Here is a 55,294-nt window from a genome sequence, read left to right as displayed (position 1 = left end):
TTCGTCAGGCCGCGGGCAAAGACGGCCACAGAAATGAACGCCGCCGCGCCGGGTGACATGGGCCCGGGGTTGACCGTCGTGAAGGTAAACACTCCCGAATAGCCCACGGCGCCGCGGCCCCAGCCAGTGAAGGTGTAGCCGTCGCGGACCAGGGATCCGGTCTTCTGGACGACCTTGCCGTCGGCGTCGGGCTGCCAGATTTCCAGGATCGCGTCCGGAACGGTCTCGCCGGCGCCGTCATAAACGGTGCCCTGGAGCCGGATGGAGCCCGGCGAGCCGGGGGCAAGGAGTTCACTGTCCTTCTCGAACGGGAGCGCATAGCCGTAGAACGGGCCGACGGTCTGCCCGGGGGTGGGAACAAGCTTCGTGGTCTGGTTGCTCATCAGGCTATTCCTCATCACCCTCTGCGCCGAGCGCTTCGTTTTCGGTCCACGTCCGTTTGGGACCGGTCAGGACGATGTCCCAGGTGTAGCCCAGCGCCCACTCCGGCTCGGTGAGGCTGTGGTCGTACTTGGCCACCAGCCGGTCCCGGGCGTCCTGGTCCACGATGGTCTGGTAGATGGGATCCAGCGGGAACAGCTGGTCGCCGGGAAAATACATCTGGGTGATGATCCGCTGCGTGAACTCCGTGCCGAACATGGAGAAGTGGATGTGGGCCGGACGCCAGGCGTTCAGGTGGTTCTTCCACGGGTATGCGCCGGGCTTGATGGTGGTGAACCGGTAGGAGCCGTCCGGGCCGGTGATGCAGCGGCCGATGCCCGTGAAGTTGGGGTCCAGCGGAGCCGGGTGCTGGTCACGCTTGTGGATGTAGCGGCCCGCGGCGTTGGCTTGCCAGATTTCCACGAGTTGGCCGGCCACCGGGCGGCCGTCACCGTCCAGGACCTTGCCTGCGACAATAATGCGCTCACCCTGGGGTTCGCCGTTGTGCTGGATGGTCAGGTCCGACTCCAGGGCGTGCACGTCCTGGTGCCCGAACGCCGGCGAGTACAGCTCGATGGTCTCGGGATCCGCGTGGTGCAGGCTCTTGGTGGGGTGCCGCAGGATGCTGCTGCGGTAGGGCGGGTAGTCCAAACGGGGCTGGGTCTCCACGGCCCCGCCGTCCTTGAGCGCCCGCGCATAGGCGTCGGCCAAGGCATTGATCTCTGCACTGAGATCGGCCTGGGTCTCGATGGCGCGGTCAGGGGGCAGGTGGCCGGCATGGGGTTCGGCGGCCGGTACGGCCTCGTCGCCGGGAAGCTGTTGGGCATTAATGTGCTGCGGCACGGCTGGCCCCTTTCGTGGTGGCTGTGGCCCTACAGTACATCAATTGTTCACACTACGCACTCATGTTCGGCATACGAACACAAGGCAGCGGGCACCCGCGTGAAAACAGCAAACGGACGACGGCGGGTCGCGCGCCAGGTGCCTAGGGCCGTCCGGTCTCGAGCACGGAGGCCAGGTCAAAGTTGACCGGCTCTTCCAGCTGTTCGAAGGTGCATGATTCGGGGTCCCGGTCGGTCCGCCACCGGGAGAACTGGGCCGTGTGGCGGAACCTCTCGCCCTCCATATGGTCGTATCTGACCTCCACCACCAGCTCGGGCCGCAACGGCACAAAGGACAGGTCCTTGCCGGCGCTCCAGCGGCTGCCTTCAGCGTTCCGCGGCGTCCGCCCGCCTTCCTCCTGCTTCGCCCACGCCCACGGGTGCCCGTCGAAATCGGTGACCAGCGGCTGAAGCTGCTCGAAAAGCTCCTGGCGGCGCTTCATCGGGAAGGCGCCGATCACGCCGACGCTGGCCAGGCCGCCGTCGTCCTTGTACAGGCCAAGCAGGAGCGATCCAATCGCATCCGGCCCGCTCTTGTGCACGCGGTAGCCGGCCACCACGCAGTCGGCGGTCCGTTCGTGCTTGACCTTGAACATCACGCGCTTGTCCGGCTGGTACGGGCCGTCCAGGGGCTTGGCCACAATACCGTCCAGCCCAGCCCCCTCGAACTGCCGGAACCACTGCTCGGCGACCGCCTTGTCCTGCGTGGCGGCCGTGACGTGGACCGGAGCAGCACTGTCCGCGAGCGCTTTTTCCAGGGCGGCCCGCCGCTCGGAAAAGGGCCGGCCGGTGTAGTCCTCATCCCCGAGTGCCAACAGGTCAAAGGCCACAAACTTCGCCGGGGTCTGCTCCGCCAGCAGCTTCACCCGGCTGGCCGCCGGGTGGATGCGCTGCTGCAGGGCATCGAAATCCAGCCGGTCCCCGGACGCGCCCACCAGGACGATCTCACCGTCCAGCACGCACCGCGGAGGAAGGTTCGCCTTCAGCGCTTCCACCACTTCCGGGAAGTACCGCGTCATGGGTTTTTCGTTGCGGCTGCCGATCTCCACCTCGTCGCCGTCGCGGAAGATGATGGACCGGAAACCGTCCCACTTGGGTTCGTAGCTAAGGGCACGCCCCGCCGGGATACCACCAATTCCGCTGACAGACTTGGCGAGCATCGGCGGGACGGGCGGCATCACGGGAAGTTTCATAGGCCCCATTCTTGCCCGGCGGCTGCGCCAGCGGTAGGCCTGGATCTGCAAAAGCCCAGCTGAAAGCCTCGACACCGTGCGCCGCAGGCCTGTAGACCTTAACGATGGTCACCGTCGGCTTTCACGCCTCGCATGAACAAATCAGCCCCCGCCAGCTCCTCAAGGACGTCCGGCACGCCGAGCAGGCAGGCTTTGACGCCGCCATGTGCTCGGACCACATCGAGCCGTGGTCCGCCCGGCAGGGCCACTCCGGTTTCGCCTGGTCCTGGCTGGGTGCCGCGCTGGCCACCACGTCATTGAAGTTCGGCGTGGTGACGGCCCCCGGCCAGCGGTACCACCCCGCCATCACCGCGCACGCCTCGGCCACCCTGGCCAGCATGTTCCCGGGCCGGTTCTGGCTGGCGCCGGGCAGCGGCGAGAACATGAACGAGCACGTCACAGGCGATGCGTGGCCACCCAAGGAGACCCGCCAGCGGCGGCTGGAGGAGTGCGTGGACGTCATCCGCCGCCTGCACCGGGGCGAAGAGGTCACCCACCACGGCCTGGTGACCGTGGAGCAGGCCAGGATCTGGGATGTTCCGGAGCCTCCGCCGCCGCTGATTGCCCCGGCCATCAGCGTGGAGACCGCACGCCGGGCGGCCGGCTGGGCTGACGGCCTGGTGACGGTGAACCAGCCGCCGGAGAAGCTGAAGCACATGCTGGCCGCGTACCGGGACAGCGGCGGGCAGGGCCCCGCCGTCCTGCAGGTGCACCTGTCGTGGGCGCCGCGGGAGGAGGACGCCGTGGCCACGGCCCTGGACCAGTGGCGGACCAACACCTTTGCTCCCCCCGTCCCCTGGGACCTGCCAACCGCAGCCCATTTCGACGGCGTCAGCGGCCACGTGGGTGAGGACCAGGTCCGGAAATCGGTGAACATCTCGGCAAGCCTGGACCAGCACGCCGAGTGGCTGGCAGGGTACGCCGCCCTGGGCTTCGACGAGCTGTACCTCCACTTTGTGGGGCAGGACCAGGCCCCGTTCATCGACGCCTTCGCAGCAGGCGTGCTGCCTCAGCTGCGCCCGGCAGGCGTTCCGGACCCACGCGTGGAAGAGGCAACGCTGTGAGGATCGCCGAGACCTCGGACCTCTGGTGGAAGAACGCGGTCATCTACTGCCTGGATGTGGAGACCTTCTTTGACGACGACGGCGACGGCACCGGCGATTTCGCCGGGCTCACCCAGCGCGTGGACTACCTCGCCGCCCTTGGCGTGACATGTATCTGGCTGATGCCCTTCTACCCGTCACCGGACCGCGACGACGGGTACGACGTCACGGACTTCTTCACCGTGGATCCGCGGCTGGGCACCATGGGGGACCTCGTGGAGTTCATCCGATCGGCCAAGGACCGGGGCATGCGCGTGATCGCCGACTTCGTGGTCAACCATACTTCCGACCAGCACCCCTGGTTCGTGGAGTCACGGAAATCGACGGACAACCCGTACCGGGACTATTACGTCTGGCGGGCGGACACTCCCCCGGACACGTCATCGGAGGTGGTGTTCCCCGGGGAAGAGACGTCCCTCTGGACCCAGGATGACGCCACCGGCGAGTGGTACCTGCACATGTTCGCCACGCACCAGCCGGACCTGAACGTGAAAAATCCAAAGGTCCGGAACGAAATCGCCAAGGCCATGGGCCTGTGGCTTGAAGTGGGACTTGACGGCTTCCGGCTGGACGCCGTGCCGTTCTTCCTGGAAACCCGCGGCCAGCCCAAGGACCAGGCCGCCGTCCTGGACCCGCACGAATACCTGGCGGCACTGCGCAGTTTCCTCAGCCGCCGCAACGGCAGCGCCGTGCTCCTGGGCGAGGTGAATCTGCCCTACAAGGAGCAGCTGGAGTACTTCGGCGGCCCGGAGGGCAACGAGCTGCACATGCAGTTCGACTTCATGACCATGCAGCACATCTACCTCTCGCTGGCGCGGCAGGACGCCCGGCCGCTGGCGGAGACCCTGAAGAGCCGTCCGCCGCTGCATCCGGACAACCAGTGGGCCATGTTCGTGCGCAACCATGACGAGCTCACGCTTGACAAACTCAGCGACGGCGAGCGCCAGGAGGTCTTTGACGCGTTCGGCCCGGAGAAGAACATGCAGATTTACGGCCGGGGCCTGCGCCGGCGGTTGCCTCCGATGCTCGGCGGAGATGCCGGCCGGATCCGCATGGTGTACTCGCTGATGTTCTCCCTGCCGGGCACGCCGGTGCTGTTCTACGGCGAAGAAATCGGGATGGGCGAGGACCTGCGGCAGAAGAGCCGCGCCGCCGTCCGCACCCCCATGCAGTGGAACGACGACAAAAACGGCGGGTTCTCCTCCGCCAAAGTGTCCGACGTGGTGGTACCCATGGTCCGGGGCGAATACGGTCCGGAGAACATCAACGCCGCCAAGGCCAAGCGGGATCCGGCCTCACTGTGGAACTTCATGGCAACCCTCATGCGGCGGTACCGGGAGTCGCCGGAGCTGGGCTGGGGAGACTTCGCCATCATCGACCAGCCCGAGCCCGCGGTCTTTGCGCACACGCTCAGCACCGACGGCGGCACCTTGGTCCTCCTGCACAACTTCGGCAAGGGCAAAGTGAAGGTCACCGGCAAGGCAGGCCCCGAGGACGCTCCGCCGCGCAAGTACAGGAACGCCATCCTGCTGGACCTGCTCGACGGCGACAACGTGCCGCTGGAGCCCGACGGCACGTTCAGCGTTGAGCTGGGCCGTTACGGTTACCGGTGGTTCCGCGTGCATCAGCCGGGCGACCGGCTGGCACCCTGACCGGCACCCCAGCTCATCCACAGTGCCGGGTCACGGCTTACAGGTCCCGGCGCAGGACCTTCACTTCCCACGGCCGGAGGTCCGTGCCGCCGTCGGGCGGGTAATTCCCCAGGACCTGGGCGGCGCCCGCCCAGGCGGGATTGCCGACGTCGGCCCTTTGGACTGATCCGGAAAAGTTGCCCAGCACCAGCAGTTCGGCGTCAGGCAACGATCGCGTGAAGGCGTAGATGTGTTCGTCGTCGGGGAGCAGCATGGTGAAGTCGCCGTAGGCCACCAAGGGATCCGTGTGGCGCAGGTCGATGACCCGGCGGTAGAAGCTGTACACCGAGTCCGGGTCGTCCACCTGCGCGGCGGCGTTGATCGTGTTGGCGTTCGGGTTCACGGCGATCCACGGCGCCCCGGTGGTAAAGCCGCCGTGGCGGGTGGCGTCCCACTGGACGGGAGTGCGCGCGTTGTCCCGGTTCAGCGGGGCCAGTGCCGCCAGTACCTCGGCGTCAGTATGGCCGAGGTGGGTGGTGGCCTCACGGTGGTGGTTCAGGACTTCAATGTCCCGGTAGTCGCTGATGGCACCGAAAGTCATGTTGGTCATGCCGAGTTCCTCGCCCTGGTAGACGTAGGGCGTGCCGCGGTGCAGGTGGAGGATGGCGGCCAGCATTTTGGCGGATAACTCCCGGAACTGGCCATCGTCGCCAAACCGGGATACGGCCCGGGCCTGGTCGTGGTTCCCCCAGTAGAGGCTGTTCCAGCCACGCTCCCCCAGCGCCTCCTGCCAGCGGCCCAAGGACTTCTTCAGGTCGGTGAGCAGGAGCTTCCTCGGCCGCCATTTGTTGCCGCCGTCCTGGTCCAGTGCCACGTGCTCGAACTGGAAAACCATGTCCACTTCCTCCCGCGCGGGATCGGTGAACAGGACGGCGTCCTCGACGGTGACACCGGGCATTTCGCCCACGGTCAGCAGGTCCTTGTCCCGGCCGGCGAAGACCTCCTGGTGCATCTCCTGGAGGAATTCGTGGATCCTCGGGCCGCAGATATAGTGCGGGCCGCCGTCGCCATAGAGCATGCCGTCAGCCCGCGGGCCGTCCGGCAGTGCCTGGTCCTTGGAGATGAAGTTGATGACGTCCATCCGGAAGCCGTCGACGCCGCGGTCCAGCCACCAGTTCATCATGTCGTAGACGGCGGCACGGACCTCCGGGTTCTCCCAGTTCAGGTCCGGCTGTTTCTTCGAGAACAGGTGCAGGTAGTACTCGCCGCTGGCGGGGTCGTACTCCCACGCCGGGCCGGAGAACGCGGAGCCCCAGTTGTTGGGTTCGGCGCCGGCAGCGCCGGGCTCCGCACCGTCCCGCGCAGGGCGCCACCAGTACCAGTCCCGTTTCGGGTTGTCCTTGGACGAGCGGGATTCGACAAACCACGGATGCTCGTCCGAGGTGTGGTTGACCACCAGGTCCATCACCAGCTTCATGCCGCGGGTGTGGAGGCCATCCAGCAGTTCGTCCAGGGTGCCGAGGTCACCGAACACCGGGTCGATATCACGGTAGTCGCTGATGTCGTAGCCGTTGTCGTCCTGCGGCGAGCGGTAGACCGGGGAAAGCCAGACGACGTCGACGCCCAGGTTCCGAAGGTAGTCCAGCCGCCCGATGATCCCGCGCAGGTCGCCCACGCCATCGCCGTCGGAATCAGCGAAGCTGCGGGGGTAGATCTGGTAGACGACGGCGCTCTTGAACCATTCCCGCCCCGCACGGCGGGCCGTTTCCGACTGGATTTCCTGGCTGGTCATGGATTCCTCCTGGTACACGGCGCGACGGGATGCAGGCTCAGTGAAAGTCTGGTTCCCGTAGGTACTGCGGTCAATGGCCCCTGCTGTGAAAGGATCAACCATGCGCGCTATGCAACACTCCAGCAAACTCCAGAACGTCCGGTATGAACTCCGCGGGCCGATCCTCCAGGCGGCCAAGAACATGGAGGCCGAGGGACACCGGATCCTCAAGATGAACCTCGGAGACACCGCTCCGTTCGGGCTGGAGACGCCGGAATCGGTGGTGGTGGACATGATCCACCACCTGCGCGACGCGCAGGGGTACAGCGATTCCAAGGGAATCTTCTCGGCCCGGACAGCCATTTCGCAGTACTACCAGACCCGCGGCCTGATGCAGATCGGGGTGGAGGACATCTTCATCGGCAACGGCGTCAGCGAACTCATCTCCATGTGCCTGCAGGCATTCATGGAGAACGGCGACGAAATCCTGGTCCCGGCACCGGACTACCCGCTCTGGACGGCCGCGGTGACCCTGACCGGCGGCACGCCGGTGCACTACCTTTGCGACGAGGCCGACAACTGGTGGCCGGACCTTGCAGACGTGGAAGCGAAGATCACCGGCCGCACCAAGGGGATCGTGATCATCAACCCCAACAACCCCACCGGCGCTGTATACCCCCGCCACGTGCTGGAACAGTTCGCCTCGCTGGCCCGAAAGCACAACCTGGTCCTGTTCTCGGACGAGATCTACGAGAAGGTGCTTTACGAGGACGCCCAGCACATCCACACGGCCGCCGTCGCTGAAGACGTGTGCTGCCTGACCTTCAGCGGCCTGTCCAAGGCCTACCGCATGCCCGGGTACCGGGCGGGCTGGGTGGCCGTCACCGGTCCCCTCGCGGCCACTGCGGATTACCGCGAGGGACTGGAGCTCCTTGCCTCGCTGCGCCTGTGCCCCAACGTCCCCGCCCAGCATGCAATCCAGACCTGCCTGGGCGGCTACCAAAGCATCGAGGCGCTGGTGAAGCCCGGGGGCAGGCTGCGCGACCAGCGCGACCTCGCCTTCAAGCTCCTCACCGCAATTCCCGGCGTCACGTGCGTCCCCGCGGCAGGAGCCATGTACCTGTTTCCCCGCCTTGATCCGGAGCTTTACCCGATCAGGAGCGATGAGCAGTTCGTGCTGGACCTCCTGCAGGACCAGAAGATCCTGGTATCCCACGGCTCAGCCTTCAATTGGCCGGCACCGGATCACTTCCGCTTTGTGATCCTCCCCTCGGTCCTGGACATCGAGGAAGCCGTGCGCCGGATCTCCACGTTCCTGGCGACGTACCGCAGCAGCGTGGCGGACTGACCCGCAGCTAGAGCGCTGTCCGTTCCTTCGCGGCGTCGATAAGCCTCTCAGCCTCCCGCAGGACGAGGGCCGCCGCCGGCGAACCGACGGGTAAGGTCATGCTCCTGGAGGGCAGGCGTACTTCGCGGTCCGGCCGCTGGCCGGCACCGGGACGGACCCCGGGAACGCCCTCCAGCGACGCCAGGCGGTCCAGTTCCTGGTCCTGGATGCCCACGGCCAGCGCGCTCATCAGCTCGGCGTCCTCGGCCGTGGCCAGGTCGCTGCCGATCAGCTGCACCAGTACCTTGATGCCTGCCAACCGGCGCTGCGGGTCCGCGTCGCTCAGGGCCGAGTCGATGCCCCACTGCGCGCGCTTCCACCATTGGTCGCGCCGGTCTGCGTGCGCCTTCTGCCGGTATGTCAGGTAGGCCACCAGGACCACCCCGAACGTGGCCAGGGGCGCCACCGCCGCGGCGCCCAGCACGGCAGTCCAGATCCCGTCCATGATCTCCATGCCACCACCTTAGGCACCCCGCCGCTGGATCAGCCGATGTGCGCGGAAACTGGCCCGGCGCCGGAATCTAACCGGCCCCTAACCGAGAGGAAACGCGGGCGCAACAATGCCCCGCCACACTGGAAGTGCCGGCAAGCGCAGGCGTCCAGCTCCAGTCCAGGAGGGTCCAGCCATGTTGAAGGAAGTCAAAGCCCATGTAACCCGGGTCCGCACCCTGGACCAGCTCCACCGCGGCGACGAAATCGAAGCCCGCCTCTCCGTGGGCCCCAGCTATGACGACGTGGTGATCCGCCGCGGCAGCGTCCAGGAGACCGCCCCGGGCATCGGCGTCGTCTGGATCATGGACCGCCACACAGGAATGCGCAAGGCGATCAATACGGACGAGTGCAGCATCTGGCGCGTCGCCTGACCCGCGGTGCCGCCGTCGGCCCCAGGAGTTGCTTCACCGGCACCATTCAACCGTGCCGGCGGGCGTAGTCAGTAAGGACTGCCCGCCGCCCGGCAGGCCTGCGCTGACGCCTTCCGCAGGGCGACAGCAGGGACCTGCGTCAGCTTTGATCCGATTGCGACGCGCCCGATCCCGACAGTGAACGCAGCCACTCGATCGCGCCGTCTGTCATGGAGTGCGAGGTACCCAGCGATTCAAGGAACAGCCGCGCCTCGCTCATCTCAAGCCCGCGTCGACGGGCGTGCGCCGGCGTGCCTTCAAGTATTCGCGCTACGAGCCCGGGGCCGGCGGGGCCAAGCTCTGAGGCAATCTGGTTAATGATCCACTCCTCGGCCCCAACAGCCCGGGCGGCCGTGACGGATTCGAGAACCGTAGCGGCAAGTCCCTTCATAAAAACGCTGCGCAGCAGCTTCAGTCCGGCGGCAGCCCCGGCCTTGTCGCCCACACTGGTGGCCGGTATCCGGAGCCCGGAGAGGACGTGCACTAACTCCCCTGCGCCTGAACCGCTCACTACCAAGGGTGTCGTGATCCGTGCCCGGGGAACCGGAGCCAGGATGGCCACGTCGGCGAAAAGGATTCCGTCCCGGTCCGCGCGCTTCGCGAGCTGCTGCTTTCGAGCAGGACCAGCGGTATTCATGTCCGCGAAGATGCCGGTCGGCTCCATCGCAGGCAGGGCCTCCTCGAGGACTGCCTCCGACGCCTCGTCACCGACGAGGCTCAACACCAGGGCAGCCCCCCGGACTGCCCCACCGATGTCGTCGGCGGGCGTGACACCCGGCGGTGCCGGAGCCAAAGGATCGGACGCACTGACGCTCAGTCCCCGCTCGGCGAGATCGGCGGCGTAGATGCTTCCGGCTTCCCCGAGACCCAAAACGGCAACGCGCATGGGAGCACTTCCCTCCGTTGGTTCTAAGATTGTAGACAAAATGGGTGCCCCTATCCGGGGCCCGTCGTTATCGGGTGATTTGGGAGTCTGAGTCGACATGTCGTCAGCGCTTGAAAGTGCTTCACCGGTGGCCGAAGCTGAAGCCGCCGTCGATCAGAGGGTGACCGACCTCATCCGTGATGCCATCATTCGGGGTGAGTACGTACCGAACCAACGGCTCGTCGAGGCAGATCTCGGCGACGTCTTCTCGGCGAGCCGGGCGACAGTGCGCATTGCGCTGCTCCAGCTCGCAGCCGAAGGCCTCGTGGAACGCCTGCCCCACCGCGGATCCCGGGTGCGGGCGATCTCCCTCGAGGAGGCCATCGAAATCCTTGAGGTTCGGATCGGTGTCGAGGGCCTGTGCGCGGCGAAGACTGCGGCAAGCATTTCCGACGAGGATGCCGAGGCACTCGGTCGCCTGCGGTCCCAGCTGATTGAATCGGTCGCCGAGGGCGACCTTGTCGAATATGCGCGCCTGAACCGTTACCTCGATGTCCGGGTCCGTGAACTCAGCAATCATGCCACCGCCTCCGACGTGCTGGCCCGATTGCATGCCCAGAGCGTCCGGCACCAGTTCAAACTCTCGTCGCGGCCGCAGCGGGCAAAGATCTCGGTGTTGGAGCATGCCGCAATCATCGACGCCGTTGTCGCCCGCGATCCTGCTGCTGCCGAGCAGGCCGTCCGCAGCCACCTGCTCAGCGTGATCGACGCACTGCGAAGCCTCTCGACGTCGGAGCCGGGGGCCCCCGCCGACAGCTGAGTCACACCTCCCTCCCGGCGTCGGGGTTTCCGGCAGCAGCGGCTGCAGCGGTTCGCCAGCCGCCGTGGTATTCGGTGCGTGCGGTGACGGCGTAAGGCGCGGGGCTGACAACTGCGCGCACACTGAACTGCTCGTGTGGTTCCACGGTGGTCTTGCTGGTTCCGCCGTCGGGTTCGCCCCAGATAACGTGGACCTCCGTGCCGATCTCGACGTCGGGATCCACAGTGGCCAGCGACAGCCCGCGCCGCTCGTTGGCGGTGACGCCGGTGAAGAGCGAAAGCCCCACGCCGGTGCCGCCGGCATCCACCACAGAGTCGTAGTTCGAGGATCCGTAGTTCGCGTTCGGCACGTCGAAGAACTGGTAGCCCATGCTGTCGCGGTCCAGGAAGGAGGCCCAGATCTTCGCGAGGTCCTCGTCGTTCCAGGCCAAGGTGACCTTCTTGCGCTGCCTGGCAGGATCGATCCGTTCGAGGGCGTCCCGTCCGATGAAGTCATGATCGAACTTCACGAACGAGCCATAGCCGAGCTCCCACGGGGTCAAGTAGTAGTCCTCGATATTCTGCGACACAAAGGAGCCGGCGAGCGCGTTGATCGCTTCGTAACTCGTCGCGGGCAACCACTCACGGTAGCCGCGTTCGGCTTCGCCGCTGTAGATCGCGGGCAACGGCGAGGGGATCCAGCCGGACTCGAGGGTGTTCGACGAGTAGGCGCGTGACCCGCACGGTTCGAGGCCGAATTCCGCGCCTGCCTCGAGCACCGCGTCCCGGACCTTTCCGTGCTGCTCATACGGCCCCCAAATCTCCAGTCCGGGTGCACCGGCCATCCCGTGGCGCAGGGTACGCACCTGCTCCCCTGCAATGCCCAGGTGGCCCATGTGGAAGAACTTCACCTGCTCGAGCGTTCCCCTGTTGAGTTTCTCGATGATCTGCCAGGCCTTCGGGCCCTGGATCTGGAAGCGGTAGAACTCGCGGTGAACCGCCTGGCCGTAAGGACGCGACGGCGACCGGTCGTCATACCTGCACTCGACGTCGTATCCTCCGGTCTCGGCGTGGAACTGGAGCCAGTTCGCGGTGGGGGCACGGCCGACGTAGACGAACTCGTTCTCAGCCAGGTGGAAGAGAATCCCGTCGCCGATTACCCCGCCGTTGGACGCCGTCGGCACGAACTGCTTGGCCGTGTTCACGGGGAAGTTTGCGAAGCTGTTGATGCCGGTATCGGAAAGGAGCTTGAGGGCGCCTGGGCCGTTCATGAAGAAGTTCACCATGTGGTGGGACTGGTCGTAGAGCACAGCGGTCTGACGCCAGGCCCGCTGCTCGCGGCGCCAGTTGGTGAACTCGGCCGGGACCACGGGGTAGATGTAGGTACCAAGTTGGGAGTTGCGCAAGAGTTCGACTGTGTTGCCTGCCTCGTCGAGAACATCCTGCAGGGTCTTCCGTGCCATGAGGTTTCTCCTTTGTGTCGGTCGGTTGTGTCCGCGCCATCAGGCTGCGCGATGGCTTTCCACCATGGGATGGCCCACGAGGTTGTAAGAGTCCGCGTCGAGATGGGCAAGGATAGCGTCGCCGATGAGGTGGACCCTGGTAGTCCACGGTGGGCCGTGCCGTCGAGTTGCGCAGCCGTCCGACCGACGAGCCCAGCCGTCCGGTCGCTTCCTGCGATGTTTGCGACACGGTGAACTCCTTTGTTCGCTGACGGCGGGGATCGCACCGGGCGATCCAGGCCGTTGCAGTAACAGTGGAAGCAACAAACACGAGGGTCAGGATTGGTAACAAAATTGTAGCCGATGCCTTGACCGGAGTACCAGAGAGTGGTTGTCTGGCAAGAGGATGCGGAGAGATGGGACAGCGATCCGGGAGGGACCCATCATGGCCAATGGAGGCACCGTGCTGGTCGTGAGTGCGCACGCCGGCGACTTCGTCTGGCGGGCCGGCGGCGCCATCGCCGCCGCGACTGCCCGCGGTGACCGCGCCGTCGTCGTCTGCCTCTCGTATGGTGAGCGCGGCGAGTCCGCCAGCCAGTGGCTGGCGGGAAAGTCCCTGGACGAAATCAAGGCGATCCGGCGCGAAGAGGCCGAGGCCGCCGCCGCGGCCCTCGGCGCCGAAATCGAATTCCTCGACGCCGGGGATTATCCCCTTCTGCCGAGCCGGGAACTGCTTGATGAGCTGGTGCGGATCTACCGGCGGCTGCAGCCTACCGTCGTGCTGACACACCCCCTGCTGGACCCTTACAACGGTGACCACCCCGCAGCCGGCAAGCTGGCAATCGAGGCCAGGATCCTTGCCCAGGCAATCGGTTACGAGGCCCCGGGCGACGTGCTGGGTGCACCGCCGGTGTTCTTCTTCGAGCCCCATCAGCCCGAACAATGCGACTTCAAACCCGACGTCCTGCTGGATATCACCGCCGCCTTCGCCGCCAAGGAGCAGGCCATGCAATGCCTGCCGGCCCAGCAGCACATGTGGGACTACTACACGTCACTGGCGGTGCGCCGCGGCGTCCAGGTCAGGCGCAATGCGGGTCCGAACCTCGGCCTTCCGGTTGACACCAAGGGAGAGGCCTACATGCGCTACTACCCGCAGGTCACCAAGGTCCTCGAATGAAGACCGTAGTGGTCACTGACGTCCCGCGGGCGGATCCTTCGTCCATTGACGCCCTCAGGTCGCACGGCGTCGCGACTGTACACGAAGCAATCGGGCGCACAGGGCTGGTGGGCGCCTCGCTCCGCCCCATCCAGGAAGGGATCCGCATTGCCGGTTCGGCTGTCACCGTGCTGTGCTGGCCCGGCGACAACCTGATGATCCATGCTGCGGTGGAGCAGTGCCGCGAAGGCGATGTGCTTGTTGTGACCACTGCCTCCCCCTCGCTTGATGGATCGTTCGGAGAACTGTTCGCGACGGCGCTGCAGCACCGCGGGGTGCGTGGGCTCGTGACAACGGGCGGGGTCCGGGATGTCGCTGACCTGCGGGCCATGGGGTTCCCCGTCTGGTCCGCCGCGGTCAACGCACAGGGAACTGTCAAGGCGACTGCCGGCTCGGTGAATGTGCCGATAACGGTCGGCGGCACGGTGGTACGTCCGGGCGACATTATTGTGGCCGATGACGACGGCGTACTGTGCGTTCCGCGCCTCGAGGCGCAGACAGCCCGCGAAGCAGCCGATGCAAGGGTGATGAAGGAGGCGGAGTCCCGGGCGGCCTATCTCGAGGGCGAGCTGAGCCTGGACCGCAACCGGCTTCGGAGCGTGTTGGAGGACCTGGGAGTGCGGTACGTCAGCGCTGCCGAGTACGGAGGCTCTGAGTACGGGGATGCCGAGTACGGGGCGGATCATGGCCGCGGTTGAGGGGATCCCTTGCCTGTATATGCGCGGCGGCACCTCCAAGGGTGCGTTCTTCCTCGCCGCGGACCTCCCCGCAGACCCCGACGAACGCGACAACCTGCTCCTGCGAATCATGGGCACACCCGATCCACGGCAGATCGACGGGCTTGGCGGTGCGCACCCCCTCACGAGCAAGGTCGCTGTCATCTCACCGTCAGCCGACGGCGGCGCCGACGTCGACTATCTCTTCCTCCAGTTGGGCGTCGACAGCGCGTTCGTGACGGACCGCCAGAACTGCGGCAACATCCTGGCCGGCGTCGGCCCGTTCGCGGTTGAACGCGGCCTCGTTCCGGCCGGCGACGGGCACACCGACGTCCGCATCCGCATGCTGAACACGGACAGCCTGGCGATTGCCAGGTTCGCCACCCCCGGCGGCCTGGTGGACTACGACGGCGGCCTCGAGATCGACGGCGTCCCCGGCAGTGCGGGCGCAATCAGGCTCAACTTCGAGGGAACCGCCGGCTCGTCAACAGGGGCGCTGTTCCCATCCGGCAACGTGCTGGACCGGGTTGCCGGAGTGGACGTCACGTGCGTGGACAATGGCATGCCCACCGTCCTGATGCGCGCCGCCGACCTCGGGCTGGAGGGCGACGAGTCACCTGAGGACCTTGAGGCCGACGGCGATCTGGCAGACCGCCTGAAGGGGCTCCGCCTTGAGGCGGCCAAGGTGATGGGCATGGGAGATGTCACGGACGCCACCGTGCCGAAGCTGGTGCTGCTGGCCCCGCCGCGCGCCGGCGGCGCCATTGCCACCCGCAGTTTCCTGCCGGTGCGTGTGCACACATCAATTGGGGTGCTGGGGGCCCTTACCGTCGGCGCGGGAGTGCTCGCTGAGGGGTCGGTGGGCCGCGGACTCGCGGCGCTGCCGTCACCCGGCTCCCCGCTGCGGATCGAACATCCCACCGGCCACTTCGACGTCGAAATCGGAGTCGAATCAACCCCTGACGGGTTCACTGTCACCACTTCTGCAGCCCTCCGCACTGCGCGGAAGATTTTCGACGGGCGCGTCTTCCCGCGCCCCCGCCTGTGAAAGCGACCCTGGAGAGGAAAAGTCCATGACCGATTACACCTCGTTCGACGTCGCCCACCTGGGGAATGTGGAGCTGCTGACGCCTACGTTCGACGAAAGCCTGTGGTTCTTTCGCGACCTGCTCGCCATGCGTGTCGTCGCGGAGTCCGGCGACCCCGGAAATGGCAGGGCCGGAAAGAAATCGGTGTACCTGCGCACGTGGGACGAATATCAGCTTTATACGCTGAAGCTCACCGCATCCGATGCCGCCGGCGTTGGCCGGACGACGTTCCGGACCACCAGCCCGGAGGCGCTGGAGCGACGGGTGGCGGCGATCGAAGCCACTGGACTCGGAGTCGGCTGGGTGGACGGCGAAGTGGGTACCGGCCCCGCCTATGCTTTTCGGGATCCCGACGGGCACGACATGGCTATTTACTATGAAACCGAGCGGTACGTGGCTACCGATGACAAGCCTGCCTTGAAGAACCAGGCCTCCGCGTTTCCGGGCCGAGGCGTCAACGCCAGGCGGCTGGACCATATTAATTACCTTGCCAGGGATGTGGTGGCCAACGGAGAATTCGTGGCTACAGCCCTGCGGGGACGCGAAAGTGAACGGATCAAGCTGGACGACGGCGGTTACGCCGCCTGGTGGTTCCACTTCAACAACAAGTCCTACGACATCGTTTACTCGGATGACTGGCTTAAGCACGGCAACCGGCTGCACCACGTCGCTTTCGCCCCTGACACCCGCGAGGACATCCTCAAGGCAGCCGATATCTTCCTGGAGAACGGCATCCACATCGAGTCAGGCCCGCACAAGCATGCCATCAACCAGACCTTTTTCCTCTATGTCTGGGAGCCCGGCGGCAACCGCATTGAACTCGCCAACGCCGGTGCGCGGCTGTTGCTGGACCCCGACTCGCCGGTGGTGGAGTGGACCCAGGAAGAACGCAAAAAAGGGCAGGCCTGGGGAATGAAGACCATCGAAACGTTCCACACTCATGGAACACCCGTCGTCCGCCAGTGACGACATGAAAAAACCGCAAGTACTGCACAGAAAGGTGCAAAGTCATGACCAACACCATCAATACGTCGGCGCCGGTGACCACGGGCCTTTACATCGGGGGCACGGAGCGTCAGTCAGACTCCACGCTCAAAGTCGTGGACCCGGGCAAGCCAGGCGTTATCGTCGGCTATGCAGCGGCTGCTGGTCCCGCCGACGTCGAGGACGCGATTGCGGCGGCGAAGGGAGCCTACGCCGGCTGGTCGGCATTGAGCACCAGGGAGCGCGCGGACCAGATGCGTACCGCCCTCGAGGGCATCGCGGACTACAGGGATGAGGATGCCGCGATCCTGTCCCAGGAGAACGGGAAGATCCGGATGGAGTCATGGGTGGACTCGCTCGTGTTCGAGATCCGGTGGAACCTTGCGCTTGACCTCGCCGACGACGTGGATGCGGCCAAGGTGCTTCCCCCGGCGCCGGGCATCCCTGTGTCCACCACCGTTCAGTACCAGCCGCTGGGAGTGGTGACGGTGATCGTGCCGTTCAACTGGCCGATCGCCATCCTCGCGGCCTCGCTGCCTCACGCGCTTCTCGCGGGCAACACCGCCATCGTCAAGCCGCCGCCCACCACACCGCTGGCCACCACACGCGTGGTCCAAAGGATTGCCGAGAAACTTCCTCCGGGTGTGCTCAACGTGGTGACCGGGAACGACGCCGATCTGTCGGCACTGATCACCAGCCCCGACGTCGCGAAGGTCTGCTTTACCGGCAGCGTCGCCGGCGGCAAACGCATTATGGAGATGGCTTCCAAATCCCTGACCAGGGTGACGCTGGAGCTCGGCGGAAACGACGCAGCCGTCATGCTGGAGGATGCAGTCCTCGACGACGCCCACCTGGACCGGCTCTACGCCTCGATCTTCGACACCACCGGGCAGATCTGCATGAACGCAAAGCGGATCTACGTACACCGTTCGCGCCTGGACGAGGTGGTTGCGGGGCTGTCCGCCCGGCTCGACAAGGCCGTCATCGGCTACGGACTGGATGAGGGGACCACCATGGGACCGTTGCACCAGCCGGCGCAGAAGGCTTTCGTCACTGAGATCATCGAGGAGGCAAAGGCAGCGGGCGCCGATGTCAGGGAGTTCGGGACGCTGCCGCCGGATCCTGACCTCCAGGGCGGCAACTTCCTGCGCCCGGCCCTGGTGATCAACCCCGACCCATCGCTGCGCGTCGTCACCCAGGAGCAGTTTGGGCCGGTGATCCCGCTCATTCCGTTCGATACCGAGGATGAGGCGGTCCGGATGGCCAATGACACCTGGTCCGGACTCTGCGGCTCGGTATGGACGGCCGACGCTGAATCAGCCAACCGCGTGGGCGGACGGCTGGTCTGCGGCTATGTCTGGGTCAACGACCATGGCGCTACCCGGCTCGACCTGCGCGCTCCGTTCGGGGGAATGAAGCAGTCCGGAATGGGCCGCGAGCAGGGAATCGAGGGAGTCCGGGCATTCCAGGACACCCGCGCGATCGCCCACCTCGATCCCGACGCCTTGGCCGCGGGCTGAGGGAAGAGCCTCGTCCATCCCAAACAGATGCCTATGGACAGTACCTATCCACATAGGTAAAATTGGGATGGCAGGTGCAATGGGGGTCCGCTGAAGGGACATGGCATTGTGACTAAAAGCACGCAGGCGATCAACCGTGCAGCATCGCATCAACTTATGAAGGACTTCTCCCTCGAGATGACGGGCAAGGACATTCCTGCCCTTTTGGAGGCAAGGACGCTCATCCCCCTTGGCACCAGGATCAATGTGACTTTCCTGGGCAACGAAGACCTTGAGATGCGCGTGGCCGCCGCCAGGTCAGCCCGGGAAATGGGCTTCGTTCCCGTACCCCACATCTCGGCCCGGCGGTTGGAGTCCACACAGGGGCTCAGGGAGTTCCTCGGGCGCCTGCAGGATGTGGACGCCACGCAACACATCCTAGCCGTCGGCGGTGACCCCGCCCGCCCCGAGGGTCCTTACAGCGACTCACTCTCGGTCATTCGCAGCGGCGTCCTGCAGGAGTTCGGAGTACGCGAAGTCGGAATCGGAGGTTACCCCGAGGGTCACCCGGACATCCCAACGGAAATCCTCTGGCGTGCTCTTGAAGACAAGTCCGCCGCGCTCCAGGAACAGGGGCTTGACACTGTCATCTTCACCCAGTTCGCGTTCGATACCGCTCCCGTCGCGGAGTGGATCGAGGCGGTTCGGGCCAAGGGCATCACTGCTCCGATCCGAGTCGGGACCCCGGGCCCGGCGGGGATCAAGCGCCTTCTGGGCTTTGCCCGCCGATTCGGCGTGGGCGCGAATGCAATGATCGTGAAGAAGTACGGCTTCTCACTCACCAACCTCGTCGGCGTGGCCGGACCTGACAACTTTGTCAACGATCTTGCCGCTGTACTCGCAGACCATTCCGCAGGCCGTGGCCCCGGCCTTCCGGGGCAGGTAGGGCTTCACTTCTACACCTTCGGCGGCCTGTCGGAGACGGCGAACTGGGCCCGGCGATTCACGGCCGGGCAGGAGTGAGGCAGCCGTAGCCCCGGCGCCAACGAGAGCAAACCGAACCGCACAACCAAGTACAGAATGAGAGGTTCATCGTGGCACCCAAGAATCTGCAGGAAGTCCTGGATTCATCCCGCGGGGCAGTGGATTTGCTCCGCAACTCACAGATTGGGTCCTACATCTACCCCGTGGTTCCGGCCGACTTCCAGAACTGGATCAAGGAGCAGACCGCATGGCGCCAGACGGCCGTGCTCTTCGACCAGTCCCACCACATGGACAACCTGTTCATGAAAGGCCCGGACGCGATCAAGCTGATCTCATCAACGGCCATCAACTCCACCGCCGTGTTCCCGGTCGACAGGGCCAAGCAGTACGTCCCCACCACAGAGTCGGGACACGTTATTGGCGACGGCATCCTCTTCCGCCTCGCCGAGGAGGAGTTTGTCTACGTGGGACGCGCACCGGCAGCCAACTGGCTGCTCTACCATGGCGAAACCGGCGGCTACCCCAATCTGGAGATGTCCGTGGACCGCCGTTCGCCGTCGCGGCCCTACGGCCAGCAGGTCACACGCCAGTACTACCGTTTCCAGATCCAAGGGCCCAACGCCTGGCAGCTGATCGAAAAGCTCAACCGCGGCCCGGTTGAGCAGCTCAAGTTCTTCAACATGTCAACAATGAGCATCGACGGGGCAAACGTCCGTACCCTCCGCCATGGCATGGCAGGTGCTCCGGGCCTTGAGATCTTTGGCCCGTACGCCGATCACGGGCGTATCCGGGATGCGATCGTCGAAGCCGGGGCGGAGTTCGGGCTCGTGCCCGTCGGTTCGCGGGCCTATCCTTCCAATACCCTCGAGTCCGGCTGGATTCCCTCGCCATTGCCGGCCATCTACAGCGGTGAAGCCGAGCGGGGCTACCGCGAGTGGCTTCCCGCTGACGGATACGAGGCAACGGGAACCCTGGCGGGGTCGTACGTGTCCGCGAACATCGAGGATTACTACCTGACCCCCTGGGAACTCGGTTACGGTTCTTTTGTGAAGTTCGACCATGACTTCATCGGCCGCGACGCCCTCGAACGGATCGATCCTGCCTCGCAACGCCAGAAGGTGACGCTGGCTTGGGAGGGCGAGGACGTTACAGCGATATTCGCATCGCTGTTCAACGTCGAAGGGCCGAGCTACAAGTTCTTCGACCTGCCGCTCGCGAACTACGGTTCCGCGAACTACGATTCCGTCGTTGATGCCGACGGCACGGTGGTCGGTTACTCGATGTTCACCGGCTACAGCGCCAACGAGCGGCGGGCGCTTTCGCTCGCGACGATAGACCCCAACGTTCCGGAGGGCACCGAACTGAAGGTCATCTGGGGGGAACCGGGCGGCGGCACGTCCAAGGCCGCCGTCGAGCCGCACGTGCAGACCGAGGTGCGTGCCGTGGTCAGCCCGGTACCCTACTCTTCTGTCGCACGCGCGACCTACCGGGGCGGGTGGCGTACCAACTACAAGTCGGCCTAGGCTGGAATGCTGGGGCTTCAGGGTGCGGCGACGCCCTTTGGAACCCCGGTCCGGTCACCTAAGGAGTACTCCATGAGCCTGCGATACGCGCTGCTCGCGCTGCTTCGCGTGGGTCCGCTCTCAGGCTACGAACTGCAAAAGCAGTTCTCCATGTCGGTGGGGCACGTGTGGCATGCGCCCGACTCGCAGATCTACCCCGAGCTCCGCAAGATGGAAGCTGAAAACCTGATAGAGGGTGAGGAGCAGCCGCGGGGCCAGCGGGCCACCAGGCGCATCTACCACGTGACCGATGCCGGGGAGCAGGCCTTCCTCGCCTGGATGCACGCGCCGCTGGAGTACGCGCGGGTCCGCGACCCGGCCCATCTGCGGGCCGCCTACCTCGAGACCGCAACACCCGAGGCTGCCCGCGACTTTTTCCACCGCCACATCGTGCAATGGGAAGGTGAACTCGCCCAATGGGAAGGTGAACTCCTGAGGATCGCTGAGGTCGCCAATCCCATGCTGATGCGGCGCCTCGCGGTCACTGCACCTGAGGACCGCGAGCGCACCATTGCGTTCAAACGCTTCACCTACGAGGGCCTTGTAGACCGCGCCCGTGGCGAAATCGCCTGGGCGCAGCGCGGACTGACGCTGATTGACCAGTTGGCAGACGCGGGCGGTGTCTGGTCTGACCCGAACGCCGCCCGCGTGTAGCGGTACTACCCGAAGTTCTCAACGGTGCCGTATCCCCTGCCGTCGTACTTCTGCACAAGAACCGTCGATACGGCCGGCTGACCGTCGGTGGTGGTGTCCACAGCCGTGCCTTCCAGCATCAGTGGCGCCTGCAGGCCCTTGATGTCCCTCAGCGCGGTCATGAAGTTCTCACGCGTGGGTTCGGTCATGTTCTTGAACGCCTCCTCCAGCGTCGCTCCTACCATGTAGCTCCACATGCAGTGCGGGAACGCAGGCATGTCTGGGTAGTTGCCGTACTGCTTGAGGTCCGCCAGGAACTTGACGACGTCGGCGTCCTGGGCGAAGGCCGGGCTCTGCGGCGCCTTGGAGAACGACACCGAGTAAATGCCTGGGTAGGCACCCGCACCTCCGGGCTGGAGGATCGCCGTCGGGCTCGACGTATTGGACGGGAGGAACCAGCTGGGGGTCCAGCCAATCTGTTGCGCCTTCTGCAGCGAGGAGATCACCAGCGGAGTGATCGACATCGCGTTGAAGAAGACGTCGGCACCTGACGCAGCGAGTTGGGTGAGCTGCGCATCGACCGACGTGTCGGTGGCCTCGTACGTCAGTTCTCCAACGACCGAGACATTCGCTGCGCCCCCGATGGCTTCCTTGAACCCCGCAACGTATCCCTTGCCATAGTCGTCGTTCTGGGAAAGGATCGCGACCTTATGCTGAGCGTCCGACTCTGCCAGCAGCTTGCCGAAGGCAGCTCCTTCATTCTCGTAAATCGGTACGAACCCGAGCTGCCACGGGCTTTCCTCCCGGTCGCTGAACAGGGGGTCACCGGTCATCACGAGCACCTGCGGGACCTGTTGGCTGATAGCGGCTTCGCGGAAGGCGCGGTTGGTGGGGGTACCGAGACCGGATGTGACGGCAAATACGCCATCGGACACCATCTGCTGGAAGTTCGACAGCGCTTTCTGCGGATCGTATGCGTCGTCGTAGGACTTGATGTCGACGGTGCGCGTCTTGCCGTCGCCGAACTCCACCCCGCCAGCCGCGTTCACTGAACCGAAGTAGGCGGCGAGGCCCGCGACAGTGCAGGTTCCAGGCCCGGCTGTCGGACCGCTGAGCGGAGTGGTGACCCCAAGCGTGATCGCTGTGTCTGTGATGCCGGGGCTCGAGCCCGAGCCGTTACCCTGCCCGGCACCGTCGCGGGCGCAACCTGATAGGGAGAGCGCGATGATCGACGCCATAGCGACGATACCGAGGACCCCGTCTGGCTTATTTCTAATCTTCATGATCGATCTTGCCTCTCTGTTTTTTCGAGTCCCTCCCGCGCGGCGTCAGTAGCCGGCTGATGCACAGGAGAGTTCTGCGGGGGATTCCCCGGTAGTGAGGAGCGGGACGTGCGCCGGCGGAAGAGCCGACGGACCACTCGCGGAAGGCTGACCAGTCCTTGGGGCAACAGGAAGAGCACTACGAGGAGAATCGCGCCCTGGCTGATGGTGGTCAAATTCGGATCGATGGCGTTCGTCAGCTGCGGAACGAAGACATAGTAGGCGCCGCCGATAAGCGCGCCAGCGATGCTTCCCGCGCCGCCGATGACCATCGCGGCCACGAGGCTGATGGAGTGGCCGAAGCTGAGGGTCTCCGGAGAGGTGTACTGCACGGCTGCGAGGTAAAGGAAGCCGCTTGCACCGCCGAAGATCGATGCGACCGTGAATGCGAGCACCTTGGTCCGGTACGGCGAGATGCCCATGGACGCGGCGACGGCCTCGTTCTCCCGCACCACGCCGAATGCCCGGCCGTACTTGCCCCGGACGAGGCTGCGGCCCAGCAGGAACGCGGCGGCCGTCACGAGCAACACAATGTAGAACTGCCACTGGTCGTTGTAGAGACCCGACCAGTCCGGCGCATCCGTGAAGCGGGCTGAGGTGCCCTGCGAGCCGCCGGTGAACTCATCAAGGCGCTTGGCCAGGGGCACACCTACGATCGGCAGGGCGATGGTGACCATCGCTATCGCCAGGCCACCGAGCCGGGCTGCGGCCAGGGCCACAAGCAGCCCAACGAGGCCCGGAACGACGCAGGCCGCGACGAACACCAGGATGATGTTCCAGTCGTGGTTGACACCGTAGGCGGTGACATACGCCCCGAGCCCGACGAAGAAGATCTGCCCAAGGTTTACTTGCCCGGTGTAGCCCATCACGATGTTCAGGCCCAGCACGGCCACGGCATAGACTCCGATGCGCACCAGCGTCTGGTTCGTGAACGCCGGCAGGATAAGCGGGGCAACGACCAACGCGATGGCCACTACCGCAATCAGGATGACGCGCGTGGATTTATTCGCAAGAACAGAGGACATCGCGGGCATCAGACCCTCACCACGACCTTTCGTCCAAACAGGCCTTGGGGACGGATGACGAGGATAACGAAGATCAGCACAAACGGCACTGCAATCTTGAGGTCATGCCCTATGAGCGGCACGTAAACGGCCACGAGGTTCTCAAGCACGCCGATAGCCGAAGCAGCCACCACACATCCGATCGGGCTGCTCAGGCCGCCCAGGATCACGGCGGCGAGCGCGTAGACGAGCGCCGTATCGAGCATGCCCGGGGTGAGGGTCAGTTGCGGGGCAACCAGGACGCCGGCGATCGCTCCCAAAACCGCGGCGAGCCCCCAGCCGACCATCAGCAGCCGGCCGACAGGCAGGCCCGAGAAGGCAGCGGAACCCGGATTGTCGGCGACAGCCCGGAGCGCGAGCCCCAGCTTGGTTCGGAGGAAGAGCACCTGCAGAACCACCATGATCGCCACAATTGTCACTGTTGTCGCGAGCGACCGGACACTCACCACCGCGCCGAGGATCTCCACGCTCGTCAGCGGGAAAAGCGAAGGGAACGCCAGGTTGTTGTAGCCCCAGAGTACGGCGGAGATGCCGGTGACCAGAGTGAGCAGACCGATGGTCACCACAACGGCCGTGTCGGGATCGCCCCCCTCGAACCTGCGGACGAGCAACCGCTCGATCACCGCACCCATGAGGAACGAAATCACCACAGCGACCAGGATGGCGACGATGAGCGGCAGCCCGAGCTGCAGGAATGCATAGGCGGTGTAAGCGGACAGTACGGCCATGCCGCCCTGAGCGAAGTTGATCAGGCCGGTCGCCTGGTTCACAAGCACAATGGCCAGGGCCAAGGCCGCGTAGATTGAGCCGGTCGAAAGCCCGTCGACCACAAGTTGTATAAAGGTGCCCATGTGGTTCAGCCCCCCAGGTAGGCACGGCGGATCTCGTCCATGCCCTTGAGTTCGGCCGAGGATCCGGTCAGCACGTTGCGCCCCGTTTCGAGCACCGTGGCAGTATCCACCAGCGAGAACGCGAGGTTGGCGTTCTGCTCCACCACCACCATGGCGATACCTGACTCGAGCCGCAGCCGCCTGATCGCCTCGTACACCGCCTTGGATGTGCTGGGCGCAAGGCCGAGGGATGCTTCATCGAGCAACAACAGTTTGGGTTTGGCCATAAAGGCCCTGGCGACGGCGAGCATCTGCTGCTCACCGCCTGACAGTGATGCCGCCCGCGAGCCGACGCGGTCCTGCAACTGCGGGAACAGGTCAAGGCAGTAGTCAATATCGCGCGAGATGGCGCCCCTGTCCTTGCGGAGGTAGGCCCCCACCAGGAGGTTCTCCCGCACGCTCAGCTGGCCGAGGGTTCCACGGCCCTCCGGAACATGGGCAACCCCCCGCGCTGCCACCTGGTCAGGGCGCAAACCGCGGATGTCCCGTCCCTCGAACTTGATCCGTCCACCGGTGCGCACCGTGCCGCTGATGGCACGCAGCGTCGTCGTCTTTCCGGCCCCGTTCGCGCCCAGGATCCCGACTGAGCCGCCCTCCGGCACAGTCAGCTCCACCCCGTCGAGCACCTGGACAGGCCCGTAGGACGCAGTCACGCCGGTGAGTTCAAGCAGCGTCATCAGCCGCGTCCTTCCCGATGTACGCTTCGATCACGCGCGCGTCGGACTGGGCCTCGGCAGCGGTGCCCTCCATGAGTTTGCGGCCGTGGTCCAGCACCACCACCCGGTCAGTAAGGGCGGAGATCAGCCCCATATGGTGCTCGACGATGATGATCGTGATGTCCTGCTCGGCGCGGATCCTCCTCACGGTCTTGATGAACTGCTCCACCTCGCCATGCGACAGACCCGCGGCGGGCTCATCGAGCAGGAGGAGGGCCGGTTTGGAGAGCAGCGCCCGCCAGAGCTCTACCCCTTTGTGCAGCCCATGCGAAAGTTCCCCCGCGGGCAGCCCCGCAGCCCAGCCCAACCCGGCCCGGTTGAGCAGCTCGAGCGCTTCGGCGCGGATCCCGCGCTCCGCTCGCGCTGTGTACGGCAGCCGCAGCGCCCACGAAACAGGCCAACCGGGGAGCCTGATGTGCCCGCCAAGGAGCACATTCTCCAGCACGGTGGCGTGCAATTGCAGTGCGGGTTGCTGGAAGGTGCGCGCCAGCCCGAGGCGCGCCAGGCGGTATGGTGCGCTTCCCAGCACCTCGGTGCCGCTGATCGTGATCGATCCGGAATTGGGTTTGTAGTGGCCGCTGATGCAGTTGAACAGGGAGGTCTTACCGGCGCCGTTTGGGCCTACCAGGCCGAAGATCACACCCGGTTCGACGTCGAAGGTCACGTCCTGCAGGACCTTGACGCCGCCGAAGTGCAGGTCCACGCCCTTGAGGCTGAGGCTTGCGGCCACTGTACCTTCCTGTCGCATCATTGCTCGGGATAGGCGCGATCGTCACGACCGCTCGAAACCGACGCTACGGATCGGAAACGAAATTGTCAACGATTTTGAGTGAGCCTTGATCCGACCGTTATGGCGCCCGATAGCCCGCGCGCGCGTACTCCGTGAACGGTGCCGGAGCGACGGTTGCGCGGATCTCCACCTGGCGGTGGCGCTCCACCTGGCCCTTTCGGGAATTGGGCTCCTCCCCCCAGACAACCACCACCTCCGTTCCGGTCTGCGAGTAGGCGACGTCGATGGTTGCCAGGGAGAGGAAGGCCCGCTCGTTGGCGAGGTAGCCGACGTCGAGAGACATTCCCACCGTCTCGCCTCCCTTCAGGACCCGATCGGTCTGGTACAGCGCGTAACGGGACTTGGGGAGCTCGATGTACTTTGCGGGGACTGCGTCACCGAGGATCGATCCGAGCGCTTTCGTCACGTCATCGATATTCCAAACGAGCGTTACTTTGGTGCGCCGCTGGTTTTCGGAATGCCGCTGCAGGGCTTCCTTGCCGAGGAAATCGTGATCGAACGACACAGAACGGCCCAGCCCGATGTCGTAGGGAGTGACGTAATAGTCAGTGATATCGGCCGAGTAGAAGCTGCCTCCCAACGAACCCGCCTTCGACAGGTCCAGCCATTCACGGTATGCCTTGAGCTCGGGCTGGAAGATCGCCGGCGGAGGGCTCGGCACCCATCCCGAGCCGAGGTTGGCCGACGAATATCCCTTTGCCCCCACCTGCGTGATGCCAAATTCCTCGCCGTCAGCAAGCAGTTTTGCGTGCACCGCGGCTGCTGCGGCCCACGGACCCCACAGCTCGAAGCCCGGCTGGCCCGCCATGCCGTGACGCAGGACGCCCACGTTGTTTCCGTCGATTTCAACCTCGCCCATGTGGAAGAACTTGAGCTCAGGCGCCGGCTTGCCTGTGACCTTCTCAATGATCGCGAGCGCGTTCGGTCCCTGCAGTTCGTACCGGAAGACCTTCGGATCGCCCTTGCGGATCAGCGAGTGGTCATCGCGTTCAAGGGTGACGTCCCAGTCGCCGGAGGCGATGTTGTATTCGACCCAGTCGGTCAGCATGGAAAGGCCAACGAGGTCGAAGGAGTTCTCGCTGAGGTGGAACAGAATACCGTCACCGATGAGGTATCCGTCATGGTTGACGGCGACCAGCTGCTTCGCCCGCCCGACCCGGTAGCCGGCGGCGGAATTCGTGCCAATCCAAGTAAAGAACTTGGTCGCGTCGGAACCGGTCACGAAGAGGTCTGCCATGTGGTGCGACTGGTCGAGTAAGGCACACGAGTCCTGCCAGGACGCCTGCTCGCTTCGCCAATTGGTGAACTCGGGGGTCACCGGAAAGGTGAACGGCCGTGACTTCGCGTTGCGCAACACCTCGACGGCACTGCCCTGCTCATCGATGGCGGACTGAAGGCTCTGGCTGGTCATGGCGATCCCTCCACTGGACTGGGACACCGCACACTGCAATGAACGGCGTCGTTCTTGCTGAGACTCACGATACGCCGCAGTGGCCGGTCATGGCAGGGGCGCCGGCAGTGGCCAGCTGGAGGGACCTGCCTAGCCGCCGGCCACCGACTGGATGATCAGCACTTCCTGGCCGTCCGCCACTTCAGTTTCCAGGCCCTGGAGCCTGCGCACCTCCTCGCCGCCCACGTAGACGTTCACGTAGCGGCGCAGGGCTCCGGTTTCGTCCCGCAGGCGCCTCGCCAGAACCGGGTAATCCCCGGTCACCGAGTCCAGGAGCTTCCCCACCGTCACCGGCCCCTCGGCGGGCGCAGTCAGGATGGGCTGCCCGCCGGCCAGCGGCTGGAGGATGCTGGGCAGCACCACGCTGATGTCAGGCACCCTGGGCCGCCGCCACTTCCGGAACGGATGCTCCTGGCAGCTCCGCGTCCGCGACAACGGCGGCACGGACGCAGAGAACGTCCGGCAGATGGGTGGCCACTTCCGTAAACGTCTCGCCTTCATCCGCGCTGGCATATACCGCGCCACCGCGGGTGCCGAAGTAGACGCCCACCGGCTCGGCGGTATCCACGCCCGCGGCGTCCCGGAGCACGCTGTTGTACTCCCCCTCAGGAAGGCCGGTGGCCAGGCGCTTCCAGGTGGCCCCGGCGTCATCCGTGCGGTGCACTGCCAGCTTTCCCTCCGGAGGGATGCGTTCGCCGTCGGCCTTGAGCGGTACCACCCAGGCGGTCCCCTCCCGCCGGGGATGGGTGAGCATGACAAAGCCGAAGTCCGCCGGCAGCCCCTCAGCGATGGATTCCCAGTGCTCGCCGTTGTCATCCGTGCGGTAGACACCGTGATGGTTCTGCGCGTAGAGGCGGCCCTCGACGGCGGCATCCGCGGCGATCTTGTGCACGCACTGGCCGAACTCGGGGTTGGGGTCTGGCATGAAGTATGCGGAGATGCCCTTGTTCCTGGCCTCCCAGGACGTGCCACCATCGAGCGAACGGTACACGCCGCCGGTGCTCATGGCGATGTGGACGTTGTCACCCGCCGGGTTAACCACGATCGAATGGGCGGCGGCACCACCGTATCCGGCACCCCAGTCACCCCGGTGCGGGTGGTCCCACAGTCCGCGGTTCAGTTCGAAGTGCTCGCCGCCGTCGGTGGATTTCCACACGGAAATGGGTTCGGCGCCTGCCCACACCACACCGGGCCGAGCCTCTGCGTCCGGATAGATCTGCCAGATGCGCTCGACGGCGGCACCTGTGTCTTCAGGGAACGTGATGGCCCCCTGTTCGGGCTCGGACCAGGTGGCGCCGAGGTCATCGGAGTGGGCAACCGTGGGGCCCCAGTGCTCGGACCGGACGCCCACCATGATCCGGGTCCGGCCATTCCGGGTATCGATGCCGATGCTGGGGATTTCGCTCATGAGGAAGTGCGGACCGGAGAAGGACCACTGTTGCCTGTCCTGGCTGGTGGCCAGCCACAGGCCTTTTTTGGTTCCGATCGCCAGGACAATACTCTCTGTGGTTGCCATGCACCCCATGCAACCACTCCGGCCCGAAGGCTGCAACGGGCCTTTGGACAGTGCAGGCTTTAGTCCGCAGGCTTAGTCTACAAATTCAGACTGGGTCTCGATGAAATCCCAGTCGGCTTCGGTAAGTACCGCAGCCGGATTCTCAGGGTGGGGTCCGCCCGCCTCGGCGATTCCCTGCAGCACCGGGAGGGGCAACTCCTCTGCACGCAGGTTCTCCCGGAGCCATTCCTTGGATGCCAGATCCAGGTCCAGCCACCACATGTAGATTTCCATGCCCGTCACGCCCTTTCGTATGACTCAACGTTAGGCGCGGGCATGTCCACGTTCAAGGGTGCAAACCTTGGCGGGCCCGCGCCCTGCGGAAGGAGCAAGTAGTGTTCTCCCGTTTCCGCGTAGTATCAGGTATCGCCGCAGTTCAGCGCCTTCCAAAGTCGAGTACCTGCTACTCGCGACTGCCTCTTGCGGCCACCCTAGCCTGAAGTGACAAGCAAGCTGACCGTGCTGCTGGGGCACTCAGAGTCACCGCTACTCCCCCTCATCATGGTCCGTTTCACACACACTGGGGAGAAAACAATGAAACGTACCTTTGCAACACTGGGGGTCATAGGGCTGGGGCTGATCAGCCTGACAGCACCGGCCATGGCTGCTGACAGAATTATCATCTGCCACGCAACCGGCAGCGGGACCAACCCGTACGAACTTGTCGAGGTCAACGTCAATGCCTTGAACGGTCACGACGCTGACACCGGAGACATCATTCCGCCGAACGCGCTGCTGCCGGATGGCCGGAACTGGACAGCTTCGGGCATTGCGACCCACCTCAACAACTGCGTCCCCGTTCCACCTGTGGTCCCGCCGGTCGTCGTGGTGGACCCGCCCGTCGTCGTCGATCCTCCCGTCGTCGTGGTCGACCCACCCGTCGTCGTGGTCGACCCACCCGTCGTCGTAGTGGACCCACCCGTGGTCGTAGTGGATCCACCTGTGGTCGACACTCCCGTTGTCGTGGAAACTCCGGTGCAGTCACCGGTTGTTGTCCAGACGCCGGTCACCACGGTAACCCCAACGGTCCAACCGCCCGCCGCCGCACCGGCGACGGTGCAGACGCCGGCCGCTACCGGGGCAGTGGCTGTCAGCCAGGGCACCAACCAGGGCTTCAACGCGCAGACCGCAGTGGGCGGAACCGACAGTGCTCCCCCGTGGCTCGCGGGACTGGGTGTGATGCTGGGCGCAGGGGCTGTGGTGGCGTTGCGCCGCAGGTCCCTGGAAGCGCAGGCAGGCTGATCCCCAAGTTCAGCCTTGGCCGAACTGACATGCAGGGCGCCCCGCCGGCACAAGGCGGGGCGCCCTTCCTGTAAGCACACTTCCAAACGCCTGAGGAGCATCGTGGCAAAGCAAAGTGGACGGCACGAACTGGCGAAACGGCCGCGCGGCTTGAACCGTGGAGATATCGCCATCCTGGCCTGCGGTGTCCTGGGATTCCTGTCCTTCACGTTCGGTGGACCGCTGCTGGACCAGGATGGGGGCACAGCGCCGGGAACAACCGCGGCCGTCCGCTCCGCCGGGACGTCGTCCATCCAGCTGCCGTTGCCCCTGGCTGTTTCGGGACGCCCGGCCCCGCCGGCTGCGTCCATGATGCCTGCAGCACCGGCTGCATCCGCACCCGCTGCTGCGCCGCCCGCAACCACGGGGCCGGTTCTCCCGGAAGCTTCTGCGCCGCAGCGGATCATCTACCCGAAAGCTGCTATGGACACGGCCGTGCATGCACTTGCGCCGGACAGTACCGCCGTCGAAAGCCAGACAATTGTGCCGCCCACCACGATGGACGGGTACTGGCTGACGCCCTTCGGCGTCCCGGGAAACGGCTCGACGAACACCACCTACGTCATAGGACACAGCTGGGAAGGCCAGGACGCCCCGTTCAACCACCTCAGCTCCGCGGCAGCAGTGGGCGACGAATTCGACGTTGCCACAGCCACCGGAACCATCCGCTACCGCGTGGACAGCGTGACCACCTATCTAAAGGCCGCCCTCAAGGACAGCCCCATCTGGGACATGGTGCCCAGCCGGCTGGTGCTGATCAGCTGCTACACGGAAGACCCGTGGGGGAAGAACGTGGTGGTTTCCGCCTCACCCGCCTGACGGCTGCAGCTCCCGGGGCACTGTTCAAGTACACCGGCCGGGCAGAGAATGAGCTATGACTTCAGAACGATTCAGCGGTCCGCCGCCTGTGCTGGTGGGTGTTATTCCTGATCAGCACCCCGAGGTCCTCCGCACGGCAACCCAAATGGCGGCGCGGCTCTCCGCCCCTCTGCTCTGCGCCTACGTTGACGAAGCGAGCTACCTCGTGGAGTGGGATCCGGCCCGCTCCGCGCACAGATTGTCCCTTCATCCCGAGAAGGATGACGCGGAGGTGCGCGCTGTGACGATGGAAATCCGGGCGGTCATTGAAGATGCCGTCGGTGCCACGGGAAGCCCCTCCCTCGACTGGACCCTCCGCACCCTGGCCGGCGATCCTGCGCGGGCCCTCGCCCGGCTCGCGGCGGAGACGAACGCTCCCATGATCGTCGTGGGAACATCGGAACGGGGGCTTGCCCACCGGATCTCGGAGGCGCTCAACGGCTCCGTAGCGTCGTGGCTCAGCCATCATCAGAGCCGGCCCGTCCTGGTTGTTCCCTACCGGATGCCTGCCCACGAGGACGCTGGCTGAGCCCGAAGCTGCCGCAACACGCCTGCTTAAGGCACCCTGAAAAAATAAAGCGAAAGTAGTTATTCGAGGTGGTGGCGGACCGCCCTACCGGCAAGTAAGCTGGTTCAAGCAGACCGATCCAGCCGAAAGCAACGGATCGGGATTCTGCCCCGAAAGCTGCTCCGGAGTGCGTATCCCCCAATAACGCACTCCGGAGCTTTTTAATGCCCGAAATGCCTGGCTGCGCCGCTCCACTGCGCCGGCGCAAGCAGGCCTGCGGCTGCCCCCATACCCCCAGGGGGTACTTGCATGGATACCCCCATGGGGTATACGGTTGCACCATGAACGTAGAGGAAGAATCTGCTACCGAGGCGGCCCCTGCCGCGGGTTCCACACCGGAGCACGGCTACACGGGCAACAAAGAGGCATACCTGCGCCGACTCAAGCGCATCGAGGGACAGGTGCGCGGCATCGCCCGGATGGTCGACGAAGACAAGTACTGCATCGACATCCTGACCCAGGTTTCTGCCGTCACCAAGGCACTGCACGCGGTAAGCCTCGGGCTCGTGGAGGAGCACATCGGCCATTGCGTCGTGGGAGCCGCCTCCGAGTCCGATCCCGAACTCCGGGCCGAAGCGATCGACATCAAGGTCAAGGAAGCAGCCGACGCCATCGGCCGCCTGCTTCGCTAAACCACCCATGTGCCGGCCACCCGCCGGCCCACCACCAAGGAGCCAGCCATGAGCACCATCTCCACCACTGTCAGCGTTTCGGGCATGACCTGCGGGCACTGCATCTCGTCGGTCAGCGAAGAGCTTGAATCCCTCGCTGGCGTCGAAGCGGTCGACGTCGACCTCAACGCCGGCGGCATTTCCACCGTCACCATCACGTCGAGCCAGGAATTGTCACCGTCGGAAATTGGCGAGGCCGTGGCCGAAGCCGGATATCTGGTAGTGGCCAACGAGGCCTGAATCCCCCACTGAGCAGAGGAAACGCCGTGAGCACTGAACATCCACACCCAGGCGGAAGCCGCGTGGTTGACCTTGATATCGAAGGCATGACCTGCGCCTCCTGCGTTAACCGCGTGGAGAAGAAACTCGGCAAGCTCGACGGCGTGGAAGCCTCGGTCAACCTCCCCCTGGAATCGGCGCACGTAACGGTACCCGCGGGCATCACGGACGAACAGCTGGTGGATACAGTAAACGCAGCGGGCTACAAGGCAAAGATCCGCCCGAGCGAGCATGCCGAGCAAGTGTCCGGTAGCGCCGCGCCCGGCGACCACATGGCCCACGGCGCCGCGCCCGGCGACCACATGGCCCACGGCGGTGCGGCATCCCAGCTCAGGCCCCGCCTCGTCCTGGCAGCCATCCTCACTGTGCCGGTGTTCCTGATTTCCATGGTCCCGGCTTTCCAGTTTGCGCACTGGGGCTGGGTGGCGGGCGCCCTCGCGTTGCCCGTGGTCAGCTGGGCGGCCTGGCCGTTCCACCGTGCCGCCGCCATCAATGCCCGCCACCTGGCGTCCACCATGGACACCCTGGTATCCATCGGAGTAGCTGCCGCCTACCTGTTCTCGGCCTGGCAGCTGTTCAGCAACCCCAGGATGACCGAACACCCCGGCATGGAGGGAATGGAACCGGGCGGCCTTTATTTCGAGGTGGCCGCCGTCGTCACCACGTTCCTGCTCCTGGGCCGCTACCTGGAGGCCAATGCCAAGCAAAAAGCAGGCGATGCGCTCAAGGCACTGCTGAACCTGGGTGCCAAGGACGCCACGGTCCTGCGCAGCGGCGGGGAAACCAAGATCCCGGCCGACCAGCTCCAAGTGGGCGATGTCATTGTGGTCCGGCCGGGCGAAAAGATTGCTGCAGACGGCCTGGTCATTGAGGGCAGCTCCGCGGTGGACGCTTCCCTTATCACCGGCGAGTCAGTGCCGGTTGAGGTGGGCCCGGACAGCAAGGTCACCGGAGCCACCATCAACGCTTCGGGCCGGCTGCTGGTCCGCGCAACCCGCGTGGGTGCCGAAACCACGTTGGCCCAAATGGCAAGGCTCGTTTCCGAGGCCCAGACAGGCAAGGCACCGATCGCCCGCCTGGCCGACCGCATCAGCGCGGTCTTTGTTCCCGTGGTGCTGGTCATCGCTGTGCTCACTTTCGGGGCGTGGCTGCTCCTCGCGGGTCCGGCCGTCAGCGAAGCCGAACTGCGGGCCGCCTTCACCGCCGCCGTCGCGGTCCTGGTCATCGCCTGCCCTTGCGCGCTGGGTCTTGCCACACCCGTAGGGCTGCTCACCGGAACAGGACGCGGCGCCCAGCTGGGCATCCTGATCAAAGGCCCGCAGGTGCTGGAGGACACCCGCACCGTGGACACCATCCTGCTGGACAAGACCGGGACGGTCACCACCGGCCGCCTGGCCGTGGACAACACGATGGCCTTCGAGGGGTTCAGCCCGTCCGAGGTGCTGCGCCTCGCCGGAGCTGTGGAGGCAGCTTCAGAGCACCCGATAGCCCATGCCATTGCAGCATCCGCCCTCGCTCAGATCACTGAATCCGCGGCCCGGACAGCTGTCGCAGGCAGCCCGCTCCTGCGCCTGGAAAGCCAGGACGGCCGGGACGACGACGGCGCGCGGCTTCCCGCCGTCGGGCAGTTCCGTTCGGCACCCGGAGGCGGTGTGGCCGGAACGGTGGATGGCCGGCTGGTTGTGGCGGGCCGCACCGGCTGGCTGCAGGAGAGCGGCGTCCGCATCTCCCGCGAACAGCGCGATGCCCTCCAAGCCGCCGAGGCATCCGGAGCAACTGCCATCTGGGTGGCAGTGGAGGGGGCTCCGGCGGGCATCGTCAGCCTCCGGGACACCATTAAGCCAGGATCCGCGGCAGCCATCGCACGGCTAAGGCACCTGGGGCTTCGCCCCATCCTGCTGACCGGTGACAACGCTGCGGTGGCCGCGCAGGTGGCTGACGCCGTCGGAATTCCGTCGGATGACGTGTACGCCGGAATTCTGCCGGCCGGGAAAGTGGATGCTGTCCGGAAGCTGCAGGCCGGCGGAGCCATCGTGGCCATGGCGGGCGACGGAGTGAACGATGCCGCGGCCTTGGCGCAGGCGGACCTCGGGATCGCCATGGGTTCGGGTACCGACGTGGCCATAGAGGCCGCCGACCTCACAGTGATGGGCAATGACCTTGCCCAGGTGGCGCAGGCCATCGAGCTGTCCCGCAGGACGCTGGCCACCATCAAGACCAACCTGTTCTGGGCCTTCTTCTACAACGCCGTGGGCATCCCGGTGGCTGCCCTGGGCCTGCTGAACCCCATGATCGCCGGAGCCGCAATGGCAGCAAGTTCCGTCCTGGTCGTGGCGAACTCACTCCGGCTGCGCAGCTTCGGCAGGTGACCGCACAGCGGCTGGGCGGCCACCCTGGGAGCCCGCCGAAATATAACCTCCCCAACTGGGTAGCAGTTGATGTCGTTATGAGCGCCCATAACGACATCAACTGCTACCCAGTTGGATGGCTCAGGCCGCGCCGAAGCGCACCGCAGCCCGGGCCTTCGCCTTGGCGGCCTCCTCCGCCCGGTCCTTGGCGGGCGCGTGGCTGACCAGCGAATCCAGGAGGTGCGCGGTGATGTGGGCGATTTCGTGCACAGCCTCGTTGAAGGCTGCCTCATTGGCCTTGGACGGCTTGGTGCTGCCGCTGATCTTGCGCACGTACTGCAGGGCGGCGGCGTGCACCTCCTCGGACGTGGCGTGCGGTTCGAAGTTGTGGAGGGTTCGGATGTTCCGGCACATAAGCCCATGCTAGGCTCTGGAACGCCTGGGATCGACCCCCTGCCCGTACTCCTTGAGGTCTTCCGCGAAGGGGAGTGCTGCATGGGCAGCGGTCCCCATCGACAGTGTTTTGGGGCCGGGATAGGTTCTAGGTAATGGATCTTCCGGATCAGCCGGGGGCCGCTGGGGATGCCGACCTTGATCGGATCCAAGACTTAACGAGGAGAAACTGATGGCTATTTGGGGCGCAGATGTAGAGCAGCTCAGGACTCTTGGCACGAAGCTGCAGGCCGGTGCTTCGGAGATCGAGCAGCAGAGGACCAACCTCACCCGCGTGCTGGACAGCACCACCTGGGAAGGCCCGGACGCGCAGAACTTCCGCAGCGAATGGTCAGGCAACCACACATCGGCCCTGAACCAGGTCATCCAGGCGCTCAAGGACGCAGGCCAGAAGGCCACCAAGAACGCCAACGAGCAGGACCAGGCTTCACGCTAGCCACCGCAGCGCTGCCCGCAGGCCCCGGACACAGCACAGTGTCCGGGGCCTGCGGTCTGTAGAGGGTCCCCAAAGCGTTGGGACTGTGCCATGGGTTTGGGGCTCTGCAGGACCCTAGGGGACGGGCTCGACGTCGTTCGCGTGCTCCAGCGGTGACGCCGCCTTTGGCCGGGGTGCGCCATCGCCCCTCGCCGGAGCGGTGGCCAGGGGCGGGCTCCGGAGTTCGTCGAGCCTGACCAGGATGACGCCGCCGACAATGAGTGCCCCGCCCAGGAGCTGGATTGCGCCCGGGAGTTCCCCGAGGAGCAGCCATGCCCAGACCACCGCGAAGAGCACCTCGGTCAGTGAAACGAAGGACGCCACCTTGGAGCCCAGGGCACGGGCCGCCATGATCCCCGATACATACGCCAGGACTGTCGCCAGGATGACCAGGCCGGCCAGGGAAACCCACCAGGGCGTGACCCACGGGCCAAGTTTGGTGTCCGCCGCGCTGAACGCCATCGGCAACAGGCCGGTTGCGGCGGCGAGCCACATAGCGGCCGCCCCCACCATGAGGCCGCCGGAGGCCAGGACGATGGGCGGCAGGGAATCGTTCTTCTTGGCGGTAATGAAGAAATACATCGCCAGGCACACTGCGGCAGCTATTCCCCAGAGCACGCCGATGACGTCGATTTTGACAGTGCCCGTGAGGTCCAGGACGAGGACCAGGCCTGCGAGGGACAACAGCGTGCCGCCGAAGGTCAGCGCGCGCGGCCGCTTCCGGCTGGCTGCCCAGAGCCACAGCACAATAATGACGGGGGCGAGGTACTCCAGCAGGAGCGCCACCCCGACCGAGAGCCGGGCCACCGCGTTGAAGTAGAACAGCTGGCAAGCGGCCACCCCGATGAGGCCGAACAGGCCAATGGTGACCCAGTTGTCGCGCAGTTGGTGCCACCGGCCGCGCAGGGCAGGGATGGCCGGAATCGCAAGGATCAGGGCGGCGCCGGTGAGGCGCGCGGTCACGGCGGCCCCGGGGGTCCAGCCCGTTTCCAGCAGCGCCTTGGCGAAGGACCCGGAGAGCCCGAAGACAGCGGAGGAGAACAGCGCGATTCCCAGGCCGGAAGCCATGAAGCCGCGGCTGGCAGTGGACGCGCCCGATGTCTGGGCGGCGTTGGTGGCGGCAGGCATCGTCGCCTCCTGTCAGGAGTAAAGTGGGGTATTGGTCATGACATTACGCCCGGCGATGTAAGGAGTCAAGATGGTCTTTGCCCCTGACACTGAGGTGGCTCTGCGCACCGTGGTGAATCTGATCAACAGCGCCGCGAACGGCAGGGAAACCCTGGCTACCGTCGCGGACCTGGACCGATTCCTCGAGGCCGAAGGCTTCAGCGGGTCCCGAACACGCACCACGGCCGAACTGGCCAGCATCCACAGGCTGCGCAGCGAGCTAGCCCAGGTGTGGACGTCAGATGAGGATTATGCTGTGGAAACCGTGAACCGCCTGCTGCGCGATGCCAACGCCCTGCCCCAGCTGATGAAGCACGATCAGTGGGACTGGCACCTGCATGCCACCACCCGCGAGGCGCCACTGGCGGACAGGATGGGGACCGAGGCGGCCATGGCCCTGGTGGACGTGATCCGGAGCAAAGAAATGGACCGCATGCTGGTGTGCGAAGGGGATGACTGCGATGCCGTGGTCCTGGACCTCACGCGCAACCGGTCCAAGCGATATTGCGACACCGGCAACTGTGCAAACCGGGCACATGTTGCGGCCTACCGGGCGCGCCAGGCAACGGCCAGCTAAGGCCAAAGCTCCGCCGGGCGAACTGCCGGGGCAACAGCTGGCTCAGCGCCTTGGCGGCCCATCGGCGTCGGGGTCGCCCTGGTCAGCACCCGGCCGGGCGCCGTCCTGGCCGGGCGTGGACAGGCCGCCGAACCCGTGGGAGGGCTTGCGCGCCGAGCTCAGGTTGACGCCGGATCCCTTGCCAAGGTGCTCGGCATTGTCCTTGTAGCTCATGGAGAGCATGGCAGCGATGACCAGTGTGACAATGAACGCGATTCCCGCGCCGGTGAAGGCCAGGTCGAACCGCAGGGCGCGGGAGCTGCCTCCGGAGGCGAAAATGAGGACTGTCAGAAAGGCGAGGACGGCCCAGAACGCGGAGAACATCAGCGGCCCCTTCACCGAGGTCCGCATCTTCCGCGGTTTTCCTGGTTGCTGGTCTGCCAAGGTGTTTCCTCCCTGCAGGCACGGCGCGGAGGCCTGCCCGGTTCGAATGGTGCGGTGTGTTTGTACGGCGAACTTCTACGCCGGGTAGAACCGTACCTGTCTAGTTTACGGCTTTACGACGGCGGCCCGGGCATCATGCCGCAGGGTCAGCGCTGAGAGCACCCAGAGCACGCCGGCAATGATGGCGCCGCCGCCGGCAACGCCCAGCAGGGCGTGGGCGCCCAGGCTGATGAAGAACGGAAGTGCCGCGGCCGTTCCAATGCCGATGACTCCGGAAGCTATCCAGTCCCTGGCCAGGACATGGCTGCCGCGGTTCCTGAGCCCGCAGACCAGCTCGATCACCCCTGCGATGCCGAGTCCCAGCGCTGCGATCACGCCGAAGAGCAGGTCGCCGTGGAGCAGCAGCAGGGCCACGCCGCTGCCCGTAAGGATGGAACCGGCCGCTGACAGCAGCTTTCCGGACATGCTGTCCCACGCGAGGCCGGCCTTGGGAGTCGTCCAGAGCAGCAGGGCGCCGGTGGCCAGCACATAGATACCGCCAACCCAGGCCATGACCTCAACAGATGGTGTGGCCCAGAAGATCGTGACGGCCCCAAACAACAGCGCGGCAATGGCGCGCAGCAGGACCGGTTTCCACAGGTCTTCCTGCGTGGCGGTACCGTGCGCGGCTTCTGCGGGCGTCAAAGGGCGGGTCACCTGTCCAGTTTAGTGGGCGCGGGTGTCAGTGCGAACCGAGCACCATCCACCGGTCGGACCGGGCGCGGGCGCCAAGGGTTGCAGCCCGCGCTGCCATGTAGCCCAAGGCAAAGGCAGCCCAGAGCCACCCCAGCCCGGCCAGGCCGGTGGCTCCGGAGCCGGCCACCCACAGGAGCAGCGGGACATACACGGCCAGGTTGACGACGCCGGCAATCGCCAGGTACTTCGCGTCGCCGGCGCCGATCAACACCCCGTCGAGGACAAACACGTACCCGGCGATGGGCTGCCCGGCGGCAAGTACCCACAGGGCTACGGTCAGCACGGAGCGGACGCCGGCGTCGGACGTGAACAACACACCCACCCAGGGCGCGGCCACGGCGAGCAGCACGCCGGTGATCACGCCAAAACCGATACCCCACCTGATCATGGTCCCGGTGAGGACCCGCGCCTTGGCAGCGTGGGACGCCCCCAACTCCTTGCCGATGAGGGCCTGCGCCGCGATGGCCAGCGCATCCAGGGCGAAGGCGAGGAACGAGAAGATCGTCATGGCGAGCTGGTGCGCTGCCAGGTTCACCGGTCCCTGGGCCGTCACCACCAGCACCGTGGCCAGGATGGCGATGCGCAGGCTGAGGGTGCGCAGCATCAACCAGGATCCGATCCGCGTCATGTCGCGGACGCCACGCCAGTCGGGGAGCAGGCTGACGCCGTGCCGTGACGCGTTGCGCTGGACCATCACCAGGTAGACGGCAGCCATGGCCCACTGAGCGATGCTGGTGCCAATCGCCGAACCGGCGACGGACCAGCCCAGGCCGTAAACCAGCCACAGGTTCAGGACGATGTTCAGGCCAAAACCGGCCGTGGCCACCACAAGGGGAGTCCGGGTGTCCTGGAGCCCGCGAAGGACTCCCGTGCCGGCGAATATGAGCAGCATCGCCACCAGCCCAGGCATGGACCAGCGGAGGTAGTCGGCCGCGAAGGCCCGCACCTCGCCCTCTGCCCCCATGAGGCCCACCAGGGGATCGGCCGCCACGGAACCCGCCGCTGCCAGGATGACTCCCAGGAGGAGCGCCAGCCAAACACCGTCCCGCCCTGCGGCCAACGCCTTTCCAAGCTGGCCGTCACCGAGCGCACGTGCCACGGCCGGCGTGGTGGAGTAGGCGAGGAAGACCATGAGGCCCACGGCGGTGTGCAGCACGGCGGACGCAAGGCCGACTCCGGCCAGCTGGGCGACGCCGAGGTGGCCCACGATCGCGGAGTCTGCCAGCAGGAACAGCGGCTCGGCGATCAGGGCACCAAACGCGGGGACGGCGAGCCGCAGGATTTCCCGCGAGTGGCCGGCGGGTGTCTTTGCGGCAGCAGGGGCGGATTGACGTGGCACGGTTGCCAGCCTATCGGGGCGCCCGGACATTACGCCCCTGATCCGGGGACGGCCCTCCCCCGGGCACCGGGCGCGCACTGACCAACAACACACAACGACATACTTAGTTGACACTTCAACCAAAGTTCTGGAAGGCTCGGAACCATGAACCAGACCCCGCTTACCACCACGGCAGTTACCATCCTGCGCATCGTCCTCGGTTTCCTTTTCGCCGCCCACGGCTGGCAGAAGTTCAATGAATGGACCATCGCCGGCACTCAAGCCTCCTTCGCGAAGATGGGCGTTCCCGCGGCCGAAATCGCCGCTCCGGCGGTGGCAGTCCTCGAACTGGGCGGCGGCATCGCGCTCATTCTGGGTGTTCTCACCCGGGTTTTCGCCCTCCTCCTGGCCCTTGACATGCTGGGCGCCCTGTTCCTGGTGCACGCCCCTGCGGGCGTCTTCGCAGCAACGGGCGGCTACGAACTTGTATTGCTTCTGGCAGCAGCGGCCCTGGCGGTGGCACTCACCGGCGCCGGCCGCATCTCCGTGGACCGGGCGATGTTCGGCCGTGCCAACTCCAAGCTGGCCGTCCTGGCCTAACGGCTGTAACACCGGCGCCAGAGCTTCAACCGAACCGAACTGCCCCGTGCGCCGAAATGGCGGGCGGGGCAGTTCCTGTTGCCGGTTTGTGTCAGTCCCAACCCACTGGTGACGCGCACCTCAGTAAGATCGCAGCATGACTGAGACCGCAGCCAACTCCGTAACCCTCCGCTTTTTGGCCGCCCCCATGGATGTGGGACACAGCGGGTCCGTGGACGCGGGGACCGTCCTTGAATGGGTGGACAAGGCAGCGTACGCGGCAGCCGTCGGCTGGGCACAGTCGTACTGCGTCACCGCCTACGTGGGCAACATCCACTTCGCGGACCCCGTCAACAGCGGCGACATGGTGGAGGTGGAGGCCACTATCGTGTACACGGGACGCTCCTCGATGCACATCCGCACAGTTGTCTCCTCCGGTGATCCCAAGGGCGGCGCGGCGACGATGCGCAGCCAGTGCATGGTGATCTTTGTGGCCGTGGGCGAGGACGGCAAGCCGATCCCGGTCAGACAGTTTGAGCCGGTCACTGCCGAACAAATCGAACAGCGCGACCATGCCCTGGCCAGGGTCAAAGTCCGTGAGCAGATCGTTGCAGCCATGAACGCCCAGGAATATACCGAAGCCGGGACTGCCGAACGCGTCACGTTGCGTTTCATGGCTGCCCCCACGGATGTCAACTGGGGCGGCAAGGTCCATGGCGGCATCGTGATGAAGTGGATCGACGAGGCAGCCTATGTCTGTGCGTCCCGGTATTGCGGCAAGGACACCGTGGCCGTGTTCTCGGGCGGCGTCCGTTTCTACCGTCCGCTGCTCATCGGGCACGTCGTGGAAGTGGAGGCGAGGCTTGTGTATACCGGGACCAAGGGAATGCACATTGCCGTGCACGTCCGTTCGGGCGATCCCAAGGGCAAGGAACTGAACCTCACCACCTACTGCCTCACCGTGATGGTGGCACGCGACGCCGAAGGCACGTCAGTGCCCATCCCCCGCTGGGTGCCGGTCTCCGAGGAGGACAAACGGCTGCACGCGCATGCGCGCGAGTTGCTGGAAATCCGGGGCACAGCGCCCGGGAATCGGCTGCCCAACCACATGCTGACCCAGGGCTGAGCCGGCCGCGCCCTGCGGTGACCGGACTTTAGAAGCCGCCGCCGGCGTCGGCCGCCATGTTGGCGAACCGCGAATAATGGCCCTGGAACGCCACGACAATGTCCTTGGTGGGGCCGTTGCGGTGCTTGGCGATCAGGATGTCTGCCTCGCCTGCACGCGGTGACTCCTTGTCATAGACGTCCTCGCGGTGGAGCAGGATCACCATGTCCGCATCCTGCTCGATGGAGCCCGATTCACGAAGGTCAGAGACCATGGGCCGCTTGTCCTGCCGCTGCTCGGAACCACGGTTCAGCTGGGACAGCGCGATCACCGGAACCTGGAGCTCCTTGGCCAGCAGCTTGAGGGCACGTGAGAACTCCGAAACCTCCTGCTGGCGTGACTCCACTTTCTTGCCTGAGCTCATGAGCTGCAGGTAGTCCAGGATCACGAGCTTGAGGTCATGCTGCTGCTTGAGGCGCCGGCACTTTGCGCGGATTTCCATCAGCGACATGTTGGGGCTGTCGTCGATGAACAACGGGGCATCGTTCATCCGGCCCATGGTGGTGGCGATCTTGGACCACTGCTCGTCCTTGATGGTGCCTTTGCGGAGGTCCTGCAGCCCGATGGTTGCCTCGGCGGACAGGAGTCGCATGGCGATCTCATTACGGCCCATTTCAAGCGAGAACATCACCGTTGCCAGGTTGTTCTTGATGGCCGCCGACCGGGCGAAGTCCAGCGCGAACGTTGACTTGCCAACAGCGGGGCGGGCAGCGATAACAATCATCTGCCCCGGGTGAAGTCCGTGGGTCAGCTCATCAAGTTCATAGAAGCCTGTGGGCACGCCCACCATGCCTTCGCCGCGGTGGCCGGAGGCTTCGATCTCGTCCACCGTGGATTCCATGACGTCCTTGAGGACGACGTAGTCCTCGGCGGTGCGGCGCTCGGCCACGGCGTAGACCTCGGCCTGGGCCTGGTTGACGAGGTCTTCCACCTCGCCGTCCGAGCCGTAACCCAGCTGGACGATTTTGGTTCCCGCGTTGACCAGGCGGCGCAGAACTGCGCGTTCGGCCACGATCTCGGCGTAGTAGCCGGCGTTGGCTGCGGTTGGCACGGTCTGAATGAGTTCATGCAGGTACGCGGGTCCGCCGATCCTGTTGATTTCGGCGCGCTTGGTCAGTTCATCCGAAACGGTGACGGCGTCGGCTGGTTCGCCGCGGCCGTAAAGGTCGATGATGGCTTCGTAGATGGTTTCGTGCGCGGGACGGTAGAAGTCCTGGCCGCGGAGGATCTCCACAACATCCGCAATCGCATCCTTGGAGAGCATCATGCCGCCCAGAACGGACTGTTCCGCCGGAATGTCCTGGGGCGGCTTCCGGCTGCCTTCTGATCCGCGGGTGCCCTCGATCGAGTCCAGGTGCGTTACTGACAAAGCTGCCGTCCTCCATTGTGTGCCGCGGCGGAACAGGTCCTGCCGTGGTTAATGCTTTTCTTCCCGAGCGGTGCGGTTGCCGTGGGGCATCCGCGACACACCCAACGGGTCAGGTCTACCGGACGGCGCCGACAATTGCTGACCGGCCGCCCCAACAAACCCCCGGGCTTTGTGCACAAAGAGTTATCCCCAATATCCACAGGTTATCCACACTGGCATCCGCCACGGCGGGATCCGAGGATTAGCCGTGGCGCTCCGACTACTCCTCCGCAGCGCTTTAGCACCTCAAAAAGAGGTACTCCGCTACGCTAGCCGTCCATTCCCAAAGGGCAAAGCCGCATGTTCCCGCCATCTGTGGATAACCTGTGCACTAAGTGGCATAGCTTGTGCACAGCCTGTGGGTTTCCCTGTGGAAATAAAAAAACTTTCAGCGCTAATAGGCCTGTGACCTGCGCAAACTCCCGCCCCTAGTTGTGGAGGAAATATTCTTTGGCCAAACCTTCATCCACAGCTTGCAGGCAGAAGCTGTTGATTGCGGACGGAATTAGGGACCAAATCCCCACTGTCCATACCTAAAACGTGATCCATTCCACAGCCGGCGTTCCGAATTGACGCGGCGCCCGCCTGACTGTATGCGAAGCGCGGAATATGCTGTGGATAACCGGGATCTGGCATAAGCTTTATACATGGGCGAAATACTGATGGTGCTGTTGCCTGCGTTGGTTTTGGTGGCGGTTATCTGGGCGCTTTCAACAGCCCTCACTCCCCGCGGCTCCGGCATCTCCGACGCCGAAAAATACCAGCAGGACCTCGCGATGCGCTCAGCCGAACATTATGCAGCACAGGTTCGGGCGGCCACCGCTGCCCGCGCCCGGTTGGACGCCAAGACCCGCCCGAGCCAGAACGAGGCACAGCAGTCCCAGCAGGCTGACAACGCACGGGCAGCGATGCAGGCGCAGGCCGGCGGAGCGTCCGGCCAGCACGGTTACACGGCACTTCCGGGCGGGCAGCTCAACCCCCAGTTCGCCCTGCAGCTGCAGTCAATGGCCCGTAGCGGGCAAAAGCCCCAGGCCATCAAACTCCTCCGCCAGGCGACGCATTTTGACCTGGCTACCGCCAAGAAGTACGTAGATCGGCTTTAGAAATGGAATCGCTTGTGATCCCCGCCCTCATCCTGGTGATCGTTGCTGCCGGGGTTGCCCTCGGTGCCCGCGCCATCAGCCGGCGCAGGACGGCTTCCGGCGCAGCCAGCACGGCCACCCCCGCCGTTGATGCAGCGGAGCTGGCGCGGACAGCCGCCGCGAAGCTCACCGAAGACCAGCACCGCCGGCTCTATGCACTCATCGCCCAGGGACAGGCCATGGCGGCGATCAAGCTCTACTATGAGGCGACGGATGCCGGCCTGAGGGCCGCACGGGATGCGGTGGGCGCACTGGCAGCCCACCCCCAGCCGTATCGCAGTCCCGAGTCCCCGGAGCCTGTCCAGGACGCGGACGACGACGATACGCCCCAGCGCTTCCCCTACCGCTACCGGGCCATCGCCAGCAAAGGCGACGTGACCCGCGAGGTCAGCAGCAACATGCTCAATGACGAGATCTACGGGCGGATCCGGACACTGGCACGCAGCGGCGATACAGAAGCTGCCGCCACGGCCTTGACCCGGCACTCGGACATCTCGCTCAAGCAGGCACGCGAGTTCATCGCCCTCCTGGACGACTAGCGCCAGCTTTTCACAGGACGCCGCCGCTCCGCCTTCCTTCGCGAAGCCCCACCGGGCTAGAAGTCGAAGAGGTCCCCCAGCCATCCTTCCTTCTTCTTGTGCCCGCGGCGGTCATAGTCGCGGTCATGGCCCTGCCTGGCGTACTTCCGGTCGTCGTACCGCGGCTCGTCATAACGCGGCTGGTCGCGGCGCGGTTCAAAGTTCGGGTATAGCGGAGGCGGCGTCGGTCCGGGTGCCGGGGCCGCCGGCCGGGCAGGCGCCGGGGATCCCCCGCCCATGGCCTCGTTGGCGCGGTCGATGATCTTGTCCAGCTCACCGCGGTCGAGCCAGACGCCGCGGCACTGGGGGCAGTAGTCAATCTCCACACCGCTGCGTTCGCTCATGATCAGGTCAATGGAATCCACAGGACACTTCATGTCCGGGTCAACGATCGGCGGCTCCGGATAGTTCGGCGGCATAGATCGGCCGCGGGACCTCCCCGTACAGAGAGCCTGCCCCGTCAGTGTCCGCCGGAGATGCCCGCCAGGAGCTGTTCAAACGGCAGGGACTCCAGGGCTGCCGGCTTACGGCCGGGCTGTTCCCCTGTCAGGAGGCCGGCAAACTCAGCCGCTGCACGGTCGATCCGGGATGAAAGGGGCGAGCCGCCGTCGTCCGCGTTTCCCCAGTCCTGCGGGCCGGCAAAAACGCCGGTAGCGACCGTACGGGTCCGCAGGTAGCTGAACAGTGGACGCATCGCGTAGTCCAGGACCATTTGGTGTCGGTCCGTGCCGCCAGTCGCCCCCAGCAGAACGGCCTTGCCGTCCAATGATTTGGGGTCCAGGACGTCAATGAAGGACTTGAACAGGCCGCTGTAGGACGCGCTGAACACCGGGCTGACTGCAATGATGCCGTCGGATGCCTCGACCCCGGCAATGACGTCCGCCAGGCGCGGGGCCGCGTAGCCGGTGACAAAGTTGTTGGCGATATCCACGGCGAGGTCCCGGAGCTCAACAACGTCTACCGCAACTGCATAACCCGCACCGGCAAGCCGGCGCTCTGCGGCAGCTGCAAGCTGGTCTGCGAGCAGCCTGCTCGAGGACGGCACTCCGAGGCCTGCGGACAGTACGGTAAGGCGGCGGGTTTCCACTGAGGACTCCTGAGGTTCGGCACGTAACTACGGTACATGTATATGCATGTACCGACGTAACCGGCGGATGTCCGTGTTTATTCCACGGGCCTACAGGATCACCGTTCCACTGATACACGTGATGGAGTGGCCGCCCACCCAGATGTCCTTATCCACGGCGTCCACGTGAACCATCCCGGCCCGGGCCAGCACTGTGCCCTGGGCGGCCAGATACGACGCCGGCGCCCGCCCGCTGCGAATCAGCCACTGCGCCGCTCCTGCGTTGAAGCTGCCGGTCACGGGGTCCTCGGCGGATGCGTCACCGGGGATGAACGTTCGCACCTCAAAGTCGGCCCCTCCCGAGGCGGCATGCGGCCCGATCACACCTATTTTGAGTCCTTCCATGGCGGCGTAGTCCGGCCTGATGTCCAGGACCTGTTCCGCTGAGCCAAAGAGCACACCGATCCAGTCGGGTCCGTTGACCAGCCAGGAAGCGTCCAGAAGGGCCTGGCGAGGCACGCGGAGGCCTGCCGCGATCCTTGCCATGTCCGCTTCGTCCACGGGTCCGGAGCGCGTCAGCGGCGGCGCAGCGAAAGCCAGCCTTCCGCCGTCGTTCTTCACCGGGACCAGGCCGGCGCCGCATTCCTGGATGAGCGCTCCGTCCTTCTTCGGGACGCCACCGGCTTCCAGCCAGGCGTGCGCCGATCCGAGCGTGGGATGCCCGGCGAAGGGGAACTCCTCGTGGGCCGTGAAGATCCGGACCCGGTAGTCGGCCTCCGGGTGGGTGGGCGGCAGCAGGAAGGCGGTCTCCGACAGGTTGGTCCAGTTGGCGAACTGCTGCATCTGATCGGTAGTCAGACCTTCCGCGTCGACCACCACCGCGAGCGGATTGCCCCGGTAGTGCTCGGCGGTGAACACATCCACCTGGGCGAAAGGACGACGTCGGCGCACGGGGGCTGGGTTCTGGCTCACCGCTGCAGGCTATCACCGGGTGCTGGAAGGCCTGCGCCGCGTCTGCGAAACTACGGATATGGCGGAGAACAAGACCAAACCCACAAATGTGTCTGCTGAAGAGTTCCTGACGGCCGTGGAGCATCCCCGGCGCCGTGCGGACGGCCTCGAGCTGCTGGACATGATGCGCCAGATCACCGGCCAGGAAGCCGTCATGTGGGGTCCGACAATCGTGGGATTCGGCACCTACCACTACAAGTACGAAAGCGGGCGGGAAGGTGACGCGGCCGCCGTGGGATTCTCACCGCGCAAGGCGAACCTGGTGCTGTACGGCCTCACGGAGGGGCCCGACGCCGACCGGCTGCTGCCCGACCTCGGCAAGCACAAAACAAGCGCAGCCTGCCTCTACGTCAACAAGCTGGACGACGTTGACCGGGACGTCCTCGCCGAGCTGATCCGCGCGGGCTACCGGCATGTCACTACAGAGATCCACAGCCCCTGACCTCCGGACGCACAAGAAAACCCCCGCCGCCGGTTACGGCAACGGGGGTTTTCGTGCAGTTCAGGACTTCGTAGCCGTAAAGGCTACTTGCCCCGCGTAGCGTCCCTGAAACCTCGCAAGCTCGGTTTCTAGGAACCCTGCTACTTGCTGGCGACTACGTCGAGCTCGATCACAGCGGCAACGTCGTCGTGCAGACGGACGTTGGCCTGGTAGGAACCAACCGACTTGATGTGTGCCGGCAGTTCAACCTTGCGCTTGTCGATGCGGCCAAGGCCGGCGGCCTCAACAGCGTCGGCTACGTCGCCCTGCTTGACGGTGCCGAACAGGCGTCCGGTCTCGCCAGCCTTGACAACGAGCTTGACCGGCTTGGCGGAGAGTGCAGCGGCCTGCTTCTGAGCGTCTTCCAGGGAAGCGTGCTCGCGGGCGGCGCGGGCAGCCTTGATGGACTCAACCTGCTTCTCGCCACCCTTCGACCAGGTCAGGGCGAAGTTGCGGGGCAGCAGGTAGTTACGTGCGTAACCGTCCTTGACCTCAACAACGTCGCCAGCAGCACCGAGACCGGTTACTTCGTGGGTCAGAATGAGCTTTGCCATGTTAGTTAATCCCTTCCTTAGCCGCGGCCAGCGCCGGAGTAAGGCAGCAGGGCAACTTCGCGGGCGTTCTTGATTGCCTGTGCGATCTTGCGCTGTTCCTGCACCGTAACGCCAGTGACGCGACGGGCGCGGATCTTTCCGCGGTCGGAGATGAACTTGCGCAGCAATGCTACGTCCTTGTAGTCGATGACAGTGATGTCAGCGGCCTTCAAGGGGTTGGACTTTGGTTTGGGCTTACGGAGTTCAGCCTTAGCCATCGTGGAGCTCCTATTCTATGGAGCCCGTGGATATTGATCCACGGGATGGTGGTGGCCCGGCGTCGTCGCCTGGTGCCTTACGGCACCCACGGCGGTCCCGGCGTTGGGCCTTAATTTGGTGGTTAGAAGGGAGGTTCGGAATCCGGGCCGTTGCCCCAGCCGCCTGCGTTGGAGACACCGGGCGTTGCCCAGGGATCTTCCTGCGCTGCGGGCTGGTTGCCGCCCCAATTTCCGCCGGAGTTGCCGCCCTGGTTTGCACCAGCGCCGCCCCCTCCGAAGCCACCGCCACTGTTGCCGCCGCCGAAGCCACCCTGTCCACCCGAAGCGCCGGAGCGCTGGGTGCGGTTGACCTTGGCATTGGCGTAGCGCAGGCTCGGGCCGATTTCATCGACTTCGAGCTCAATAACGGTGCGCTTTTCGCCTTCTTTGGTTTCGTAGGAACGGCTCTTCAGCCGGCCGGAAACGATCACGCGCATGCCCTTGGTGAGGGACTCGGCGACGTTCTCGGCTGCTTCACGCCAAACCGCAGCGCGGAGGAACAGGGTTTCCCCGTCCTTCCACTCGTTGGACTGGCGATCAAAGGTGCGTGGGGTGGAAGCGATGGTGAAGTTCGCTACTGCCGAACCTGACGGTGTGAACCGCAATTCCGGGTCATTGGTGAGATTACCGATGACCGTAATGGTGGTTTCGCCTGCCATCTACTGCCTCCTTGTTCGATCCTGGATGAAGAATTCGATCCTGCGGGGTGAAGAATGAAAATCGGAGCTGAAACTACTCAGCAACAACCTTCTGCTCTTCGGGGCGGGTGATCTTGGTGCGCATGATGGTCTCGTTAAGAGACAGCTGGCGGTCAAGTTCCTTGGCGGTCTCCGGCTTGGCGGTGAAGTTCACCACGGCGTAGATACCTTCGGACTTCTTCTTGATGTCGTAGGCCAGTCGGCGACGGCCCCAGATGTCAACCTTTTCGATGGTTCCACCATCGTTGGTGATGACATTCAGGAACTTCTGAAGCGACGGCTCAACGGTACGCTCTTCGACCTCGGGGTCGATGATTACCATCAATTCGTAAGGACGCATATGTGAACCCACCTCCTTTGGGCTAAGCGGTTACGGCATTTCCGTAACAGGAGGTTCATTTGCGATGCCATGCAAATGTCCGGCCACCGGAACGGAGGCAGGACGCAGCACAGACTTCAATATCTTAGTGCATTTGGACCGGTTAGGCGATTCGCGCTTGACCCAAGGCTAGGCGCCGTGGTTCCGGAGCGGAAGCACGGGTGCGGATATGTGGAAAACCGCGGCACCCCGAGTAGCTGCGGCCACCAGGTCTGGAGCCCTCCCCGTCACTCCAGGCACACTATTGGAGGGCCGACGGCGGCCCATCGGCGCCAGCGCCGGGTCCGGTCGGCGGTGACGGGGCAAAAGGGAGCCCTGCGTGACAGGAGGTCGGGACACGAAACTCGAGTACAGGGGAGCTTGAATTTCTCTGGTGCGGGAACCGGATCGGGTCTATATTGGCATCCAACGGCTGGGTACCGTGCTGGACGTAATGAAGCGGCCAGAAGTTGGCCCGCACAGTCATGCAAGTGACTGGACGGGCCTCGTCAATATGAAATACAACGCAATATCGGTCTCCTTCTTCGATGGATGGGGACCACATGTCGTTAATAGGCCGAAGCAAGGAGCTGGACCGGATCCTTTCGGTGATCCGTGGGCCGAAGGAATCCGCCCTGACAATTGTCGGGCGGCGGGGTGTGGGTAAATCCGCACTCCTGGCCGAGATTCCGCGGCTTTCCGACTACCGGACAGTTTTCCTGCAGGCAAGTGCCTCCGAATCGGACTGGCCGCTTTCCGGCCTTACCGCGCTGCTGAACGGAATCGACGATCCCGTCCTCAACCGGTTCGCCGACGAACTGCTGCGGGATTCCACCGGCGCCCTGGATGTCCCCACCGTATCCACCATGCTCCTGAACGGGCTCCATCAGCGATCCTCGTCGCGCACCGTCATCGTCGTCGACGATGCAGACCAGCTGGATCCCAGCAGCCAGGCCGTCATCGGGTTCCTCGCCCGTCGCCTGTCCGGCACGGACATGGCTCTTTTCATCAGCGTTCGCGAAGAATCGCCGGACAGCCCCTTCGGCAGCCTCCCGGCCCTTCACCTGAAGTCGCTGAACTACAACGACACGGTCCGGATGCTGGAGTCTATTCCGGCACGGCAGACTGCGACAGCGGCAGTCCACGCGGTGGCGGCGGCAACCCAGGGCAACCCGCTTGCCGCCGTCGAGCTTTACACCTGCCTGCTGGAACGCCAGGCCGAGGGCAAATACGCCCTCCCCATCCCGCTGCCCTGCAAAGGAAGCTTCGAGTCCGAATTCGCTGCGTCGGTGGGCAGCCTCACCCCTGCTGCGCGGCACGTCCTTGATCTGTTGTCGCTGTCCTGCCGGAGCGACATTGCCACACTGGAAATGGTTTACGGCGACCTGTGGACAGGGGTGGACGAACTCCTGGCCAACGGCATGGTCAGCCGGTCCGGACCGCACCTGCGGATCCAGGACCAGCTGCTGCGCGGGTATGTTTTCGCCAGCATGACTCCGGCCGTCCGGACCGCAAGCCACCGCGCACTGGCCGGAGCGGCGGGCGAGACCGACCCGTACGCACGCCGGTGGCACCTGAGCTTTACCACGCTGGAGCGCCAGACCCCGTTTGGCCTCCTGCGGTTCGCCGTTGACCTGATCCGGGGCGGGGACGTGTCCTTCGCTGTGGAGTACATAGAGCGCGCGCTCACCATCAATCCGTGGGAAGCCGAGACTGCGGCACGGCTCACCACGGTGGCTGAACTGCTGTTTAACAGGGGCGAGTTCGTTTACGCCAAGCGGTACCTGGACTGGGCGCAGCGGGTGACACGCAATCCTGCCCTTATTTTGCGCCTGACGGGTCTTTCCTTCGAAATCCAGTTCATCCAGGGCGCCGCCGTGCGGTCCAGCATGGTGCTTCGCCTGGTGAAGGAGTTCGGCCAGCACGACCCCGCCTACGCCGCCACCCTGTTGGCCGTCGGTTCGATCTACTATGCGGAGCGGTGGGAGTTGGAAGATGCGGTGAGCCTGCTTCGGCACGCCGAACAGTTCCAGGACGCCGCCTCCAAGGATTGCCTCGCGGTGGCAGACCGCGCCAAGCTGCTGATCGAGGCGATCAGCGGCAAGGCCGAGCATCTCGGCCGCAAGCATGACGCCGCCGGCACGGTGGTCACGCTCCTGGTGCAGGCACGCGCCCTGAGCTACGCCGAACACCACGAACTTGCCCAGGAAGCCTTCGCCATGGTGCGGAATTCCGTTGATGCAGGCAACGTCAACTGGCGGGAAACCGCAGACTATCTGGCTGTGGACAACGAGATCCGGGCGGGAAATGTGCGGACGGCCGTCCGGCTGATCGAGAACCTGGAACTGACCGAGCCGGAATCCAAGTACCACCGCGGGATCCGGCATATTTTCAGGGTCTGGCGGGCCCACTCGTTGGGCGATGAGGCGCTGGCCAGGCTCTACGTGGCCGAGGCACAGCGCTTCTCCGGAGCCGAAAGCCACCCTGCCATGACTGCCCAACTGGCCGCCTGCCAGGGCCACTTTGCGCTCATGCGCGGCAACCTGGCCGAGTCGTTCGCGCAGCTGTCACGTGCCGCGGAGATCGGCACGGCCTTCGGCAACCCAACACTGCTCCGCTGCGAAGCGGACCTGGTGGAAGTGCTGGTCCGGCTGGGACGGCACCGCGAAGCCACCCAGGCCCTCTATCGGCTGGAAAGCCGCTCCGTGGGGCTGAGGTCCCCGTGGCTGCTGGCTGCCGTGGCGCGCAGCCGTGCCATGCTCGCCGACGGCGAGCAGTCGCTTCAGCTGTTCAGCCACGCGCTGGAGAGCAGGAGCGCCCACGACTCGCTCCTGGAACGCGCCAGGACCCTGCTGTGCTACGCGGAACGGCTGGGTGCGTTCGGCCGGCTGCGGGATGCCAGGGACGGACTGCTGCGGGCCAAGGTGATGTTTGACGAGGCCGGCGCCGATGCCTGGACCCAGCACGTTGATTCCCTGTTGCTGGACGAGCGGGTTGAGCCTGCCCGTGCACCAGGCAACCCTGCCATGCTCATGCTGGCCGACCACGAGCGCGCCCTCGCGCAGATGGTGGCCCGCGGCATGCGCAACAAGGAAATCGCAGCCACGCTGTATGTCTCCGTGCGGACTGTGGAAGTACGCCTCACCGCGATCTACCGCAAGCTGGGTGTGGAGTCCCGCGCCCAGCTGACGGCCCTCGCCGCCGGCAAGGATGCCGCTGCCCGGGAACCGTACGTCCTGCCAGTCCTTTAGGGCAAAACCCTGCAAATGCAGGTACCCACAGTATCCACACTGTTCCCTTCCCGATACCACAAAGCCCCTGCTTTTCCCCGTTATACCCGCCGGTTCCGGGCTAATTTTGCTTCACGGTCAGAGCAAAAAGCGGACACTCCGGGAAGGGGTCATCATGGCGGAAATTCCAGTAGCCCGAACCCGGCGTGCAGCCTTTGACTGGCCCGTTGCGCCCGTTGCTGCACAGCGGTCCGCAACAGCGCCGTTGGCGGCAGCAGAAGCCGCAGGAACCCGGCTTCTGCTGCCGCCGGCTGCCGTCCCCCCAACGCCCTCTGCCGTCCCTGCAAAGCCGGGCCGCAAGGCGGCGGCAGCGTGGATCTCCACGCACATCAATCTCCTCCGCATCACTGATTCGCTCGTGGTGGCGGGTGCAGTGCTCATCGGCTCCCTGCTCTCCAGTGTCGGATTCGCCCCAGGGGTTGAAAGCGACAAAGGTGGCGTCCTGACAGCCGCCACGGTAACGCTGCTCTGGCTGATGGCGCTGGAGTTCTACCGGACCCGCGACTCCAAAGTACTCGGAGTCGGGGCGGACGAATACAAGCGGGTCGCCTCTGCGAGCCTGCGCATCTTCGGCCTGATGGCCATCACGGCCGTCGTCTTTTCGGTGCACGGCGGGACCGCCTTCGTCACCGTCTCGCTGCCGTTGGGGCTGGTGGCCCTGACCGGAAACCGCTGGGCATTCCGGCGCCGGCTCACCAGGGAAAAGGCCCGCGGACGCCACCTCTCCAGGACCATCGTGGTGGGGGAACCCGAGGACGTCCGCTACGTGGTCCAGCAGGTGGCCAGGAAATCCGGCCCCGTGTACAAGATCCTGGGAGTCTGCCTTCCCGGCGCCAGGCGCGGGGCGAGCCTGCGCGTGGACGGCCAGCAGATCCCGGTCCTTTCCTCCACTGACGACATCGCCCGGACCGCGCGGCTGTCCGACGCGGACGCAGTCATCGTGGCGGGGCCTTTGCCCGGCGGCAACAAGTTCATCCGTGAGCTCGGCTGGAAGCTGGAGGAGTGCGCCGCGGAAATGGTCCTTGCGGCCACCCTCACCAACGTCGCTGGGCCCCGCATCCACTGGCGCCCCGTGGAAGGCCTCCCCCTCATGCACGTGGATATTCCCCAGTACTCGGGGGCGAAACATGCACTGAAGAGGGTCATGGATGTGGCGATGGCGCTGGCTGCCCTCCTCGCGCTGTCGCCACTGCTCCTGGTGCTGGCCGTGATCGTTCGGCTGGATAGCCCCGGACCGGTTCTTTTCCGGCAGGACCGGGTGGGCAAGGACGGCACCGTGTTCGGGATGTTCAAGTTCCGCTCCATGGTGGTTGACGCCGAGGCCCGCCTCGCGGCACTCAATCAGCAAAACGAAGGGTCGGGGGTGCTGTTCAAGCTCCGCGATGATCCACGCGTCACCGCGTGCGGGCGCTGGATGCGGAAGTATTCGCTCGATGAACTGCCGCAGCTCTGGAATGTGGTGCTCGGCAACATGAGCATGGTGGGACCCCGGCCGCCGCTGGACCGTGAAGTCAACGGCTACGAACGCCACACCCACCGTCGCCTGCTCATCAAGCCGGGAATCACCGGCCTGTGGCAGATCAATGGCCGCTCGGACCTTTCCTGGGATGAGGCAGTGCGGCTGGACCTCTATTACGTCGAGAACTGGTCGATCGCCGGGGACCTGCTGATCCTGTGGCGGACCTTCCGCACGGTCGTCAAGCCCTCCGGCGCCTACTAAACACCTCACCCGGGAAAGAAAGTGACATGAGAACCTTCGCCAATCCGTTCCACGTCCCCACCCACCGTCAGCCGACGCCGAAACTGAAGATCGCCGTCGTCGGGGCCGGTTACTGGGGGCCAAACCTGGCCCGCAACCTGCAGGCCAGCACCGACTGGGACCTCGTGGCAATCTGTGACCTGGACATTGAACGGGCGGCCAAGCTGGCTGCGACGCTGGGTGACATTCCCGTCGTCGAGTCCCTCGATGAGCTGCTGGACACGTTTGACGTGGACGCTGTGGCGATCGCGACGCCGGCCCGCACGCACCACGGGACCGTCATGACGGCGCTGCGCGCCGGCAAGCACGTACTGGTGGAGAAGCCGCTCGCGGACAGCCGAGCGCATGGGCTGGAGATGGTGGCGGAAGCCGAGGCCAACGGCCTGGTGCTGATGGCGGACCACACGTACTGCTACACACCGGCGGTGCTGAAAATGCAGGAGCTGGTGCAGGCGGGGTCGCTGGGCGAAATTCTCTTCGTGGACTCCACGCGGATCAATCTGGGGCTGGTGCAGCCCGATGTTGATGTGTTCTGGGATCTTGCCCCGCACGATCTCGCAATCCTTGACTTTGTCCTTCCCGGCGGCCTTAACCCGACGGAGGTTTCGGCCTTCGGTGCCGACCCGCTGGGGACCGGCAGGGACTGCGTGGGGCACCTGAATTTCCGGCTGCCCAACGATGCCACCGCCCACGTCCACGTGAACTGGCTGAGCCCCACCAAGATCCGGCAAATGGTGATAGGCGGGTCCCTGCGCACCCTGGTGTGGGACGACCTCAATCCCCAGCAGCGGCTGAGCGTCTACGATCGCGGCGTCAGCCTCGACCGGCAGGCCAAATCGGCGGGGGAGAAGAAGA

At 65.1% G+C, this 55,294-nt stretch carries 58 protein-coding genes (1 of these 58 cut by a window edge); 29 read left to right on the top strand and 29 right to left on the bottom strand.

Features of this window, described 5'->3' with window-relative positions; all coding sequences use genetic code 11:
- The 3 genes from pcaG to AU175_RS11470 form a co-directional block, all read right to left on the bottom strand.
- A protein-coding gene (gene pcaG / locus AU175_RS11480) for a protocatechuate 3,4-dioxygenase subunit alpha (RefSeq protein WP_066288802.1) crosses the window boundary here: on the bottom strand, positions 1-383 show its 5' portion. The gene continues 184 nt to the left of window position 1, outside the view; the window shows 383 of its 567 coding nt (coding positions 1-383); its start codon is at positions 381-383; the stop codon falls past the left edge of the window.
- A gap of 4 nt (positions 384-387) precedes the next feature.
- On the bottom strand, positions 388-1,263 hold the full coding sequence (pcaH, locus tag AU175_RS11475) for a protocatechuate 3,4-dioxygenase subunit beta (RefSeq protein ID WP_066288800.1): 876 nt from the start codon (positions 1,261-1,263) through the stop codon (positions 388-390).
- 142 nt (positions 1,264-1,405) lie between these two features.
- Positions 1,406-2,494 (bottom strand): ATP-dependent DNA ligase, encoded by a 1,089-nt coding sequence (locus tag AU175_RS11470; RefSeq protein WP_066288796.1) that lies wholly within the window; start codon positions 2,492-2,494, stop codon positions 1,406-1,408.
- 104 nt (positions 2,495-2,598) lie between these two features.
- On the opposite strand from AU175_RS11470, the gene AU175_RS11465 reads away from it, so the two are divergent.
- Both AU175_RS11465 and AU175_RS11460 read left to right on the top strand, forming a co-directional pair.
- On the top strand, positions 2,599-3,597 hold the full coding sequence (locus AU175_RS11465) for a TIGR03885 family FMN-dependent LLM class oxidoreductase (protein WP_066288793.1): 999 nt from the start codon (positions 2,599-2,601) through the stop codon (positions 3,595-3,597).
- On the top strand, positions 3,594-5,288 hold the full coding sequence (locus AU175_RS11460; protein ID WP_066288791.1) for an alpha-amylase family protein: 1,695 nt from the start codon (positions 3,594-3,596) through the stop codon (positions 5,286-5,288). The genes AU175_RS11465 and AU175_RS11460 overlap by 4 nt, the downstream gene beginning before the upstream one ends.
- 37 nt (positions 5,289-5,325) lie before the next feature.
- Here AU175_RS11460 and AU175_RS11455 read toward each other — a convergent pair whose 3' ends face one another.
- The gene (locus AU175_RS11455) at positions 5,326-7,059 is read right to left on the bottom strand and encodes a glycoside hydrolase family 13 protein (RefSeq protein ID WP_066290998.1); all 1,734 of its coding nucleotides are present in this window, start codon (positions 7,057-7,059) and stop codon (positions 5,326-5,328) included.
- Positions 7,060-7,159: 100 nt separating this feature from the next.
- On the opposite strand from AU175_RS11455, the gene AU175_RS11450 reads away from it, so the two are divergent.
- Positions 7,160-8,386, top strand: a complete 1,227-nt coding sequence (locus AU175_RS11450; protein ID WP_066288789.1) for a pyridoxal phosphate-dependent aminotransferase — start codon at positions 7,160-7,162, stop codon at positions 8,384-8,386.
- Between the two features lie 7 nt (positions 8,387-8,393).
- On the opposite strand, the gene AU175_RS11445 is transcribed toward AU175_RS11450, so the two are convergent.
- The gene (locus AU175_RS11445) at positions 8,394-8,879 is read right to left on the bottom strand and encodes a hypothetical protein (protein WP_066288787.1); all 486 of its coding nucleotides are present in this window, start codon (positions 8,877-8,879) and stop codon (positions 8,394-8,396) included.
- Positions 8,880-9,051: 172 nt separating this feature from the next.
- Between AU175_RS11445 and AU175_RS11440 the strand changes: the two genes are divergently transcribed.
- Positions 9,052-9,288, top strand: a complete 237-nt coding sequence (locus AU175_RS11440; RefSeq protein WP_066288784.1) for a hypothetical protein — start codon at positions 9,052-9,054, stop codon at positions 9,286-9,288.
- 139 nt (positions 9,289-9,427) lie between these two features.
- On the opposite strand, the gene AU175_RS11435 is transcribed toward AU175_RS11440, so the two are convergent.
- Positions 9,428-10,213, bottom strand: coding sequence for an NAD(P)-dependent oxidoreductase (locus AU175_RS11435; protein WP_066288781.1), 786 nt, complete (start codon positions 10,211-10,213; stop codon positions 9,428-9,430).
- Between the two features lie 97 nt (positions 10,214-10,310).
- Here AU175_RS11435 and AU175_RS11430 point away from each other — a divergent pair, with 97 nt between their 5' ends.
- The gene (locus AU175_RS11430; RefSeq protein ID WP_066288778.1) at positions 10,311-11,012 is read left to right on the top strand and encodes a GntR family transcriptional regulator; all 702 of its coding nucleotides are present in this window, start codon (positions 10,311-10,313) and stop codon (positions 11,010-11,012) included.
- 1 nt (position 11,013) lies between these two features.
- On the opposite strand, the gene ligM (AU175_RS11425) is transcribed toward AU175_RS11430, so the two are convergent.
- On the bottom strand, positions 11,014-12,453 hold the full coding sequence (gene ligM, locus AU175_RS11425) for a vanillate/3-O-methylgallate O-demethylase (protein ID WP_066288775.1): 1,440 nt from the start codon (positions 12,451-12,453) through the stop codon (positions 11,014-11,016).
- A gap of 424 nt (positions 12,454-12,877) precedes the next feature.
- On the opposite strand from ligM (AU175_RS11425), the gene AU175_RS11420 reads away from it, so the two are divergent.
- From AU175_RS11420 to AU175_RS11385, 8 genes are all read left to right on the top strand, one after another.
- The gene (locus AU175_RS11420) at positions 12,878-13,609 is read left to right on the top strand and encodes a PIG-L deacetylase family protein (protein ID WP_066288772.1); all 732 of its coding nucleotides are present in this window, start codon (positions 12,878-12,880) and stop codon (positions 13,607-13,609) included.
- Positions 13,606-14,346 (top strand): 4-carboxy-4-hydroxy-2-oxoadipate aldolase/oxaloacetate decarboxylase, encoded by a 741-nt coding sequence (locus tag AU175_RS11415; protein ID WP_066288769.1) that lies wholly within the window; start codon positions 13,606-13,608, stop codon positions 14,344-14,346. The genes AU175_RS11420 and AU175_RS11415 overlap by 4 nt, the downstream gene beginning before the upstream one ends.
- Positions 14,333-15,412, top strand: a complete 1,080-nt coding sequence (locus tag AU175_RS11410) for a 4-oxalomesaconate tautomerase (RefSeq protein WP_066288766.1) — start codon at positions 14,333-14,335, stop codon at positions 15,410-15,412. The genes AU175_RS11415 and AU175_RS11410 overlap by 14 nt, the downstream gene beginning before the upstream one ends.
- A gap of 25 nt (positions 15,413-15,437) precedes the next feature.
- Positions 15,438-16,418 (top strand): VOC family protein, encoded by a 981-nt coding sequence (locus AU175_RS11405; RefSeq protein ID WP_066288764.1) that lies wholly within the window; start codon positions 15,438-15,440, stop codon positions 16,416-16,418.
- Between the two features lie 44 nt (positions 16,419-16,462).
- Positions 16,463-17,956: an aldehyde dehydrogenase family protein gene (locus AU175_RS11400; RefSeq protein ID WP_066288760.1), complete on the top strand. Its 1,494-nt coding sequence runs from the start codon at positions 16,463-16,465 to the stop codon at positions 17,954-17,956.
- A gap of 108 nt (positions 17,957-18,064) precedes the next feature.
- On the top strand, positions 18,065-18,958 hold the full coding sequence (locus AU175_RS11395) for a methylenetetrahydrofolate reductase (RefSeq protein ID WP_331711944.1): 894 nt from the start codon (positions 18,065-18,067) through the stop codon (positions 18,956-18,958).
- 71 nt (positions 18,959-19,029) lie between these two features.
- A complete protein-coding gene (gene ligM, locus AU175_RS11390) occupies positions 19,030-20,442 on the top strand; it encodes a vanillate/3-O-methylgallate O-demethylase (RefSeq protein ID WP_066288756.1) in 1,413 nt (470 codons plus the stop codon).
- Between the two features lie 72 nt (positions 20,443-20,514).
- Positions 20,515-21,135 (top strand): PadR family transcriptional regulator, encoded by a 621-nt coding sequence (locus tag AU175_RS11385; protein WP_066288754.1) that lies wholly within the window; start codon positions 20,515-20,517, stop codon positions 21,133-21,135.
- Positions 21,136-21,140: 5 nt separating this feature from the next.
- Here AU175_RS11385 and AU175_RS11380 read toward each other — a convergent pair whose 3' ends face one another.
- The 9 genes from AU175_RS11380 to AU175_RS11340 form a co-directional block, all read right to left on the bottom strand.
- The gene (locus tag AU175_RS11380) at positions 21,141-22,397 is read right to left on the bottom strand and encodes an ABC transporter substrate-binding protein (protein ID WP_066288752.1); all 1,257 of its coding nucleotides are present in this window, start codon (positions 22,395-22,397) and stop codon (positions 21,141-21,143) included.
- Complete coding sequence (locus AU175_RS11375; RefSeq protein ID WP_066290996.1) at positions 22,394-23,461, bottom strand: branched-chain amino acid ABC transporter permease; 1,068 nt, start codon at positions 23,459-23,461, stop codon at positions 22,394-22,396. The genes AU175_RS11380 and AU175_RS11375 overlap by 4 nt, the downstream gene beginning before the upstream one ends.
- Positions 23,462-23,469: 8 nt before the next feature.
- On the bottom strand, positions 23,470-24,351 hold the full coding sequence (locus AU175_RS11370; protein WP_066288747.1) for a branched-chain amino acid ABC transporter permease: 882 nt from the start codon (positions 24,349-24,351) through the stop codon (positions 23,470-23,472).
- A gap of 5 nt (positions 24,352-24,356) precedes the next feature.
- Entirely contained in the window at positions 24,357-25,067 is a 711-nt protein-coding gene (locus AU175_RS11365) for an ABC transporter ATP-binding protein (RefSeq protein WP_066288745.1), read from the bottom strand.
- Positions 25,054-25,836 (bottom strand): ABC transporter ATP-binding protein, encoded by a 783-nt coding sequence (locus tag AU175_RS11360; RefSeq protein WP_197497082.1) that lies wholly within the window; start codon positions 25,834-25,836, stop codon positions 25,054-25,056. Before AU175_RS11360 ends, AU175_RS11365 begins: the two co-directional genes overlap by 14 nt.
- Positions 25,837-25,954: 118 nt before the next feature.
- The gene (locus AU175_RS11355; RefSeq protein ID WP_066288740.1) at positions 25,955-27,307 is read right to left on the bottom strand and encodes an aminomethyltransferase family protein; all 1,353 of its coding nucleotides are present in this window, start codon (positions 27,305-27,307) and stop codon (positions 25,955-25,957) included.
- 129 nt (positions 27,308-27,436) lie between these two features.
- The gene (locus AU175_RS11350; protein WP_066288737.1) at positions 27,437-27,724 is read right to left on the bottom strand and encodes a MoaD/ThiS family protein; all 288 of its coding nucleotides are present in this window, start codon (positions 27,722-27,724) and stop codon (positions 27,437-27,439) included.
- Positions 27,717-28,871 (bottom strand): WD40/YVTN/BNR-like repeat-containing protein, encoded by a 1,155-nt coding sequence (locus AU175_RS11345; protein WP_066288736.1) that lies wholly within the window; start codon positions 28,869-28,871, stop codon positions 27,717-27,719. Before AU175_RS11345 ends, AU175_RS11350 begins: the two co-directional genes overlap by 8 nt.
- 63 nt (positions 28,872-28,934) lie before the next feature.
- Entirely contained in the window at positions 28,935-29,135 is a 201-nt protein-coding gene (locus tag AU175_RS11340; protein ID WP_066288734.1) for a hypothetical protein, read from the bottom strand.
- Positions 29,136-29,435: 300 nt separating this feature from the next.
- Here AU175_RS11340 and AU175_RS22010 point away from each other — a divergent pair, with 300 nt between their 5' ends.
- From AU175_RS22010 to AU175_RS11310, 6 genes are all read left to right on the top strand, one after another.
- Positions 29,436-30,143, top strand: coding sequence for a hypothetical protein (locus AU175_RS22010; protein ID WP_231938533.1), 708 nt, complete (start codon positions 29,436-29,438; stop codon positions 30,141-30,143).
- Between the two features lie 102 nt (positions 30,144-30,245).
- Positions 30,246-31,001 carry a class F sortase gene (locus tag AU175_RS11330; RefSeq protein ID WP_066288732.1) on the top strand — a complete coding sequence of 252 codons (756 nt, stop codon included), beginning with the start codon at positions 30,246-30,248 and terminating at the stop codon, positions 30,999-31,001.
- A 55-nt stretch (positions 31,002-31,056) separates the two neighbouring features.
- Positions 31,057-31,569 carry a universal stress protein gene (locus AU175_RS11325; RefSeq protein WP_066288729.1) on the top strand — a complete coding sequence of 171 codons (513 nt, stop codon included), beginning with the start codon at positions 31,057-31,059 and terminating at the stop codon, positions 31,567-31,569.
- Positions 31,570-31,889: 320 nt separating this feature from the next.
- Positions 31,890-32,240, top strand: a complete 351-nt coding sequence (locus tag AU175_RS11320) for a metal-sensitive transcriptional regulator (protein ID WP_066288724.1) — start codon at positions 31,890-31,892, stop codon at positions 32,238-32,240.
- Between the two features lie 48 nt (positions 32,241-32,288).
- Positions 32,289-32,519, top strand: a complete 231-nt coding sequence (locus AU175_RS11315; RefSeq protein WP_066288722.1) for a heavy-metal-associated domain-containing protein — start codon at positions 32,289-32,291, stop codon at positions 32,517-32,519.
- 86 nt (positions 32,520-32,605) lie between these two features.
- Positions 32,606-34,927 (top strand): heavy metal translocating P-type ATPase, encoded by a 2,322-nt coding sequence (locus tag AU175_RS11310; protein WP_082979226.1) that lies wholly within the window; start codon positions 32,606-32,608, stop codon positions 34,925-34,927.
- A 120-nt stretch (positions 34,928-35,047) separates the two neighbouring features.
- On the opposite strand, the gene AU175_RS11305 is transcribed toward AU175_RS11310, so the two are convergent.
- Positions 35,048-35,320 (bottom strand): DUF2277 domain-containing protein, encoded by a 273-nt coding sequence (locus tag AU175_RS11305; protein WP_066288715.1) that lies wholly within the window; start codon positions 35,318-35,320, stop codon positions 35,048-35,050.
- 211 nt (positions 35,321-35,531) lie between these two features.
- On the opposite strand from AU175_RS11305, the gene AU175_RS11300 reads away from it, so the two are divergent.
- On the top strand, positions 35,532-35,795 hold the full coding sequence (locus AU175_RS11300) for a WXG100 family type VII secretion target (protein ID WP_066286164.1): 264 nt from the start codon (positions 35,532-35,534) through the stop codon (positions 35,793-35,795).
- 114 nt (positions 35,796-35,909) lie between these two features.
- Here the strand turns inward: AU175_RS11300 and AU175_RS11295 are convergent, their stop codons facing one another.
- Positions 35,910-36,962: an EamA family transporter gene (locus AU175_RS11295; RefSeq protein ID WP_066288713.1), complete on the bottom strand. Its 1,053-nt coding sequence runs from the start codon at positions 36,960-36,962 to the stop codon at positions 35,910-35,912.
- A gap of 70 nt (positions 36,963-37,032) precedes the next feature.
- On the opposite strand from AU175_RS11295, the gene AU175_RS11290 reads away from it, so the two are divergent.
- The gene (locus AU175_RS11290) at positions 37,033-37,578 is read left to right on the top strand and encodes a CGNR zinc finger domain-containing protein (RefSeq protein WP_066288710.1); all 546 of its coding nucleotides are present in this window, start codon (positions 37,033-37,035) and stop codon (positions 37,576-37,578) included.
- Between the two features lie 42 nt (positions 37,579-37,620).
- Here AU175_RS11290 and AU175_RS11285 read toward each other — a convergent pair whose 3' ends face one another.
- The 3 genes from AU175_RS11285 to AU175_RS11275 all read right to left on the bottom strand — a co-directional run bounded on the left by AU175_RS11285 (position 37,621) and on the right by AU175_RS11275 (position 40,075).
- Positions 37,621-38,001 (bottom strand): hypothetical protein, encoded by a 381-nt coding sequence (locus AU175_RS11285; protein ID WP_066288708.1) that lies wholly within the window; start codon positions 37,999-38,001, stop codon positions 37,621-37,623.
- A 105-nt stretch (positions 38,002-38,106) separates the two neighbouring features.
- On the bottom strand, positions 38,107-38,697 hold the full coding sequence (locus AU175_RS11280) for a hypothetical protein (protein WP_066288705.1): 591 nt from the start codon (positions 38,695-38,697) through the stop codon (positions 38,107-38,109).
- A 25-nt stretch (positions 38,698-38,722) separates the two neighbouring features.
- A complete protein-coding gene (locus AU175_RS11275) occupies positions 38,723-40,075 on the bottom strand; it encodes an MATE family efflux transporter (protein WP_066290987.1) in 1,353 nt (450 codons plus the stop codon).
- Positions 40,076-40,219: 144 nt separating this feature from the next.
- Here AU175_RS11275 and AU175_RS11270 point away from each other — a divergent pair, with 144 nt between their 5' ends.
- On the top strand, positions 40,220-40,654 hold the full coding sequence (locus AU175_RS11270; protein WP_066288703.1) for a DoxX family protein: 435 nt from the start codon (positions 40,220-40,222) through the stop codon (positions 40,652-40,654).
- A 136-nt stretch (positions 40,655-40,790) separates the two neighbouring features.
- Positions 40,791-41,759, top strand: a complete 969-nt coding sequence (locus AU175_RS11265) for an acyl-CoA thioesterase (protein WP_066288697.1) — start codon at positions 40,791-40,793, stop codon at positions 41,757-41,759.
- A 28-nt stretch (positions 41,760-41,787) separates the two neighbouring features.
- Here AU175_RS11265 and dnaB read toward each other — a convergent pair whose 3' ends face one another.
- Positions 41,788-43,167 carry a replicative DNA helicase gene (dnaB, locus tag AU175_RS11260; RefSeq protein ID WP_066288695.1) on the bottom strand — a complete coding sequence of 460 codons (1,380 nt, stop codon included), beginning with the start codon at positions 43,165-43,167 and terminating at the stop codon, positions 41,788-41,790.
- A gap of 686 nt (positions 43,168-43,853) precedes the next feature.
- Here dnaB and AU175_RS11255 point away from each other — a divergent pair.
- Complete coding sequence (locus AU175_RS11255) at positions 43,854-44,309, top strand: hypothetical protein (RefSeq protein ID WP_066288691.1); 456 nt, start codon at positions 43,854-43,856, stop codon at positions 44,307-44,309.
- A 2-nt stretch (positions 44,310-44,311) separates the two neighbouring features.
- The gene (locus AU175_RS11250) at positions 44,312-44,887 is read left to right on the top strand and encodes a hypothetical protein (protein ID WP_066288689.1); all 576 of its coding nucleotides are present in this window, start codon (positions 44,312-44,314) and stop codon (positions 44,885-44,887) included.
- A 56-nt stretch (positions 44,888-44,943) separates the two neighbouring features.
- Here AU175_RS11250 and AU175_RS11245 read toward each other — a convergent pair whose 3' ends face one another.
- The 3 genes from AU175_RS11245 to AU175_RS11235 all read right to left on the bottom strand — a co-directional run bounded on the left by AU175_RS11245 (position 44,944) and on the right by AU175_RS11235 (position 46,964).
- Positions 44,944-45,303: a zf-TFIIB domain-containing protein gene (locus tag AU175_RS11245; RefSeq protein WP_066290985.1), complete on the bottom strand. Its 360-nt coding sequence runs from the start codon at positions 45,301-45,303 to the stop codon at positions 44,944-44,946.
- Between the two features lie 83 nt (positions 45,304-45,386).
- Positions 45,387-46,013, bottom strand: a complete 627-nt coding sequence (locus tag AU175_RS11240) for an FMN reductase (RefSeq protein WP_066288687.1) — start codon at positions 46,011-46,013, stop codon at positions 45,387-45,389.
- Between the two features lie 90 nt (positions 46,014-46,103).
- Entirely contained in the window at positions 46,104-46,964 is an 861-nt protein-coding gene (locus AU175_RS11235) for a PhzF family phenazine biosynthesis protein (protein ID WP_231938531.1), read from the bottom strand.
- 58 nt (positions 46,965-47,022) lie between these two features.
- Here AU175_RS11235 and AU175_RS11230 point away from each other — a divergent pair, with 58 nt between their 5' ends.
- Positions 47,023-47,445, top strand: a complete 423-nt coding sequence (locus AU175_RS11230; protein ID WP_066288681.1) for a DUF1801 domain-containing protein — start codon at positions 47,023-47,025, stop codon at positions 47,443-47,445.
- A 140-nt stretch (positions 47,446-47,585) separates the two neighbouring features.
- On the opposite strand, the gene rplI is transcribed toward AU175_RS11230, so the two are convergent.
- The 4 genes from rplI to rpsF all read right to left on the bottom strand — a co-directional run bounded on the left by rplI (position 47,586) and on the right by rpsF (position 49,372).
- Positions 47,586-48,038 carry a 50S ribosomal protein L9 gene (rplI, locus tag AU175_RS11225; protein WP_066288679.1) on the bottom strand — a complete coding sequence of 151 codons (453 nt, stop codon included), beginning with the start codon at positions 48,036-48,038 and terminating at the stop codon, positions 47,586-47,588.
- Between the two features lie 17 nt (positions 48,039-48,055).
- Entirely contained in the window at positions 48,056-48,295 is a 240-nt protein-coding gene (rpsR, locus tag AU175_RS11220; protein WP_003800144.1) for a 30S ribosomal protein S18, read from the bottom strand.
- Between the two features lie 122 nt (positions 48,296-48,417).
- Positions 48,418-48,993, bottom strand: a complete 576-nt coding sequence (locus AU175_RS11215) for a single-stranded DNA-binding protein (protein WP_066288676.1) — start codon at positions 48,991-48,993, stop codon at positions 48,418-48,420.
- 73 nt (positions 48,994-49,066) lie between these two features.
- Entirely contained in the window at positions 49,067-49,372 is a 306-nt protein-coding gene (gene rpsF / locus AU175_RS11210; protein ID WP_015939036.1) for a 30S ribosomal protein S6, read from the bottom strand.
- A 581-nt stretch (positions 49,373-49,953) separates the two neighbouring features.
- On the opposite strand from rpsF, the gene AU175_RS11205 reads away from it, so the two are divergent.
- The 3 genes from AU175_RS11205 to AU175_RS11195 all read left to right on the top strand — a co-directional run.
- A complete protein-coding gene (locus tag AU175_RS11205) occupies positions 49,954-52,641 on the top strand; it encodes a helix-turn-helix transcriptional regulator (protein ID WP_066288673.1) in 2,688 nt (895 codons plus the stop codon).
- Positions 52,642-52,795: 154 nt separating this feature from the next.
- Positions 52,796-54,400: a sugar transferase gene (locus AU175_RS11200; RefSeq protein WP_082979120.1), complete on the top strand. Its 1,605-nt coding sequence runs from the start codon at positions 52,796-52,798 to the stop codon at positions 54,398-54,400.
- 26 nt (positions 54,401-54,426) lie between these two features.
- Positions 54,427-55,294: Gfo/Idh/MocA family protein (locus tag AU175_RS11195; protein WP_066290982.1), on the top strand; the 868-nt coding region annotated here is incomplete at its 3' end.

The organism is Arthrobacter sp. B6 (genome assembly GCF_001663775.1).
Taxonomy (GTDB): Bacteria; Actinomycetota; Actinomycetes; order Actinomycetales; family Micrococcaceae; genus Arthrobacter.
Note: the sequence above shows the minus strand (reverse complement) of the source record. Positions and strands in the feature narration are given on the sequence as shown.

Excerpts from the sequence above, each read along its gene's own strand:
- AU175_RS11415 (WP_066288769.1), top strand. The coding sequence starts at position 13,606 with ATGAAGACCGTAGTGGTCACTGACGTCCCGCGGGCGGATCCTTCGTCC.
- AU175_RS11435 (WP_066288781.1), bottom strand. The coding sequence starts at position 10,213 with ATGCGCGTTGCCGTTTTGGGTCTCGGGGAAGCCGGAAGCATCTACGCC.
- AU175_RS11420 (WP_066288772.1), top strand. The coding sequence starts at position 12,878 with ATGGCCAATGGAGGCACCGTGCTGGTCGTGAGTGCGCACGCCGGCGAC.
- AU175_RS11200 (WP_082979120.1), top strand. The coding sequence starts at position 52,796 with ATGGCGGAAATTCCAGTAGCCCGAACCCGGCGTGCAGCCTTTGACTGG.
- rpsF (WP_015939036.1), bottom strand. The coding sequence starts at position 49,372 with ATGCGTCCTTACGAATTGATGGTAATCATCGACCCCGAGGTCGAAGAG.
- AU175_RS11450 (WP_066288789.1), top strand. The coding sequence starts at position 7,160 with ATGCGCGCTATGCAACACTCCAGCAAACTCCAGAACGTCCGGTATGAA.
- AU175_RS11270 (WP_066288703.1), top strand. The coding sequence starts at position 40,220 with ATGAACCAGACCCCGCTTACCACCACGGCAGTTACCATCCTGCGCATC.
- AU175_RS11465 (WP_066288793.1), top strand. The coding sequence starts at position 2,599 with ATGGTCACCGTCGGCTTTCACGCCTCGCATGAACAAATCAGCCCCCGC.
- AU175_RS11385 (WP_066288754.1), top strand. The coding sequence starts at position 20,515 with ATGAGCCTGCGATACGCGCTGCTCGCGCTGCTTCGCGTGGGTCCGCTC.
- AU175_RS11405 (WP_066288764.1), top strand. The coding sequence starts at position 15,438 with ATGACCGATTACACCTCGTTCGACGTCGCCCACCTGGGGAATGTGGAG.
- AU175_RS11370 (WP_066288747.1), bottom strand. The coding sequence starts at position 24,351 with ATGGGCACCTTTATACAACTTGTGGTCGACGGGCTTTCGACCGGCTCA.
- AU175_RS11340 (WP_066288734.1), bottom strand. The coding sequence starts at position 29,135 with ATGGAAATCTACATGTGGTGGCTGGACCTGGATCTGGCATCCAAGGAA.
- AU175_RS11215 (WP_066288676.1), bottom strand. The coding sequence starts at position 48,993 with ATGGCAGGCGAAACCACCATTACGGTCATCGGTAATCTCACCAATGAC.
- AU175_RS11305 (WP_066288715.1), bottom strand. The coding sequence starts at position 35,320 with ATGTGCCGGAACATCCGAACCCTCCACAACTTCGAACCGCACGCCACG.
- AU175_RS11255 (WP_066288691.1), top strand. The coding sequence starts at position 43,854 with ATGGGCGAAATACTGATGGTGCTGTTGCCTGCGTTGGTTTTGGTGGCG.
- AU175_RS11455 (WP_066290998.1), bottom strand. The coding sequence starts at position 7,059 with ATGACCAGCCAGGAAATCCAGTCGGAAACGGCCCGCCGTGCGGGGCGG.
- AU175_RS11345 (WP_066288736.1), bottom strand. The coding sequence starts at position 28,871 with ATGGGGTGCATGGCAACCACAGAGAGTATTGTCCTGGCGATCGGAACC.
- AU175_RS11320 (WP_066288724.1), top strand. The coding sequence starts at position 31,890 with ATGAACGTAGAGGAAGAATCTGCTACCGAGGCGGCCCCTGCCGCGGGT.
- AU175_RS11325 (WP_066288729.1), top strand. The coding sequence starts at position 31,057 with ATGACTTCAGAACGATTCAGCGGTCCGCCGCCTGTGCTGGTGGGTGTT.
- AU175_RS11400 (WP_066288760.1), top strand. The coding sequence starts at position 16,463 with ATGACCAACACCATCAATACGTCGGCGCCGGTGACCACGGGCCTTTAC.
- AU175_RS11295 (WP_066288713.1), bottom strand. The coding sequence starts at position 36,962 with ATGCCTGCCGCCACCAACGCCGCCCAGACATCGGGCGCGTCCACTGCC.
- AU175_RS11445 (WP_066288787.1), bottom strand. The coding sequence starts at position 8,879 with ATGGAGATCATGGACGGGATCTGGACTGCCGTGCTGGGCGCCGCGGCG.
- AU175_RS11365 (WP_066288745.1), bottom strand. The coding sequence starts at position 25,067 with ATGACGCTGCTTGAACTCACCGGCGTGACTGCGTCCTACGGGCCTGTC.
- rplI (WP_066288679.1), bottom strand. The coding sequence starts at position 48,038 with ATGGCAAAGCTCATTCTGACCCACGAAGTAACCGGTCTCGGTGCTGCT.
- rpsR (WP_003800144.1), bottom strand. The coding sequence starts at position 48,295 with ATGGCTAAGGCTGAACTCCGTAAGCCCAAACCAAAGTCCAACCCCTTG.
- AU175_RS11245 (WP_066290985.1), bottom strand. The coding sequence starts at position 45,303 with ATGAAGTGTCCTGTGGATTCCATTGACCTGATCATGAGCGAACGCAGC.
- AU175_RS22010 (WP_231938533.1), top strand. The coding sequence starts at position 29,436 with ATGAAACGTACCTTTGCAACACTGGGGGTCATAGGGCTGGGGCTGATC.
- ligM (WP_066288775.1), bottom strand. The coding sequence starts at position 12,453 with ATGGCACGGAAGACCCTGCAGGATGTTCTCGACGAGGCAGGCAACACA.
- AU175_RS11230 (WP_066288681.1), top strand. The coding sequence starts at position 47,023 with ATGGCGGAGAACAAGACCAAACCCACAAATGTGTCTGCTGAAGAGTTC.
- AU175_RS11355 (WP_066288740.1), bottom strand. The coding sequence starts at position 27,307 with ATGACCAGCCAGAGCCTTCAGTCCGCCATCGATGAGCAGGGCAGTGCC.
- AU175_RS11265 (WP_066288697.1), top strand. The coding sequence starts at position 40,791 with ATGACTGAGACCGCAGCCAACTCCGTAACCCTCCGCTTTTTGGCCGCC.
- AU175_RS11300 (WP_066286164.1), top strand. The coding sequence starts at position 35,532 with ATGGCTATTTGGGGCGCAGATGTAGAGCAGCTCAGGACTCTTGGCACG.
- AU175_RS11315 (WP_066288722.1), top strand. The coding sequence starts at position 32,289 with ATGAGCACCATCTCCACCACTGTCAGCGTTTCGGGCATGACCTGCGGG.
- AU175_RS11310 (WP_082979226.1), top strand. The coding sequence starts at position 32,606 with ATGACCTGCGCCTCCTGCGTTAACCGCGTGGAGAAGAAACTCGGCAAG.
- AU175_RS11380 (WP_066288752.1), bottom strand. The coding sequence starts at position 22,397 with ATGAAGATTAGAAATAAGCCAGACGGGGTCCTCGGTATCGTCGCTATG.
- AU175_RS11250 (WP_066288689.1), top strand. The coding sequence starts at position 44,312 with ATGGAATCGCTTGTGATCCCCGCCCTCATCCTGGTGATCGTTGCTGCC.
- AU175_RS11375 (WP_066290996.1), bottom strand. The coding sequence starts at position 23,461 with ATGTCCTCTGTTCTTGCGAATAAATCCACGCGCGTCATCCTGATTGCG.
- AU175_RS11470 (WP_066288796.1), bottom strand. The coding sequence starts at position 2,494 with ATGAAACTTCCCGTGATGCCGCCCGTCCCGCCGATGCTCGCCAAGTCT.
- AU175_RS11205 (WP_066288673.1), top strand. The coding sequence starts at position 49,954 with ATGTCGTTAATAGGCCGAAGCAAGGAGCTGGACCGGATCCTTTCGGTG.
- AU175_RS11430 (WP_066288778.1), top strand. The coding sequence starts at position 10,311 with ATGTCGTCAGCGCTTGAAAGTGCTTCACCGGTGGCCGAAGCTGAAGCC.
- AU175_RS11440 (WP_066288784.1), top strand. The coding sequence starts at position 9,052 with ATGTTGAAGGAAGTCAAAGCCCATGTAACCCGGGTCCGCACCCTGGAC.
- AU175_RS11410 (WP_066288766.1), top strand. The coding sequence starts at position 14,333 with ATGGCCGCGGTTGAGGGGATCCCTTGCCTGTATATGCGCGGCGGCACC.
- AU175_RS11290 (WP_066288710.1), top strand. The coding sequence starts at position 37,033 with ATGGTCTTTGCCCCTGACACTGAGGTGGCTCTGCGCACCGTGGTGAAT.